Source organism: Pseudooceanicola sp. HF7 (assembly GCF_011806405.1).
Classification (GTDB): domain Bacteria; phylum Pseudomonadota; class Alphaproteobacteria; order Rhodobacterales; family Rhodobacteraceae; genus Pseudooceanicola.
Genome location: NZ_JAATOW010000003.1, coordinates 56,684 through 112,549 on the forward strand (window position 1 = coordinate 56,684; position 55,866 = coordinate 112,549).

Sequence of the window (55,866 nt, forward strand, 5' to 3'; positions counted from 1 at the left end):
GCTTCTGGTGCCCCCGACCGATCCCACCTGCGTCACCGGCGTGATCTATTTCGATGTGGAGGCCGTGCTAGGCATGTGCGGTCATGGCACCATCGGCCTGGCCGCCACGCTTTACCACATGGGGCGCATCGGCCTGGGTCGGCATCGGATCGAGACCCCGGCCGGGATCGTCACGGTTGAGCTGCCTGATGCCAATACCGTCACCGTCACCAATATCGAAAGCCGCCGCATTGCCACGGATGTCACCCTGGATGTGCCGGGGCTGGGCCCTGTGACCGGCGATGTGGCCTATGGCGGCAATTGGTTCTTCCTGGTCGATCCCGCGCCGATCCAGGTTGCGCCGGAGAATATCCGCGCGCTGACCGATGCGGGCGTCGCCACGCGTGAGGCGCTGGCAGATCAGAAGATCGGCGGCGCGGCGGGCGAGCTGATCGACCACGTGATCTTCTACGGCCCCTCGCAGGCCGAGGGCGTGCACAGCCGCAACTTCGTGCTTTGTCCTGACGATGCCTATGACCGCTCTCCCTGCGGCACCGGCTGTTCGGCGCGGCTGGCCTGCCTAGCGGCCTCCGGTAAGCTGGCTGAGGGGGAGGAGATCGTGCAGCACAGCATCATCGGCTCCACCTATCGTCTGTCCTGGACCCCGGGGCCGACCGGCGGCGTGATCCCCAGCATCACTGGCCAGGCCTACGTGATGGCAGAGGCCCAGCTTCTGTTCGATCAGGCCGATCCCTTCCGCCGCGGCATCGGCTCCTGATCTCCCCCACAGCCGTGCAGGCCGCGCGTCTGCCCGGATCCCTTCACTCTCTTCCCAGGACAGGTCTCGGAATGCCCGATACTTCCAGTGCAAGGAACGGCAAGGCCGATACGCCCGGCGTCGTCATTATCGGTGCCGGTGTGATCGGCGTCACCACCGGTTTTCTTCTGGCGGAACAGGGGCACCGGGTAACGATCCTGGATCGGCGCGGCGTGGCCGAGGAGGCCTCTTGCGGGAATGCGGGGGCATTTGCTTTTACGGATCTGGAGCCGCTGGCCTCTCCGGGGATGCTGCTGAAGGCGCCGAAATGGCTGATGGATCCGCTTGGCCCGCTGACGCTTCGGCCCAGCTACGCGCCGCGGATGCTGCCTTGGTTGCTGCACTTCGCGCGCGCCTGCCAGCCCCGCCGGCACCGCGCCGCGATTGCGGCCCAGGCGGAGCTGATGAAGGTGTCGCGCGCGGCGCTGGAACGGCTGATCGCGCGGACCGATACGGAACACCTGATCCGGCGCGAAGGTCAGTTGCAGGTCTACGAAGGCGCGGCCGAGTATCGCGCCAGCCTGCCGTCCTGGGAGCTGCGCAAGCAGCATGGCATTGCCTATGAACTGCTGGAGGGGCCAGGTGCCATCGCGGAGATCCAGCCGGGTCTGTCGCCGCGCTTCACCCATGCAGGCTTTACCCCGGACTGGATGAACACCACCGATCCGCAGGCCTGGACGCGCCAGCTGGCCGCGCGGTTCACCGCCCTGGGGGGAGAGATCCGCACGGCAGAGGTACGCGACCTGTCCCAGGACGACAGCGGCGTGACCGTCACCACGACGGATGGATCCCTGCGGGCCGATCAACTGGTGCTGGCAGCGGGCGCCTGGTCGCACCAGGTGGCGCGCCGGCTAGGCGACCGCATGCCGCTTGATACGGAGCGCGGCTACAACACCACCTTCCCGGAGGCCTCTTTCGATCTGCGCACCCAGCTGACTTTCAGCAGCCATGGCTTCGTGATGTCCAGGATCGGCGACGGGGTGCGTATCGGTGGCGCGGTTGAGCTGGGCGGCCTGAAGCTGCCCCCGAACTACAAACGGGCCGACCTGCTGGTCGACAAGGCGCGGACCTTCCTGCCGGGCTTCGAGCCGGGGCAGGGCAAGCGCTGGATGGGCTTCCGTCCCTCGATGCCGGACAGTCTGCCGGCCATCGGGCGGTCGACCCGCGCGGATCGGGTCATCTATGCCTTCGGTCACGGGCATCTGGGCCTAACGCAATCGGCAGGTACCGCCGAGCTGGTCGGCGCCATCGTGGCACGCCGCAAGCCAGAGATCAGCCTGACCCCCTTTGATCCACTGCGGTTCTCACGGCGCGGCTGAGCGCGCGGGTTCTTGATCGGCGGGCGTCCTTTTCGGGGCGCCCCTGTCTAGGCCGGGGAAGCCTAGTGGCCGACCTTCGCCAGGACATCCGATTTCAGGAAACGCTCAATCACCAGCATGAACAGGACCGAGGGCACCAGCAGCAACAGCGCCGTGATAGAGGCAATCTGGTAGTTGCCCTCCATCGAGGCGGTGAACAGCAGCAGGGGCATCGTGGTGATATCGGGGACGCCGACGAAATAGGTGCCAGTGAATTCATCCAGCGAGATCAGGAAGACGAAGATCGCGCTGGCCATGAGGCCGGGAAGAGCCAAGGGCAGCGTGACCGTGAAGAAGACGCGCAGCGGACCTGCGCCCATGTTGGCGGCGGCTTCCTCAAGCTCACGGTCCACGGCGCCGAAGGCCGCCGCGGCGATCCAGACGGAAAAGACCATGCCCTGCAGCGCATGGACCAACACCACCCCCAGGAAGGTGCCGTTCAGCCCGATGGTGTAGAAGATCCGCGCGATGTTCATGTGCACGGCCAGGGACGGGAAGGCCTGCGGCAGCAGGAAAAGCAACAGGAAGACGACGCGGTAGGGCAGGCGGCCCCGCCCCAGGGCCAGCCCGGCCGGGATCGCGAAGGCCAGAGACACCAGGACGGTCATGCCCGCGATCACCACCGAATTTAGCAGCGACACCATCGCGTTGCCCTGCGGGCGGAAAACCCGCTCCCAGAAAGAGAAGCCGTAGGACTGTGGCAGCTTGGCGGGGAAGTACCACTGCTCGGTAAAGGCCCAGAGTATCATGTTGGAGATCGGCCCGAAGATGGCCAGGGCAAGCAGCGCCAGCACGAGGCCGATCATGATGGAGCGAATAATTCCGGGCATCAGGCGTGTCCCTTGCGGTCGCGCAGTTCCTTGCGCAGGTAGCCCCAGGCGACGGCGGCAGTCATGAGGTAGGCGATGAAGCCAAGCGCATTGGCCACGCCGTAGTCGCCATAGGCGTTGATGCGCCAGGCCATGTCCACCGTCAGCATCGTGGGTTGCTGGGCGTTGATCATCATCGGCACCGAAAGCACGGACATCATCATCACGTAGCTCAGGATCAGGCCCACCATCAGCGTCTGGGCCACCTGCGGCACGACGATGCCGAAGAGGATCCGCAGCCGCCGTGCGCCCAGGTTCTGCGCGGATTCGATCATCGAACGGTCAAGAGAGGCCATGGCCCCGGCCAGCAGCAGCGTCACGAAGGGGGTCTGTTTCCAGGCGAAGGTGATGACGATGCCGCGCCAGTCCAGGTAGCTTGCGGTCTGCAAGGGCGTCAGCAGGCCAAGCTCTACCAGCGCGTTGTTCATCATGCCATTCTTGGCCAGGAAGGTGCGCATCACCTGCGCGGCGACCACGAAGGGAATGAAGAGAGGCCAGCGGTAGAGCCAGCGCAGCAGCGCGACGGCCCGGCGGCTGCGTCCCAGCGTCAGGTATCCGGAAATGGCAATCGAAAGTGCGCCGATCAGCGCGGCCGAGAGGGTGACGATCACCAGCGAAAACAGGATATCGGCGGAATAGAAGGACCAGGCCTTGGTGAAATTGCCGATCCCCCAGCGGCCAGCCTCTTCCTCTCGGAAGGCCCAGATCAGCGAATAGCCCAGGGGGGTCAGGAACAGCACGGCCATCAGCACCAGTGCGGGCGCGATCAGCATCAGGGAGGTTCGGCGGGAAATCATGGTCTTGTCCTGCAAGGCGCGGGGACGGCGCGTTGGCCGCCCCCGGCTTGTGTCGCGTGAACCGGATCAGTTGGTCACGTTGGTTTCGTATTGTTCCAGCATGTCGGAGAAGTAGGCCCCCAGCGGGAAGGGCTTGGCATTTGCGGCCAGGTTGGCAGGCGACACGTCGGTGAAGAGCTTGTTCCAGGTCTCTTCATCCAGCGCGCTTTCGATGTGCTGGGCGTCGATGCCGGGGTACCAGTTGAACTTCTTCACGATGCCTTCGGCCTGCACTTCGGGAGAGGTGGCAAGTTCGATGAACTTCATCGCCGCCTCGGCATGGGCCGCCTTGGCCGGGATCGCGTAGTAGTAGGGCTGGCCGGGCATGCCGGGCTCGGGCAGCAGAAGCTTCAGGTTCGGGTTCAGGCGGCCATCGGCCTGCCAGGTGTAGAACATGTCGACCCAGACCGGGCCCATCGCGATCTCGCCCCGGTTCAGCATGTCCAGCGTGCCGGCATTGCCCGGGGTGAAGGTGACGTTCTGGTTGAAGGCTTTCAGATCGGCAAAGGCCTGGTCCCAGCCTTCCTTGGCGGTCTCTTCATAGGGGCCGTCGATCATGTCCTGCGCATCGCCGCCATAGGCGTAGATCCAGGCGGTGGTGAAGGCCACGCCGGACATGCCGTTCTTGATGCCGTTGTAGCCGAAGCCGCCGGGGTGGGCGGCGGCCCATGCCTTGATGTCATCCAAGCTGGCGGGCACGTCCTCGACCAGGTCGGGGTTGTAGGCGATGGCTGTCTGGGAAGAGAACATCGGCATCACGTAGCCGTCGACGTCGGTGCCAAGCGCCATGCGGGCACTGGCCGAGGTGACCAGGTCACCGGTGCCGATCTGGTCGCGGTACTGTTGCAGCAGGCCGCTTTCGACCATCTCGGCCGTCTTCAGCTGGTTGGTGACGATGACATCGGTGTCCCAGCTGTCACGGCCCTTCTGGGCGTCCAGCTTTTCAAGGATCGCCTGGCTGCCCGCGTCACCGGGGCCGGTGCCCACGGTGTTGACGGTCCAACCGGGGTTCTGTTCCTCGAACATGGGGCCCAGGTAATCGGTCACGTAGTCGACCATGTTCTGGCTGCCGCCGGTGGCGACGTAAAGGGTTTCGGCCTGCGCGGCACCGGTCGTGACCAGCGCGATCGCCACCGGGGCGAAAAGCTTTGCAATTCTGACTGACAATGTGTTTCTCCAGAAGGATCAGAGGGGATGTGCGGCGGACGCTGCCGCCCTTTGACCGGTCACGGCTGTCTGGGACTTGCAGGAAACAGACTGAGAGCCGTGGCCGGAATACATGCATCGACGTCAGCGCCGATGGGCATCTTGCGGGCGGCATCAGCCATCAGGCGAAGCGCACCGATCCGGATTTCATGGCGATAGACCGACCCGAGGTAGGCGTGCTGGGCAACCTTGCCACGCAGGATCAGCCCGCCATCCTCCTGCTCTGCGCCCAGCTTCACCGCGTCGGAGCGGAAGATCAGTTTGGCCGGTCCCGGTGCCACCGGCTCCGGGATATGCAACTGCGCGCGCGGCAGCTGTGCTCGGGTGCCGTCTGGCAGCGTCAGGGTAATGCCTTCCTTGCCGCTCAGCTCCGCCGGCAGGCTGTTGGTCGCCCCCATGAAGCGGGCGACATAGCTGTCGGCGGGGCGGTGGTAGACCTGCTCCGGGGTGCCGATCTGCGCGATGCGACCCCGGTTCAGGATCACCACCCGGTCGGCCATCGACATGGCCTCTTCGCGGTCGTGGGTGACAAGGATCGTGGTCAGGCCAAGGCGCTGTTGCAGGGCGCGGATCTCATGGCGCATGGTGGCTCGGGTGCCGGCATCCAGGTTCGACAGCGGCTCATCCAGCAGCAGCACCGGCGGGTCCACGGCCAAAGAGCGGGCAAGCGCTACGCGCTGTTTCTGCCCGCCGGATAGGGCCGCGATCCGGCGCCCGGTCAGATCACCCAGGCCGACCAGCCCGGCGATCTCGGCCACGCGAGCCGCGATCTGCGCCTTGGGCTGGCCGCGCAGCTTCAGACCGTAGCCGATGTTCTGCGCCACGGTCATATGCGGCCAGAGTGCGTAGGACTGGAACATCATCGCCATGCCCCGCGCTTCGGGCGGCGTCTGGCTCAGGTCGGTGCCATCCAGCAGGATCTGCCCCTGCCGCACCGGTACGAAGCCGGCCAGCGCGCGCAGCAACGTGGTCTTGCCGCAGCCCGAGGCCCCCAGTAGCGCGATAAACTCGCCCGCCTGCACATCCAGCGACAGGCCGGAGATCACGTCGGTCCGGTCGTAGCCCAAGTGCAGGTCCTTCAGCGATATCGCAGCACCCAGCCCCGCCGAAGCCTGTCGTTGCGCGTGAATTGCCTGCTGTATCATTTTCGGGGCCTTCATAAATCTGCTGCAAAAACTATGCACACGTGTTCATATAGGCGTTGGATATGACAGCGTCGTGAAACTGAGCGAAGGAATCGCGGTAAATGGCCAGACAAGTTTCGCCGGCCCTGCGGCCCCATCGGGTCACTGCGGCGGATGTTGCGCGAAAGGCCGGCGTGTCACGCTCTGCTGTCTCGCGGGCCTTCACCGAAGGCGCCTACCTGGACAAGGATAAGCGCGCCCATATCCTGCAGGTGGCGGCAGAGCTGGGCTACCGGCCAAACGCGCTGGCGGCGGGCCTGCAGGGCCGAGGGCGGTCGAACCTTGTCGCGATCATGACGGGGGATCTGGTCAACCACTACGACGGAGAGATCCTGGCCCGGATGATCCGGCAGCTGACCGCCATCGGAAAATGGTCTTTCGTGCTGAGTGCCGGGGGGGAGATGCCTGAGGCCGATGTCACCGGTGTGCTTGGCTTTCCGCTAGACGCGATGATCCTGCGCGGCGGATCGGTGCCCGACGACGTGGTCGCACATTGCGCGAAGCTGAAGATCCCACTGATCGTCTCTGGCCGGATCCTTGAGGGGCCCGGAATCGATTCTGTGTGCTGTGACAATGCGCGCGGCGCGGCTATGGCGGTGCAGGGGCTGATCGCGAAGGGCCGCCGCCGGATCGCCTACCTGGGCGGACAGGCCGATCTGACCTCTGACCGGGAGCGCCGGAAGGGGTTTCTTGACGCGGTGCGGGCGGCGGGGCTGGAGCCGGCGGCGCAGGTCGACGGGGACTACAGTTTCGAAGGCGGCTTTGCCGCGGCCAGGGCCTTGCTGAGCAGTCATCCGGAGATCGACGGGCTGTTCTGTGCCAATGACGCGATGGCCCTTGGCGCGCAGGCCGTTGCAACCGGCGAACTTGGGCGCTCCGTACCGGAAAACCTGTCGATCATCGGGTTCGACGATATCGCCATGGCGCGCTGGCCGATGATCGCGCTCTCCACCATCCGCAATGACATGGACATGACGGTGACCCAGATCATGCGTCTGCTAACGGCCCGCCTGAAAGATCCCGAGGCCCCCTCCCAGACCATCCGCACCGCGCCGGAATTCATCGCACGAGGCACACATTGACGTCGCAACTCTCCGTCTGGCTGGTTCCTTCTGCGGATCAGGACACCACCCTACGCCAGCGCATCGCCGATATCGCCGCCCGCACGGGCCGCCCGGCCTTTGCGCCGCATGTGACGGTCCTGGGGGATCTGGAGATCGGCGCAGCACCCCTTTCGGCCATGCTGAAGGACTTGCAGGCCAGCTTGCCTGTTCAGCACCTGCCCGTCACCGCCATCCGGGCCGAGCCGCTGTTCTTCAAGTCGCTCTACCTGGATCTGCCGCAATCCCTGACGCTCAGCCGGTTCAGGGAGGCGCTGGCGCAGCGGCTAAGGCTTGGCGCGCCGCCTTTCGCACCGCATCTCAGCATGGCCTACGGGGTGTTGGGGCCGCAGGAACGGGGCGAAATTGACGGGCTGGGCGATCTGATCGGCTTGCCCCTGACGCTGGGCCGCCTGCAACTGGTGCATTCCAATCAGGCGCTTGCGCCCTCTGACTGGCGCGTGCTGGAGGAGTTTGCCCTGAATGACCTGCACGCGCCGCGGGGGTGACGGACAGGCTTGGGCTGACCGACCGCACCGGGCGCCGCTGATGTGGCTAAGGTGCGCTTGTCTCAGCTCTCCAGGAATCCGCCCAGGAAGCTTTCCAGAGAGGTCGTGAGGTCGGGTGAAAGGTAGCCGCCCTCCTGAATCATGACGGTGGGGAAGCCTGCGGCGGCAATCAGCGCCCCGGCGCGTCGGAACCCGTCGAAGCTGATCTTCATCCCCTGAAGCGGATCGTTCTCATGGGCATCAAGGCCGAGGCTGACCACCAAAGCACCGGGTTCAAAGCTGCTGATCTGCGCCAGGGCCTCCTCCATCGTGGCGATCCAGACGTTGTCCGTGGTGCTGCGGGGCAACGGGTGATTGTGATTGAAGCCCTCGCCTACGCCCTCTCCCGTCTCATGAGCATGGCCGGTGAAGAAAGGGTAGTAATCATGCGGATCAGCATGGATTGACACGGTCAGCACGTCATCGCGGCCATAGAAGATATCCTGGGTGCCATTGCCGTGGTGCACGTCGATATCCAGCGTGGCAACGCGGGCATGCCGGTCGCGCAGCCGGGCGGCGGCGATGGCGGAAACATTCATCAGGCAGTGACCCGCGGCGACCTCGGCCGAGGTATGGTGCCCCGGCGGGCGGCAAAGCGCATAGGCGCTGTGATCCCCTCCCAGCACCGCATCCGCAGCCGCCACGGCGCAATCGGCGGCGCGGCGCGTCGCCATCCAGCTGTGTTCCCCGATGGGGGCAGAGGTATCGCCCATGTGCCAGCCGGTCCGCCCGGTGATGTGGTCGGGATAGGTGGCCGTGGCGTTGCGGGGAAAGACATTTGGCACCACCTCGGGGCCGGCGCCGGGCTGGGCCTGCCATTCCGCCCAGCAGGTTTCGAGGAAGGCCAGGAAGGCGGGGGTATGGACGGCCTCCAGCGCGGCGCGGGGCGCTTCGGGGGGCGCGGTGACCGGCAGGCCCATGTGATCCAGCGCCGCGCGCAGGAGTTCGGATCGCTCTGCCTGTTCGGCATTGCGGCCAAGCTGGCCGAAGGTGAGGCGGAAGCTGGGATCGTGGGCCTCGGTCTCGGGGGCGTAGAAACATTTCATCTTGGCGGCTCTTCTCTGGTTTCTGGACAGATGCTGCGGCGGGGCGGCTTGGTGGCGCGGCTTGGCGGGGCAGGCGGGCTTGGCTGCAGCCTAGAGGGCGCGGGCGGCTTAGTCGATGGGACGCAGGGCGGATGCCTTGACCCGCCGGGGCGCTTGCGATCCCATATGCCGCGCGCGGCGATGCCCCGGCAATGCGGCGCGGAAAATCAGACCCTGTCCCACCGCTTCCGGCTGCCCTGCCGCGCGGGTCGGACCCCCAAGGAGCGCGTGACCGGATGACCGAGACCCGCAAAGACCCCCGCCGCCTGACCGGTGTCGGCACCTGTTCGAAACTGGATATCCCGGCGCTTTTCGGGCCCGTCTTTGCAGAGGTGGCGCCGGATATCGACCTGCTTGCCCCCGATCAGGTCACGGATCCGGGCGCGGTGGATTTCGTGCTGACCTTCCTGCCGGATGAAGAGGCCTTCCGGCCCTATCCGAACCTGCGCGGGATCTTTTCCATCGGGGCGGGGACGGATGGGATCGATGCCTGCCCCTCCCTGCCTGCCGACGTGCCGGTCTTGCGCGTGGAGGAGCCGGACCAGGCCCTGCAGATGGCCGGTTTCGCGGCCTTCAACGTGCTCTGGCATCATCGCAACATGGCAAATGTGATCGCCTGCCAGGCAGAGGGACGCTGGCGCCGCCGGGTGGCGGAGCTGAGCCCGCGGGCGCGCCGCATTGGCGTGCTGGGCATGGGGCACATGGGCAAGGCGATCGCCAAGGCCCTGGTGGCGCTTGGCTATCCCGTTGCCGGCTACGCGCGTCGCGCCCCGCAGGATCCGCTGCCGGGCGTGACCTATTTCCAGGCCGGCGGGTTGGAGGACTTCCTGGCGCGGTCGGATATCTTGATCAACGTCCTGCCGCTGACCCCGGAAACGACGGGCCTGATCGACGCGGAATTCCTGGCGAAACTGCCGGAGGGCGCGGCGCTGGTGCATCTTGGACGCGGTGGGCAGGTCGACGAGGCGGCGCTGGTGGCGGCCATCGACAGCGGCCAGCTGTCCGGTGCCTCGATGGATGTCTTTGTTGAAGAGCCCCTGCCGCGCGAGGATCCCTTCTGGGCGCATCCGAAGATCCTTGTCACGCCGCATATCGCAAGCGTGCCGGAGTTCGCCGACGTCGTGCGCTCGCTTCGGGAGAGGTTGCTGAGGCTGACGGTGGGGTGAGGCGCTGGGCCGGGCTATCGGGGTGACCTCTGCGGGCAGGGGCCTCCGGCGGGAGTTTGCTGGCAAGAAGAGGGGGGATGCGGGCGCTTGCCGGGCGGCGGCGGGCGGTTTGCGGGTCATTTGTGTGCAAATGGGCTTTGCAGGTAAGGGGCATGGACATCAGGCTTGATTTTGCGCGGCAAGAGGCAGAGCGTTTTCCTGTTTCCAGATCCTGCAACCCGGAGCGCCCCATGAACATCCATGATCCTGCCGCCGAATTACGCGCCAATGTCGCGCTGCCCTTCGAGGAAGCGCGGGCAATGCCGACCTCTGTCTACACGTCCCCAGAGTTTCTGGAGCTGGAGCTGGAGCATGTCTTTGCGAAGTCCTGGCTTTGTGCGGGGAGGGTGGAGGGGCTGAAGGCGCCGGGGGATTACCTGACCATGGAGATCGCTGGAGAGCCGGTGCTGATCCTGCGGGACCGCGAAGGGCAGTTGCGGGCCATGTCCAATGTCTGCCGGCACCGGATGTCCGTGCTGCTGGAGGGGAGCGGCAACGTGCGGGTCATCACCTGCCCCTACCACGCCTGGACCTATTCGCTGGACGGATCCCTGCGCGGGGCGCCGGCGATGGACATGAACAAGGGCTTCTGCAAGGAGGCCGAGGGCCTTCCGCCGATCCGCTGCGTGGATTGGAACGGCTGGATCATGGTGACGCTGGACCCCGATCTGCCGGATCCACATGAGCAGCTGGCCGAGGTCGATGACTTGGTGGGCTACCTGGACATGTCCTCCTATGTCGAGACCTTCCGTGAGGATCACCTTTGGGACACCAACTGGAAGATCCTGGCCGAGAACTTCATGGAAAGCTACCACCTGCCCATGTGCCATGGCGGTACGATCGGCGGCGCCGTGGACGTGCGCAAGATGACCTGCCCGGAGGGCAAGGCGCATTTCAATTACCACCACATCATGAAAGACGATTCCATCGCCCTGTCGATTGCTCACAAGGGCAATACGACACTGCAGGGGGATGACCGCTACCGCACCTGGCTGATGGCGATTTACCCCTCTTTGCTTATCACCCTGACGCCGGGCTATTTCTGGTACCTTTGCCTGGCCCCGGTGGCCCCTGGCAAGGTGCGGATCGTCTATGGCGGTGGCCTGCATCCGGATTTCGCCGCCGACCCGCAGGCAGAGGCGCATTTCGCCGCCCTGAAGGGCCTGCTGGATCACGTCAACGACGAGGACCGGGGCTGCACCGAGCGGGTCTGGAAGGGCATGCAGGGCCGCCTGGCGACGCCGGGATTCCTGAGCCACCTGGAACGCCCGAACTACGAGTTCGCGCGTTGGATCGCTGCCCGGATGCCGTGAGTGGCAGGGGCGGCTAGAGCACCTCTCCGCCGTCGATGACAAGGGCCAGGCCCGTGACGAAGGTGAAGCGGTCCGTAGCGGGGTAGAGGATGCCTTCGGCGATTTCCTCGACCTAGGCCCAGCGGTACATGGGGATGGTTTCTGCACGTAGCTTTCCAGCTCTGCCCGCCCGCCCATCTGGGTTTCGAACCCGGCGTTGAAGGGGGTGTCGATGAAGCCGGGGCAGAGCGCGTTGCAGCGGATCTTTTCACGCGCGTAGACCGCGGCCATCTGCTTTACCATGGCCACATCGGCGTGTTTGGTCGTGCCAAGGTCGCCCGAGGCTTCGATCAGTCTCCATCCGGCCGCGCACCAGCACCACCACCAAGGACATGGTGAACAGCCCATGGGCCCGATCAGCAGCTCGGCAATCGTGCCCACCGGGGCCAGGGTCAACGTGTTTCGGAAGGGCCGCGAAGCGGGCGGGCAGGTTCGCGTATTGCTCAAGCGTGAAACCGGCATCGTAGCCGCCGATAGCGCTGCGCTCTCCGAAGGAGAAGATCAGGACGACGGCCCGCGCGCCCTGGATGGGGGCAAAGGGCGTTTTTCCGGCGGGCTTGGGGGCGGCGCAGTTCGGGCCGGCAATGTGCCGCGCCGCGGAGAATTCTAAACAACTCGGCTTTGCGACCTCAATCATACCTTAAGGCGCGTGCCTTACCCAGCGGCAGATACCGGGCGCAACAGGTGGATCGAGACCATGTCAATCAAGATGCAGATTTTCGCGGGGATGTTTGCGATGATCGCCCTCGTCGTGGGCGTGGGGGCTTTCGCCTCTTTCCAGACGGGGAGGCTGGCGGAGACCTTCGTGGAGTATCGCACGACCGCGCGGTCGAGCCTGATGGCGGGAGAGATTTCCGAGAAGATGTACGAGGCGCGGTTGGCCTCGAGCAAGTACCGGCTGACGCGGGATCCGCAACACCTGGAAGATCTGCATGACAGCCTGGATGAGGTCAGGGCGCTATTGCCGCAGCTGCAAGAGACATTTGGCGCGGATGAGATCGCCGGGGAGCTTGAGGGGCTGCCCATACTGCTGGAGGAATACGAGCAGGCCTTGGAAGGGGCGTTCGGATTCCAGCAGCAGCGCGATGCGCTGGTCGCCCGGTCCAGTGAGCTGGGGCTGAAGGCGCGCCAGCAGCTGTCCGAGGTGATGGAAACCGCCCTCCGGGACGGGGATGCGGTGGCCAGTTCGGCGGCGGGGCTGGCGGCGACCAACCTGATGCTGGCGCGTTTCTACCTGGAGCGTTTCCTGGTGGACAACCGGCCCGAGGATGAGGTGCGCTCCGAAGAGGAGATCGAGGCTGCGCGTGCCGGGCTGACCGGGCTGATGGAGGAGTTGCAGAACCCGCGCCGCCGCGACCTGACCCGGGCCACGATGCAGGATCTAGACGGCTTCGACGAGACCTCCGGCGATCTGGCGCGCGTCATTCAAGAGCGCAACGCCCTGTACCGCCGCATGGATGCCATCGGCCCGGAGGCCCTGACTCATGTGGAGGCTGTGGAGACGGCGGTGGAGGAGCGGCAGAACATGTTGGGTTCTGCCGGGGCGACCGTGGTGAAACGGTCCATCATCGTGGTCATGATCGCCGTAGTCCTGGGGGCGCTGATCGGGGCCGTGCTGGCCTTTCTCACCGGGCGGTCGATCTCTGGCCGGCTGAACAGGATCACGCAGGACATGGGTGAGCTGGCAGAAGGCAACCTGGATCTGGAGATCGAGCAGAGCGCGGACAAGCACGAGATCGGCAAGATGACCAATGCCATGGTCGTCTTCCGGGACAATGCCCGCAAGGCGCGGGACCTGGCCCTGGAAGTGAAAGCGCGGGAGCAGCACGAACGCGCGGCAGAGGAGGCGGCGCGAGCGCGCGAGGCGGAGATCGAAGCCGAGCAGCGCGCGGCCGAGAAACAGGAGCGCGCGGCAGAGCGGACCCGGATGCAGCGGATGCAGGATTTCCAGGCCGACATGGAGCGCGTTCTGGGCCAGGCCGCGGCGGGCAACTTCTCCAACCGGATGTCGAAGGATATCGATGACGCGGCGCTGGCCAGCCTGGCAGAGGTGATCAACCGCCTGCTGGAGGGCACGGAAACCAATATCGCGGACGTGGTAAAGAGCATCAAGGAGCTGGCGCAGGGCAACCTGGGCATCCGCATCGAGGGCGAGCGGCAGGGCGTCTTCCGCAACATGCAGGAGGATTTCAACGCAGCCCTGATGATCCTGGCGCAGACGATGGCAGAGATCATGGACAGCGGGCAGACCGTGTCAGAGACCTCTTCCCACCTGGAACGGTCCTCCAACGACATGTCCAAGCGCGCTGAAGAGGCTGCCGCGGCCATCGAGCAGACCTCTGCCGCGGTGGAGGAGATCACGGCGAGCATTCGCCAGGTGGTCCAGAACGCGCAGGCGGCCAATGATGCGACCAACCAAGTGCGCGACAGTGCCGATGAGACGCGCCGGGTGTCGGACCGCACGGAGGCCTCGATCAACGCGATGACGGAGGCCTCGAAAGAGATCAACCGCGTGGTCAAGGTGATCGAGGACATCGCCTTCCAGATCAACCTGCTTGCGCTGAACGCGGGCGTGGAAGCGGCGCGGGCCGGCGAGGCCGGGCGCGGATTCTCCGTGGTGGCCTATGAGGTGCGGGCCCTGGCGCAGCGGTCGCAGGAAGCGGTGCAGGAGATCACCCAAGTGATCGACCTGAACAACCAGAGCGTGGAGACGGGGGTCGAGCAGGTGGCCCTGTCGCGCAAGGCCTTCGAGACGATCATTGCCGATGTCGAAAAGGCCTCTCAGCAAATTTCGGAGATCACCCTGGCGGTGAAGGAGCAATCCGTCGGCATCGAAGAGGTGAACACGGCCGTGCGCTCCATCGACCAGACCGCTCAGACCAATGCGGCCTCTCTGGAAGAGATGACGGCGGCCAGCATCTCCATGAGCGGAGAGGCGACGACGCTGGCGGGGGCCTTGCAGAAGTTCCATGGGGTGGACCGGGCCACCAGGACCTATCGCAAGGCCGCGGCCCCCGCGCCGGGCGCGCCGGTGCCGGCGCCGAAGCTGGCCGCCGTGGGCGGCGGGCAGGCTGCTGTGGAGGCGGATTGGAACGAGTTCTGAGTCCGCACGCGCGCTGGGCAGGCGGCGGCTGCGCTGGCTGAACACCTGCGGGTCCGGGTGGTTCCTGGGGGGGGCGTGAGGAAGACAGCGCCTTTCGGCAGCGGTCTGCACGGGTCTAACGCAAGATTACTGCCGGGATCATTGCAGGGTTACTGCTGTGGGCCGCAGACCTTTACCCCGGTGTTCCAGTCCCGGCAGCGCGCCGCCAGATCGGGCAGCAGCGGCTCATCCGTGAAGAACGTGTCGATCTTCGCCAGCGAGGCGATGCGCGCAGGGGCGGAGCGCTGGAACTTGGAATGATCGGCGGCCAGGAAGGTGCGCCGCGCGCGGGCGATGATGGTCTGGCTGACCTTGACCTCTTCCAGGTCGAAATCCATCAGGTCGCCGTCATGATCCAGCGCCGAGCAGCCGATCACCGCGTAGTCGAACTTAAACCGGTCGATGGTGGAGACGGTGAGATTGCCGATCAGCCCGCCGTCAGAGCGCCGCAGTTCTCCGCCGGTGACGACGATCTGGCTGTCGGAATTTTCTGCCAGGATATTGGCGATATTGATGTTGTTGGTCACCACCATCAGATCGCGGTGCTTGAGAAGCTCGCGCGCCACGGCCTCGGTCGAGGTGCCGATGTTGAGGAAGATGGAGGCGCCATCGGGGATTTCCGCCGCGCAGGCCCGCGCGATGGCGGTCTTTGCGTCTTCGTTCAGGCCGCGCCGGTCCTCGTAGCCGATATTGGACACGCCAGAGCGCAGGACCGCACCGCCGTGCACCCTGTCAAGCTTGCCCGCGTCGGCCAGTTCGGAGAGGTCGCGCCGGATGGTCTGGGCTGTGACGCCGAAATGATCGGCCAGCCCGTCCACGGTCACGCGCCCCTCTGTCCGGGCGATGGTCAGGATGTCGGATTGTCTGAACGAAAGCGACATGACGCTCCTTCCGGGTCGTTTGGGTTCGCCGACTATGGAAGGCTGTTCGTTTTCTTTCAAGTCGCAAGCGTCGGGTAGGGCGAGTCGACGCGGTTGGGCGCGGGGTTGGCCAGCTGGCAGGGAAGTTTGGCGCCCGTGGCGGGGAAAATTCCCTGAAAAACCCGGAAATCCCCTTGAAGTCGTGGGATTCCATAAGGATGTGCGATTTCGATCCGTTTTCGCTATACGGGAAAAGCGAAAATAAAAGAAAAATAATGTTGACTTAACGCGCGCCAATTGGTTCCGTCGCCCCTGCGTCTATGAAGGATTTCCCAGCGGTGGCCGGCGACAATTCAGATATCCATGATCTTTTCGTGATCGGCGGCGGCATCAATGGCTGCGGCATCGCGCGGGACGCCGCAGGGCGGGGGCTGAAGGTCTGCCTGGCGGAGCGGGACGACTTGGCCGCGGCCACGTCATCGGCTTCGACAAAGCTGTTTCATGGCGGGCTGCGCTACCTTGAGTACTTTGAGTTCCGGCTGGTGCGCGAAAGCCTGATCGAACGCGAGGTGCTTCTGTCGGCGATGCCGCATATCTCTTGGCCCAAGCGGTTCGTGCTGCCCTACCACAAGGACATGCGGTTCGAATCCGAAACACCGACCTCGCGCCTGCTGAGCACGGTGATGCCCTGGATGAAGGGCCGCCGCCCGGCTTGGCTGATCCGGCTCGGGTTGTTCCTTTACGACAACCTGGGTGGGCGCAAGCAGCTGCCCGGGGCCGCGACCCTGGACTTGCGCAACAGCCCGGAAGGCGCGCCGCTGCAGGATCGCTTCGAGACGGCCTTTGAATATTCCGATTGCTGGGTGGAGGATTCCCGGCTGGTGGTGCTGAACGCCCGCGACGCAGAGGCGCGCGGGGCGCGGATCATGACCCGTACTGGCGTCATCCGGGCAGAGCGCAAGGACGACCTGTGGGAAATCGGCACCCGCGACACCGAAACCGGAGAGCTGTGCACCCATTACGCCCGGATCCTGGTCAATGCCGGCGGGCCCTGGGTGGGGGATATCCTGCAAAGCCGCATCCATATCAATTCCCGCGAGGGGCTGCGCCTGGTGCGCGGCTCTCACATCGTGACGCGCAAGCTTTACGATCACGACAAGTGCTACTTCTTCCAGGGTACGGATGGGCGGATTATCTTCGCCATCCCCTATGAGACGGATTTCACCCTGATCGGCACCACCGATGCAGAGCATGAAGACCCGGAGGTGAAGCCGGTCTGCACCCCGGAAGAGAAACGCTACCTGCTGGATTTCGCGAACCAGTACTTCAAGGAAAGCCTGTCCGACGAAGACATCGTCTGGACCTATTCCGGCGTGCGCCCGCTCTATGACGATGGCGCCAGCAGCGCCACGGCGGCGACGCGAGATTACACGCTGAAGCTGGAGGCCACGGGCGGCGCGCCGCTGCTGAACATCTTCGGCGGCAAGATCACCACCTACCGGCGGCTGGCCGAAAGCGCGCTTGAGGCGCTGGAGCCCCATGTGCCAGGCCTGAAACCGGCCTGGACGGCGGGGGTGGCGCTGCCGGGCGGCGATTTCCCGGTGGACGGCGTGGAGGACCAGATCGCCTGGCTCAGGAAGGCCTATCCCTTCCTGACGGAGTTCTGGGCCCGCCGGCTGGTCCGCGCCTATGGCACGGAGGCTGCGGAGATCCTGGGCGATGCGCGGGGGCCGGGCGACCTGGGCCCCGATTTCGGCGCGACTCTCACGGGGGCCGAGGTCAGCTGGCTGATGGAAAAGGAATATGCGCACACGGCAGAGGATGTCCTGTGGCGGCGCAACAAGTTGGGGCTGCGGCTGAGCGATGGGGAGGTCGCGGTGCTGCAGGACTGGATGGCGGCACGGCGGGCAGAGGAGCGCGCCGCAGCCGAATAAACCAAAAAGGGGGGAGGAGACCCAATGCTGGAGTTGAAAGGCGTGTCGAAGGCCGTCGACGGGCAGGTGCATCTGCACCCGACCGATCTGACGCTCGACCGCGGGACCATGAACGTGCTGCTTGGGCCGACGCTGTCGGGCAAGACCACGCTGATGCGGCTGATGGCGGGGCTGGATGCGCCCGGCCAGGGCCGGATCTTCTGGGAAGGGCAGGACGTGACCGGCATGCGGGTGCAGGACCGCAAGATCGCCATGGTCTACCAGCAGTTCATCAACTACCCCTCGATGACGGTCTACGACAACATCGCCTCTCCGATGAAGCTGATGGGCGTGAGCCCAAGAGAAGTGGACGCCCGCGTGCGCGAAACGGCAGAGCTGATGAAGCTGACGCCGATGCTGGACCGCAAGCCCCTTGAGCTTTCGGGCGGCCAGCAGCAGCGCTGCGCCTTGGCGCGCGCGCTGGTCAAGAATGCCGGGCTGGTCCTGCTGGACGAGCCGCTAGCGAACCTGGATTACAAGCTGCGCGAGGAGCTGCGGGTGGAGATCCCGAAGATCTTCGAGGCCTCAGGCGCGGTCTTCGTCTATGCCACCACCGAACCGGAAGAGGCGCTCTTGCTGGGAGGCCGAGTGGCGACTCTCTGGGAGGGGCGGATCACCCAGTTCGGCCCCACGGCGCAGGTTTATCGCCAGCCGGTGGATGCGACCACGGCGCGGGTCTTTTCCGATCCGCCGATGAACTTCCTTCAGGTCTCCAAGACCGGGTCGAAGCTGATGTTCGGCAAGGGGCAGGCGGCCCCGGTCACCGGCAAGTTGCGCGATCTGCCCGACGGGCGCTACACGGCCGGCTTCCGGCCCAACCACCTTGAGATCGGGCGCCACAGCGGGGACGCCGTGGAATTCACCCCCACGCTCACCGTGACGGAGCTGACCGGCTCTGAGACCTTCGTGCACCTGGATCATCATGGCGAGCGCTGGGTGGGGCTGGTGCATGGCGTCCATGCCCTGACGCCCGGCGCGGCGCTCAAGGTCTACCTGGATCCGCGCCATGTCTACATCTTCGACGAGGGCGGGCGGCTGGTGGCCCCGGCGCCCTATGCAGTGGCGGCCTGAGGGGGGCGGTATGGCAAAGATCACGCTTGATAACCTGGCGCATGCCTACCTGCCCGATCCCGGATCGGAGGCAGATTATGCGCTCAAGGAGCTGAACCACGACTGGCAGGACGGCGCGGCCTATGCGCTTCTGGGGGCCTCGGGCTGCGGGAAGTCCACGCTGCTCAACATCATCTCAGGCCTGCTGGTGCCCAGCCAGGGCCGCATCCTGTTCGACGGCAAGGATGTTACCGGCGCCCCCACGGCAGAGCGCAACATCGCTCAGGTGTTCCAGTTCCCGGTGGTCTACGACACGATGAGCGTGCAGGACAACCTGGCCTTCCCGCTGCGCAACCGTGGCCGGGACGAGGCCTATGTGCGCGAGCGCGTGCAGGAGATCGCCCGGATGATCGGCATGGAGGACATGCTGAAGCGCAAGGCGCGCGGGCTGACGGCGGATGCCAAGCAGAAGATCAGCCTGGGCCGCGGCATGGTGCGCAAGGACGTGAACGCGCTGCTTTTCGATGAGCCCCTCACGGTGATCGACCCGCATATGAAGTGGGAGCTGCGCACCCAGCTGCGCAAGCTGCACCAGGATTTCGGCCATACGATGATCTATGTCACCCACGACCAGACAGAGGCGCTGACCTTCGCCGACAAGGTGGTGGTCATGCATGATGGCCGCGTGGTCCAGACCGGCACGCCCGAAGAGCTGTTCGAACGTCCCGAACATACCTTCGTGGGCTATTTCATCGGCTCGCCGGGCATGAACGTGATCCCGGCCCGGGTAGAGGGCAACCGCGCCTATATCGACGGCACCGAGCTGCTGCTGGAGCGCGGCTACGGGCCGCTTACCGGCAAGGTGGAGATCGGCGTGCGCCCCGAGTTCGCCCGCCTGTCCCAATCCGAGGGGCTGCCCGTCAAGGTGCGCCGGGTAGAGGACGTGGGTCGCCACAAGATCGTGCGGGCAGAGTTCTTCGGCCATGAGCTGAACATCATCGCCGGCGAGGACGATCATATCAGCGCCGACATGAACCGGGTCAGCTTCGATCCCGGCCACGTCAATGTCTACGCCGATGACTGGCGCGTCGCAGGGGAGGCCGCGTGATGGAAAAGACGGTAAACCAGAAAGCCTGGTTCCTTGTCCTGCCGGTGCTGCTGCTGGTCGCCTTCTCTGCGGTGGTGCCTCTGATGACAGTGGTCAACTACTCGGTCCAGGACACCTTCGGGAACAACCAGTTCTTCTGGGCGGGCCTGGAGTGGTTCGAGGAGATGCTGCATTCGGAACGCATGTGGGATGCGCTGACGCGGCAATTGTTCTTTTCCGGCGTGATCCTGGCGATCGAGGTGCCGCTGGGCGTGATCGTGGCGCTGAACATGCCCAAGAAGGGGTTCTGGGTCTCTGTCTGCCTGGTTCTGATGTCGCTGCCGCTGCTGATCCCCTGGAACGTGGTCGGCACGATCTGGCAGATCTTCGGGCGCGTGGACATCGGGCTGCTGGGCTATACGCTGGACAAGCTGGGGGTGGATTACAACTACACTCAGGACGTGCTGGCGGCCTGGATCACCGTGGTGGTGATGGATGTCTGGCACTGGACGTCGCTGGTGGCGCTGCTGGCCTATGCGGGGCTGAAATCCATCCCCGATGCCTATTACCAGGCGGCCAAGATCGACCAAGCCAGCCGCTGGAAGGTCTTCCGCTATATCGAGCTGCCAAAGATCATGGGCGTGCTGATGATCGCCATCCTGCTGCGCTTCATGGACAGTTTCATGATCTATACAGAGCCCTTCGTTGTCACCGGCGGCGGGCCGGGCAATGCCACCACGCTGCTCTCCATCGACCTTGTGAAAATGGCGCTGGGGCAGTTCGACCTGGGCCCGGCGGCGGCCTTCAGCCTGATGTATTTCCTGACGATCCTGCTCATTTCATGGGTCTTCTACACCGTCATGGTGAACCTGGAAAAGCAGGAGGGACTGTAAGATGAGCGACGCGACCGCAACAGCCCCTGCTGCCGTCCCGCGCGCCCGGCCGCGCTTTCGGGTGAACTCCCGCGCCGTGGTGATGACGCTGTACCTGCTGTTCCTGCTGCTGCCGATCTACTGGCTGCTGAACATGAGCCTGAAGACCAATGCGGAGATCCTGAACAGCTTCACGCTTTGGCCACGTGATCTGACACTGGCGAATTACGCCACGATCCTGAGCGATCCGGCCTGGTATATGGGCTACGTCAATTCGCTGATCTACGTGGTGATGAACACCGCCATCAGCCTGGCGGTGGCCTTGCCTGCGGCCTATGCCTTTTCGCGCTACAGCTTCGTTGGCGACAAGCACCTGTTCTTCTGGCTGCTGACCAACCGCATGGCGCCGCCGGCGGTCTTCGCGCTGCCCTTCTTCCAGCTCTATTCCAGCGTGGGCCTGTTCGACACCCATATCGCCGTGGCGCTGGCCCATTGCCTCTTCAACGTGCCGCTGGCGGTCTGGATCCTGGAAGGCTTCATGCGCGGTGTCCCGAAGGAGATTGACGAGACCGCCTATATCGATGGCTACAGCTTCGGGAAGTTCTTCGTGAAGATCTTCATGCCGCTGATCGCTTCCGGCATCGGGGTCGCGGCTTTCTTCTGCTTCATGTTCTCCTGGGTGGAGCTGCTCTTGTCGCGCACGCTGACCACCGTGGATGCGAAACCCATCGCGGCGATCATGACCCGCACGCAAGGCGCGTCCGGCATCGACTGGGGCGTGCTAGCCGCGGCGGGGGTGCTAACCATCGTGCCGGGCGCCTTGGTCATCTGGTTCGTGCGCAACTATATCGCCAAGGGCTTTGCCCTGGGGAGGGTGTGATGAGCGTGCGCGAAGATGTCGAGGATCTGGTTCACCGCCGTTCGGGTCTGACAGAAGTGGAAATCGCAGAGGAAATACTTGGACCCGGAGCAAGGCAGCAGCGTGTGAACCCGTCCTGTCGCGGGCTTTCGGAAGAAGGTCGGATTGAGCGGCGTGGTCAGGGAGGGCGCGGCGATCCGTTCCGATACTATCCAATCAGGGAGGAGCTCTGACATGGCATGGATGGCATGGACCTGGCCCACGGCGATCTTCTTCATGGTCATCGCGGGGCTGTTGATAACCTTCACGGTGCTGGCCGTGAAAATCCCCGAAACGCCGCGCACCGGCGTGCTGCGGATCGAGACCACGCGCGGGGATCGGTTGTTCATCACGCTGCTTGGCTCTGCCTTTATCAACCTGGCCTGGCTGGGGCTGATCGGGCCCGACACGCAGCCCTATGCGCTGCTTGTCTGTCTTGCCTATGCCGCAGCGGTCTTTCGCTGGGTGTAGCACCACGGGCGGCCGGGAAAGAGGAGCCCGCCGCCGAAAAAAATCAAATCAACGGGAGGAAACCGAAAATGAAACTCAGAACGACAACGGCAGCCCTGCTGGTCCTAGCGGGCCCGGCCTTTGCGGACATGGAGGCGGCAAAGTCATTCCTGGATTCGGAAATCGACATGTCCGCGCTCAGCCGCGCGGAGCAGGAAGCAGAGATGCAGTGGTTCATCGATGCCGCCGCCCCCTTTGCGGGCATGGACATCAAGGTGGTGTCGGAAACCATCACCACCCATGAATACGAAAGCCAGGTGCTGGCCCCGGCCTTCACCGCGATCACCGGCATCAATGTCACTCACGACCTGATCGGTGAGGGCGACGTGGTCGAGAAGCTGCAGACCCAGATGCAGTCTGGCCAGAACATCTATGACGCCTATGTCAACGATTCCGACCTGATCGGCACCCACTGGCGCTACCAGCAGGTGCGCAACCTGACCGACTGGATGGCGGGCGAGGGCGCTGATGTGACCAACCCGGGCCTGGATATCGATGATTTCATCGGGACCGATTTCACCTCTGCCCCGGATGGCAAGCTGTACCAGCTGCCGACCCAGCAGTTCGCCAACCTCTACTGGTTCCGCTACGACTGGTTCAACGACGAGAAGAACAAGGCCGATTTCCAGGAGAAATACGGTTACGAACTGGGCGTGCCGGTGAACTGGACCGCCTATGAGGACATCGCAGAGTTCTTCACCGGGCGCGACCTGTCCCACATGGGCATCGAGGAAGAGATCTATGGCAACATGGATTACGGCAAGAAGGACCCCAGCTTGGGCTGGCGCTATACTGATGCCTGGCTGTCCATGGCCGGTGCCGGATCCAAGGGTGAGCCGAACGGCCTGCCAGTCGACGAATGGGGCATCCGCGTGAACGAACAATCCCAGCCCGTGGGCTCCTGCGTTGCGCGCGGCGGGGCCACCAATGGCCCGGCTGCAGTCTACGCTGTGACCAAGGCCATCGAATGGCTGGAAAAGTACACGCCCCCCGCGGCGGCCGGCATGACCTTCTCTGAGGCTGGCCCGATCCCGGCGCAGGGCAACGTGGCCCAGCAGATGTTCTGGTACACCGCCTTCACCGCCGACACGGTGAAACCCGGCCTGCCGGTTATGAACGAGGACGGCACGCCCAAGTGGCGCATGGCCCCCAGCCCGCATGGCGCCTACTGGGAAGAGGGCACCAAGATCGGCTACCAGGATGTGGGCAGCTGGACGCTGATGAAATCCACGCCCGAAGACCGCGCCAAGGCGGCCTGGCTTTACGCGCAGTTCGTGACCTCCAAGACGGTGGACACGAAGAAAAGCCACGTGGGTCTGACCTTTATCCGCGACAGCTCCATCAACCACGAAAGCTTCACCGAACGTTCGGACAAGCTGGGTGGCCTGGTGGAATTCTACCGCTCGCCCGCGCGCGTTGCCTGGTCCCCGACCGGCACCAATGTACCTGACTACCCCAAGCTGGCGCAGCTGTGGTGGCAGAACATCGGCGATGCGATGTCCGGCGCGAAAACTCCGCAGGAAGCGCTTGATGCCCTTTGTGCCGACCAGGAGCGCGTGATGGAACGGCTTGAGCGTGCCGGCATCCAGGGCGACATCGGTCCGAAGCTGAACGAAGAGCAGGATCCGGAATACTGGCTGTCCCAGGAAGGTTCGCCCAAGGCGAAGCTGGAGAACGAGGACGAAGAGCCGCAGACCGTTTCCTACGATGAGCTGATCAAGTCCTGGGAGCAGTAAGGCCCCCTGGTCCCAGTTAACCTGACCCTGCGCGGGGCCCTTACCGGCCCCGCGTTTTTCTTTGCGGGTATCGGCCGCTTTCACTGGTCGCCAGAGCAGGCCTTCAGCACGGTGTCGCGCAGCCAGCGGTGGGCGGGATCGCCGGTAAAGCGGGAATGCCAGACGATCTCGTGATGGATCGGGGCGATCTCGAGCGTGATGGGAATGGTCGTCAGCTCGTAGTTGGCGGCAAAGTAATCCGCAGTCCGCTTGGTGAAGATCCCCACCTGGTCGCTGCCGCGCAGCAAGTGCGGTACCAGGGTGAAATTGGTCAGCGCGCATTGCACCTGCCGCTTGTAGCCACGGCTTTCCAGGATCGCATCGAAGGCGGCATGGCGCCCCCCGCCCGAGCGCACGACAACGTGGGGATATTGCAGCAGCATCTCAAGCTCTGCCGCCTTCGGGGCGGCGCGGGCAATGGGGTGATCCCGGCGGCAAAGGCAGACCAGCGCCTCGGAAAAGGCAACGGAGCGGTGCATCCGCGGGGGCAGCTCATCGAACCAGCCGATGCCAAGGTCGATATCCCCGCTGCCCAGCAGCCGGATGGAGACATCCCGGTCCGCCGTGCGCAGGTCCACCTGCATGTTGGGCGCCACCGCGTGGATGTGGCGCATGACCGGCAGGAAGAGCGGCAGGCTCAGCCGGTCAGGGGCGCCGATCACGAAATGGGAGTCATTTGTCGCAAGGTCGATCTCCACGTCCTGCTGCAGGCAGCTTTCCGTGCGCTGGATGATCCGTTCCACTTCCGGCGCCAGCGCGGCTGCGCGCGCCGTGGGCACCAGCCCGGAGGCTTCGCGCAGGAAAAGCGGATCCCCCATGGCCTCCCTGAGCTTTTTCAAGGAGTTGGAGATCGCCGATTGCGTCCGGCCCAGTCTTTCGCCGGTCCGGGTCACGCTGCGCTCTTCCATCAGGGTGTTGAAGACCACCAGCAGGTTCATGTCGAAATTGCGGATCATTCGTCACCATTATCATTTTGAGTGATATTGGAAAGAAAGAGCAAAAATTTGCCAAATGGTAAAGGATTCGTTTAGCTGCCCCGACCAGGAGGAACGAGAAGGCCCGGACAAGGAGAGTCCGGCGCCAAGGAGGATCCATATCAATGACAGAGTCCAAGGGAGTGCAGGCATGACCGCGCATGATAAATCGAGTTCCGCGGGCTACCTGCCTTTCTGTGCCGCGCCGACCCGGCCCGACTACGTGCCGCCCGCCGGCGCCGTGGATGCCCATTGCCATGTCTTCGGCCCGTCCGCCGCCTTTCCCTTTGCGCCAGAGCGCAAGTACACCCCCGTCGATGCCCCCAAGGAAAAGCTGTTCGAGCTGCGCGATTTCCTGGGCTTCAGCCGCAATGTGATCGTGCAGGCGACCTGCCACGGCAAGGACAATGCCGCGCTGGTCGACGCGCTCGAGGGCTCCGAGGGGCGCGCGCGCGGTGTCGCGGTCGTGGGCGCAGACATCACCGATGAAGAGCTTGAGGCGCTGCATGCCGCCGGTGTGCGCGGCGTGCGCTTCAACTTCGTCAAGCGGCTGGTCGATGACACGCCGGACGAGGTCTTTGAAAGCATCGCCGCCCGGATCAAGCCGCTGGGCTGGCATATCGTTGTCTATTTCGAAGCCCCCGACCTGGAGCGCGTGGCGCCGCTGATCGCCCGGCTTGGCACGACCATCGTGGTCGATCACATGGGCCGCCCGGATGTGACCAAGGGCGCCGAGAGCGCCGAGTTCGGTCAGTTCATCGCCATGCTGGAGGGCAACCCGGACATCTGGGTCAAGGTGTCCTGCCCCGAGCGGCTGACTGTTTCCGGACCGCCGGCCTACGAGGACGTGGTGCCCTTCGCGCGCAAGCTGGTGGAGACCTTCCCCGATCGCGTGCTCTGGGGCACGGATTGGCCCCATCCCAACATGATCAGCCATATGCCCGATGACGGGCTGCTGACGGACATGATCCCGAAGATCGCCGTCACGGAGCAGGCCCGGCAGGCCTTGCTGGTCGACAATCCCATGAGGCTGTACTGGCCGGGGGAGGACTGAGACATGACTGATTCCAACGACATGAGCCTGCGCGCGATGTCACCGATCGCCTGGGTCGCGGGCGGGCTGGCGAGCCTGATGGTCGTCGCCTGTATCCTGTGGAACATCGACCTGCCGACGCGGCTGGGCATTGCGGTGCTGCCGCAGCAATACATGGCCTTCCAGCTGGGCCTGACCCTGACAGTGGCCTTCTTGGGCTTCGCGCTGGAGGACGGCAAGCTGAAGTCGACGGGCTGGATCTACTGCCTGCTGGCGGCGATCTGCCTTGCCACGCTGATGTACACAGCCTGGGATTTCGTCTGGCTGTTGCAGGAACAATTCTACCGCCCCTGGCAGATCACGCTGAGCGGCGCGGTGGTCACCATTGCGGTGATGGAGGGCATCCGGCGCAAGGCTGGCTGGATGCTGTTTTCCATCGTCGCCGTTTTCCTGGTCTATGCGCTTTTCGCCGACCAGGTGCCGGGCCGTCTGATCGGCAAGGAGCTCAGCCTGGAACGGCTGGTGCAATACGTGGGCTTTGACCCGAACGCGGTCTATTCCTCGCCCCTGGCCGTCGGCACGATCATCGTCCTGCTCTTCGTCTTCTTCGGCCAACTTCTCTTTGCGGCCGGCGGGGGCAATTTCTTTACCGATCTCGCCATGGCCGCAACGGGCCGGTCGCGCGGCGGCAGTGCCAAGATCTCCGTCTTCGGCTCTGCGCTGTTCGGCTCCATCTCCGGTTCCGCAGTATCCAACGTGGTGACCACGGGCGTGGTCACCATCCCGCTGATGCAGCGCGGCGGATACAGCAAGCGCGACGCCGGCGCGATCGAGGCCGTCGCCTCGACCGGTGGCCAGCTGACCCCGCCGATCATGGGGGCCGCGGCCTTCCTGATGGCCGAGTTCCTTGAGATCCCCTACATGACCGTGGCCGGCGCAGCCCTGCTGCCAGCGGCGCTCTACTACCTGGCGGTCTTTACCCAGGTTGACCTGATCGCGGCGCGTGACAAGATCGCCCCGGTAGAGAGCGACACGCTGACGACCCGCCAGGTCCTTAAGGAAGGCTGGCACTTCGTGGTGCCCTTCGCCATCCTACTGGCGGCGCTTTTCGTCTGGCGGATGGACCCGGAGCAATCGGCGCTGCTGGCCTCTGTCGCCATCGTGGCGGTGGGCTTCCTGCGCGGCTATCGCGGAGACCGCCTGACCCTGCGCACGCTGGGCAAGGTCTTTGTCGATACCGGCAATTCCATGATCAGCCTGATCTTGGTGGTAGCTGCAGCCGGTTTCGTCATCGGCATCCTGAACATCACGGGCCTGGGCTTTGCCCTGACGCTGGTGCTGGTGGATTCCGTGGGCAGCAGTATCGTCCTGCTTCTGCTGGTCTCTGCGGTGATCTGCATCGTGCTGGGCATGGGGATGCCGACCTCCGGCGTTTACGTGCTGCTGGCCGCGCTGGTCGCCCCCAGCCTGGTCGAGGCCGGGATCACCCCGATCGCCGCTCATATGTTCATCCTCTACTTCGGGATGATGTCGATGATCACGCCACCGGTGGCGCTGGCCTCTTTCGCGGCGGCCACGATCACCAAGGACGATCCGCTGGGCACCGGCGTGGCCTCCATGCGGGTGGGCTGGGCGGCCTTCATCCTGCCCTTCCTCTTCGTCGCCACACCGGCGCTGCTGATGGACGGGACCTGGGTACAGATCGCCGTCAACCTGGCGCTGTCGGCCCTGGCCATCGTGGCGATCACCGCCGGGATCGTGGGCTACTGGGCCGGGCCGCTCAGCACCGTGCTGCGGCTGCTGGTCGGCGTGCTGGGCTTCTTCGCGTTGCCGCTGGGCTTCCTGCCCGCGGGCGACACGATCCATTTCATCGCGGCCGGGCTGACCATCGCACTTGCCGTCTTCCTGTCCCTTCGGGGCAGATCCCGACATGAGTTCACCAAGGGAGGATACCACTCATGAACATCAACAAGACAAACCTTGTCGCCGCAGCTGTCCTGGGCTTCGGCCTGGCGGGCGCTGCACAGGCGCAGGTCGTGACCATCGCATCCGGCGCACAGGGCTCTCTGGCCTACAACACCGGCCAGGCCGTAGCCAAGGTGGCCAATGACGCCGGCATCACCGCCCGGACCCAGCCGCTGGTGGGCTACCTGCCGCTGATCAACGCGGGCGAGGTCGACTTCGGTTTCTCCAACCTGGTGGAGATCGGCTATGCCGTGAGCGGCACCGGCAACTACACCCGTGAAAACCCCAACATCCAGCTCGTCGGCACGATGTTCAACCTGCGCACGGGCCTGATGGCGCCTTGCGACCTGGGGCTGGAAACCGTGGCGGACCTGAAGGAACAGGCCGGCGATCTGCGCATTGCCTCGGAATATACCTCTTCCACGATCATCCCCTTCTACATCATGGGCGGCCTGGCCAACGCGGGCCTGACCTATGACGATTTCCAGCAGGTGCCGGTGCCCAACTTCGTGGCCGGCATGAACGCCCTGGGCGATGACCTGGTGGACGTGGCGCTGGTGTCGCTGAACTCCGGCGCGGGTCAGCAGGCCTCGGTCAAGCTGAAGAACCGCGGCGGGCTGTGCTACGTGTCGCTGGACAACTCGCCCGAGGGCGAAAAGGCGTTCAAGGACTTCCTGCCGGCGGGGGCGATCCTGCCGATGGAGCAGAACGACAACATCAACGGCCTGCAGGACCACGCCGCCAACATCATGAGCATCCCCTGGGTGATGATGACCAACGGCGACGCGAGCGAGGACCTGGTCTATGAAGTCACCAAGTCGGTGGCCGAGAACAAGGATGCGCTGGTGGCCTCTTTCGGCGCGTTCAACGCCTTTGACGCCCAGGCCATGGCCCCGGCCAGCGAGGTGACCTACCACGCCGGCGCGCTGCGCTACTACGAGGAAGCCGGCATTCCCGTCGGCGAATAAACCCCGCGCCTCGGCGGATCAGGCCCACCGTTTCGGGCCGCTGAAACAAGATGGCCCCCGGCACCGCCATGCCGGGGGCCTTTTGCCGCGCTGGCCCTGCCCGGAAGGGGAAAGGCGGGCCCGCGCTCAGCAAATCCTGTCGGCCAGCGCCCCGTGGCATAGGGCCGAAATCTCTCCGGCCGTGGTCAGCCAGATCCTGTCCCGCTGGGCCGCCAGATTGGCAAGGGCCCGGCGCAGGTGACGCAGCCGGAAGGGTTGTCCAATGATATAGGGATGCAGCGCGATGCCCATGACAAGGGGTTGCGCGCGCGATTGCACAAGCATCTCTTCCAGATTGTCCGTTATGAGGGCAGCGAACTCTGCTGCTCCCATCTTGCGGGCGATGATGGCGGGGATGTCGTTGACCTCTTGCGGGTAGGGGATCGACAGCAGGCGCCCGTGGCGGGTGCGCATCCAGACGGGCTGATCATCCATGCACCAGTTGAGCGTATAGCCGTAGCCGGCCTCGCGCAGCAGGTCCGGGGTCACCGCACTTTCCGAGATCCAGGGGCTGAGCCAGCCCTGGGGCGCGGCCCCTTCGGCCTGGGCGATCACGCGGGTGGTTTCGGCGATCAGGGCGGATTCCTCCGCTTCGGGCAGGCTGCCCTGGGCCACGGAGTTGGTGATGCCATGCCCGGCGATCTCATCCCCGCGCGCGCTGTGGGCCGCCATGAGTGAAGGCGCATGATCGTACATGGCCGCATTGGCCAGCACGGTGGCGGGCAGATCCAGCGCCTCCAGCATTTCCAGAAGGCGCCAGGCACCGACGCGATTGCCGTAGTCGCGCCAGGGGTAGTTCAGCACATCGGGCTGGTTGGCGGCCGGGGCCAGTTCCGCCCCGCGCCCCTCGCCAAAGGCGAAATGTTCCAGGTTCACGCCGATGTAGACCGCCAGCCGCCGCCCCCCGGGCCAGGAGAAATCCGCCCGGTCATTGATGGGCCGGTAATCGAACCGGTCATGTCCGGGCAGCCCGGTGGTCAGGGAAGATGGCTGGGAAGCGGGCAGGGTCACAGGGGCGCCTCTGCCAGCCCCGCGCGATCCAGCAGGATTTCGGCGCTGTCGTTCCAGACCTGGGTTTCGGTGATCAGCCCGTCGCGGACGGTGAAGATGTCGATATAGCGATTGGTCTGGAACGTCGTGCCATCGGGCCATTCGCCGTAGAGATAGCCGGTGTTGTAGACATGCACCGCGCCTGTCTCGGCATCGAAGGCGGCATCGGTGCGCAGGAACTTCTTCTTCACCCAGGCATAGCGTTTCGCGTTGAAGGCGGCGCTGTCTGCGGGGCCTTCCATCTTTCGCCCGCCGGTGAAGATCATGCGGAAACCATGCGAGAGGTAGCGCGCGGCGCCTTCGGGATCGGGGATCATGGAAAGCTCTAGGTAGGTCTCTACCACGCGCTTTGCCTCGTTCAGGGCGTCGGTCAGATCACTGGTCATTGCAGCCTCCGTGCAAAATCGGCGGCGGCGCGTGCCAGCTGTGCAGAGGCCGCGACTCCGTCTATCAGCGGAACGCCGGAGCGGGCGGAAAGATCCGCCTGCAGGGGCGCCATGCCCGCGCAGCCCAGCACGACAGCCTCTGCCCCGTCGTCGTTTCGTGCCGAAAGGATCGCGCGCGCCAGCCGGTCCCGGGTGGTTTCGCTGCCCTCGTCGATGGTCAGCACCGGCAGCCCGCTGGCCCGGACCGAGGCGCAGCCCCCGGCGAAGCCCTGCGCGGCGATATTGCCCTCGATCACCGGGATGGAGACCGAAAGGGACGTGACCACCGAAAAGCGCCAGCCGAGCAGCGTCGCCATGACATAGGCCGATTGCCCGATGCCCAGCACGGGGCAGGGGGCCAGCGCGCGGGCCTGCTCAAGCCCGGTATCGTCGAAACAGGCGATGACGATGGCATCCGCATCGCGGTTGGCCGCTACCAGTTCCAGCAGCGGGGGCAGGGCCGCGGCGCCGTCCGCGGGCCCTTCGATCGCGGGGGGCGCGCCGGTGTTGGTCAGCCCCGTGACCTCGGCCTCCGGCAGGGCGGCGCGGGCCACGGCCAAGACGCCTTGGGTCATCGCCTCGGTCGAATTGGGGTTGATGTAGAGCAGTCTCATCACACGCCCTTGCCGGCATCGGTGCCGAAACGCGCCCGGCGTTTGCCCATCACCCAGACCGCCAGCAGGAAGACCCCGATGATGCCAAGGGAAAACAGCGTGGTCAGCGTGCCCAGGGCATAGATCACGGGGGTGGTCACATTGGTGGTCATCCCGAAGATCTCAAGCGGGAGGGTGTTGTAGCTGCCCGCCGTCAGCAGGGTGCGGGCGAATTCATCGTAAGACAGAGTGAAGCCGAAAAGCGCGACGCCGATGAGCGAAGGCGCGATGATCGGCAGCACCACGAAGCGGATCGTCTGCCAGGCGGTGGCGCCCTGGTCGCGGGCGGCTTCCTCGTAGCTCTTGTCGAAGCGGTTGAAGACGGCGAACATGATCAGCAGGCCGAAGGGCAGGGTCCAGGTCAGCTGCGATCCGAAGCCCGAGGTCGCCCAGTGGATCTTCAGTCCCAGCTGGTTGAAGATCAGCCCCACCCCAAGCGAGATCAGGATCGAGGGGATCACCAGTGAGGTGATGGCGAGGTAGAACAGAACGCCGGAGCCTGCAAAGCGCTTGCGGAAGGCCAGGCCGGTCAGCACAGAGACCACGACCGTGGTGACCATGACCATGAAGCCAAGCGCGAAGCTGCGGCGGAAGGCCCCCCAGATATCGCCCACGGCCTGCTCTTCGAAAAGGTCCCTGAACCAATGCAGGGAGACCCCGTTCATGGGGAAGGTCAGACCGCCCTGCGGCCCCTGGAACGACAGGATGGCGATGGTCAGCGTGGGCCCGTAAAGGAACAGCAGGAAGAGCACGAAGAAGGCGGAGAGCAGGTAGAAGCTGCGGGGACGTCGTTCCATGTCAGAGCTCCTTCCGGATATTCACGAAGCGCAGCAGGATCGCGATGACGATCAGCACGGTGCAGAGCAGCACCACGGCCGTTGCGGCGGCCGAGGGGTATTGCAGCAACCCGATGTCGTTGGAGATCAGCCGCCCCACGTTGGCCCGCTGGGACCCGGACATGAAGCGCACCGTGATGAAATCGCCCATGACCAGCGTGACGACGAAGATCGTGCCGATCATGATGCCGGGCTTGGTCAGCGGCAGGATAACGTGGCGCAGGGTCTGGAACCCGCTCGCGCCGTTGTCCCGCGCGGCCTCAAGCAGCGACTTGTCGATGCGCATCATCGTGTTGAAGATCGGGACGACCATGAAGAGCGTGTAAAGATGCACGAAGGCCAGGATCACCGAGAAGTCGGAGTAGAGCAGCCATTCCAGCGGCTCGTGGATCACCCCCCATGAGATCAGCGTTTGGTTGGCAATGCCATTGCGCCCCAGGAAGGGGATCCAGGAGATCATGCGGATGATGTTGGAGGTCCAGAAGGGGATCGTGCACAGCAGGAACAGCGCGATCTGCATCGACTGGCTGCGGATGTGGAAGGCCAGGAAGTAGGCCACGGTAAAGCCGATCGCCAGGGTGAACGCCCAGCTGATCAGAGCGTATTTGAAGGTGGCCAGGAAGACCCGCAGCACGACCTCTGATCCGAACAGGTAGGCGTAGTTGTCGAACTGGAAGGCGGGGTAGATGGAGAACTCCGTCGCGCCCCAGAAGCTGACGATGACGATCATCACGATGGGGGCGACCAGGAAGCAGACCAGGACGACGGTCAGCGGAATGGCCTCTAGCCAGCCCAGGATATGGCGGTTTCGGATCTGCATGGCGTGTCCCAGTTTGTCAGGTAGCCTGTCACGGAAGGGGACCGGGCGCGTGCTGCGCCCGGTCCGGCAGGGTCAGGCGGCGATGAACTCGTTCCACTTGCGCACCATGTACTGGTTCTGGTCCATGACGGAGTTCCAGCAGGCCACGCGGCCCATCCGTTCGTAGAAGTCGCCGCCGTCGCGCACCTCGCCCGCTGCGGCCAGCTTGTCGCCGAAGGGGGATTCGATGACGTCGGTGGCTTCCTTGCCCTCGAACCAGTAGCCCCACTCGTTCTCTGACATGTATTCCTTGGAGGTTTCCGGCACGGCCGAATAGTAGCCCTGGCGCATCAGGAAGCCGCCGACCCAACCGGAGAGATACCAGTTGATGTAGTCATAGGCCGCATCCAGCTCCATGCCCGACAGCGAATTGGACAGGCCCAGGCCGCCGCCCCAGCTGCGGTAGCCCTCTTTCAGGGGCTGGTAGACGCAGTCGATGCCGCGGGATTTCACGGCGGTGATGGCGGGCGACCACATGGACTGAATCACCACCTCGCCAGAGGCCATCAGGTTCACCGACTCGTCGAAGCTTTTCCAGAAGGCGCGGAACTGGCCGGCTTTCTTGGCTTCCATGAAGATACCGATGGTCTTGTCTATCTCTTCCTTGGTCATGTTGCCCTTGTCGCCGTACTGGATCTCTCCCATCGCTTCGCAGACCATGGCCATGTCCATGATCCCGATGGAGGAGATGTCCAGGATGCTGGCCTTGCCCTTGAACTCGGGGTTCAGCAGCTCCGCCCAGGACTCGATGGGGCGGCCGATCAGGTCGGGCCGGATGCCCAGCGTGTCGGCGTTGTAGATCGTGGGGATGAGGGTCATCCAGTTGGTCTGCTCAGAGGCAAAGTTTTTCGCGCCCGGTTCCTCGATGAAGCCGACGGTATGGGGGGCGGTGCCCTGGGCGATGTCCGTTTCCGGCGTCAGCTTGCCGGATTTGAAGATGCCGACGATCTTGTCGTAATTGTCGATCCGGCTGACATCCATGGCCTGCAGGTTGCCGGTGGGCCAGACCTTCTTGCAGATCCAGTATTCGATATCGGCAATGTCGAAACTGTCAGGCTGGGTCGCGGCGCGCTGTGTGACGCTGTCGCTGTCCAGTGCGGTCATTTCCAGGGTGATGCCCAGGTCCTCTTTCACCTTGGTGCCGACCTCGTTGAGGTTGGACACGCCGGTGCCGAACTGGCGCAGGACGATGTTCTTGGTGTCCTGGGCCCAGACCATGGGCGCGGGCAGGGCAGACGCGGCAAGCGCGGCGCCACCGGCCTTCAGAAGCGAGCGGCGGGAATAGCCGACCTTGGGTTTAGCCATCGTGTAATCCTCTCTGTTGTTCCAGATTGCGGGCCTTGCCGGCCCCTTGGTTCGGAATGTGGGCCCTGTTCAGGCCTGGAGGCGGTGCAGCCGCCCCTCGTCCCAGGACAGCCGCACGGGCTCTCCGGGGTTTTTGGGTGATGCAAAGAACTGGTCTTCGGGCAGCAGCGCCAGGACCTCTGTGCCGGTCTCTGTCTGGGTGGTGACCGCGACGGAGGCGCCCTGGTATTCCACGGCGACCACGGTGGCGGGCAGCCCGTCCTGTGTCAGGCGGACCGCATCCGCCCGGACGGTGGCCTTGCCGCCCTCCAGGTCGATCACGTTGTGCCCGCCGATGAAGCGGGCCACGAATTCCGTGCGCGGTGCGGCCCAGACATCCCGTGCCGTGCCGGCCTGTTCGATGACCGCGTTGTTCATCACCACGATCTCATCGGCCAGCGCCAGGGCTTCGTCCTGGCCATGGGTGACATGGATGAAGGTGATGCCCAATTCGCGCTGAAGCTTCTTCAGTTCGGCCCGCATCCGGATGCGCAGGAAGGGGTCCAGCGCCGAGAGCGGCTCATCCAGAAGGAGAACCTTTGGATCGGTGACCAGGGCGCGGGCCAGGGCCACGCGCTGCTGCTGGCCACCGGACAACTGCGCCGGAAGCCGGTCCGCGTAATCCGTCATGTCCACAAGTTCCAGCAGCTCATCGGCGCGCTTGTGGCGGGTGGCCTTGTCCACGCCCTTCATGCGCAAGGAGAAGGCGACGTTGTCGCGCACGCTCAGATGTGGAAACAGCGCATAGTTCTGGAACATCATCGCGGTGCCACGCTGGGCCGGGGTCAGGTGGGAAATATCCTGTCCGCTCAACAAGATATTGCCTTCGGTGACATCCTCGTGCCCCGCGATCATCCGCAGGGTAGAGGATTTTCCGCACCCCGATGGCCCCAGCAGGCAGACATAGCTGCCCGGCGCGAAGACATGGTTGAGGTCCCGCACCGCCAGCGCATCGCCGTAGCGCTTGGTCAGGTGCACCAGCTCCAGATCATATCCTGTCCGCATATCGTCCCCATCTTCGTTTCGCGTGCCGTCGGGCCCGCATCGGCCGCTGCCTTGAGGGAACCCTGTGCGGCGACCGGGGCGAATCGTGAGAAATTTCCGCAAGTGCGGATGTGAAAAACACGTTATGGGCGAAGAATGGGCGGATGCCGCATGTCTGTGCACAAAATATGTAACAAAGTTGTATACAAAATTGGATGCAGGGTTCTCCCCTTTGGCAGGCCGGGGGCGACCTTGCGGACGCCGGCCCGATGACGGACAAGGACAGGCATCAGACAGAAAGGGCTCCCGGACGGCCATGGCAGAGACGGCAGCGAAACCCGGAACCAGCGACGCCGTTGCGGCGGACCTTGAACTGGCGATTCACGAGCATCGCCTGCCCCCCGGCACCAAGCTGGGCGAGGACGAGATCGCCGAGGCCTATTCCACCAGCCGGACCACCATCCGCGCGGCGCTTCAGGCGCTGGCGCATCGCCGCCTGGTGGAGCTGAAGCGCAATCGCGGGGCCTTCGTGGCCCAGCCGAGCGTGCGCGAAGCCCGCGAGGTCTTCGAGGCCCGCGCCATGCTGGAGCCGCGCACGGCCCGCTCTGCCGCAGAGCGGATGACACCGGAAAGCGTGGCGCTGTTGCAGGCCCATATCGATGCCGAACATGCCGCGCTGGACGCCGGGGAATCCGGGCGCGCGCTCTATCTGTCCGGTCATTTCCATATCGAGATCGCGCGCATTGCCGATCAGACCACGATCGAGGCCTTCGTTTCCGAACTGGTGTCGCGCTCGTCCCTGATCATCGCGCTTTACTGGCACCGCCGCGCCGCGCTCTGCGACAGCCAGGCCCACCACGCGCTGATGCAGGCCTTCATCGACAAGGATGGCGACCTGGCCGAAGAGCTGATGAAGAACCACCTGCTGGACCTTGTCGCCTCTCTCGATCTGCGCAACCGGACCTCCATCCCGACCAGCCTGAGAGAGGCCCTGGGCCGTTAACCCCCGCCCAGCGGCGCATCCGGGCCGCAGGCTTGGGGTCGCCACCGGCGATTTGCGCGGCGGCGCAAGGGCAGGGCTGGACAAGGGTGACCCGGCGGATGCACGCTGAGCGCGACCAGTTCCCGCAACGGAGACCCGCCATGAAGCCTACCGCCCTTGCCCTCAGCGCCCTCGCGGGCCTGCTTCCCGCCACTGCGCTGCTGGCGCAGGATGCCGCCTCCTGCGCCGCCGGAAAGACGCTGGAAGAGGGCGTGCTCACCGTGGCCACGGGCAACCCGGCCTATTACCCCTGGGTGATCGACAATGCGCCGGAAAGCGGGCAGGGCTACGAGGCCGCGGTGGCCTATGCTATTGCCGCGGCGATGGGCTTTGACGGCGATCACGTCACCTGGACGCGCACCTCCTTCGATGAGGCGATCCAGCCGGGTCCGAAGGATTTCGACATCAACATGCAGCAGTTCTCCATCACGCCGGAACGGCAGGAGATGGTGGATTTCTCTGCCCCCTATTACTCCTCCGCCATGGCGGTGCTGACCACCCAGGCCGTGGTGGATGCGGGCGCCGAAGCGACGCTGGACAGCCTGAAGGATCTGGTCTGGGGGGCCGCTGCCGGCACCACCGCCGCACCGGTGCTGGAACAGACCATCGCGCCCGCGAAAAGCCCGATGCTCTACGGGGACAACGCCGATGTGACGGCGGCCATGCAGGCCAACCAGATCGACGCCGCGCTTTTCGACCTGCCCACCGCGCTCTACCTGGCGGCGGTGATGCTTGAGAATGGCGTGGTTTTGGGCCAGTTCCCGGCCGAGCAGGCAGAAGATCCCGACCAGTTCGGCGCGTTGATGGAAAAGGGTTCTGCCCTCAAGCCCTGCGTGGACATGGCCATCGCCGCGATTGCAGAGGACGGCACCCTTGCCGGGATCGAGGCCGAATGGCTTCAGGACGCCACGGGCGTTCCGGTGGTCCAGTAAGCCCGACGGAAAGCCGATGACTGACAAGGCCGTCCCTTCCGGCCCGACCCGCCGCGCCCTCTACGAGGCGCGGATCCGCCGCCGCTCTGCCCTGATCGCGACGCTGTCGACCGCGCTGGTCTTGGCGGCGATCATCATCCTTGTACCCATGGCCCCGGGCTGGGAAGCCGTGAAGAAAAGCTTCTTCAACGGCCCGGTCTTAGCAAAGACCTTTCCGGGGCTGCTGAATGCCTTCCTGATGGATGTCGCCATCTTCGCCTGGTGCGCGCCGCTGATCGCCGTGCTGGCGCTGGTGATCGCCCTGTGCCGCGACGTGCGCGCGCCGGCGCTGTTTCCGCTGCGGCTGTTCGGGGCGCTCTACACGGATATCTTCCGCGGCCTCCCGGTGGTGCTGGTGATCTACCTGATCGGCTTCGGCGTGCCGGGGCTGGGCCTGCCACGGCCCTGGAATTCGCCCTATATCTGGGGCTCCCTCGCGCTGATCCTGATCTATTCGGCCTATGTGGCAGAGGTCATCCGCTCGGGCATCGAGTCGATCCACCAGAGCCAGCGCGCCGCCTCGGCCTCTCTTGGCATGTCGGATGCGGATACGATGCGCTTCGTGATCCTACCGCAGGCACTGCGCAACGTGGTGCCGTCGAACATGAACCTGTTCATCGCGCTGCAAAAGGACGTGGCCCTGCTGTCCTTCATCGGCCCGGTGGAGATCTTTCGCCAGGCCGGCGTCTACAAGTCCCTGATGGCCAATTTCACGCCCTATGTCGGCGCGGCCGTGATCTTTCTTGCCCTCACGATTCCGGCGACGCGCTATGCCGATTACCTGATGGCCCGGCAAAGGAGGCGGCGCGGATGAGCTTCCTGTCCCTGCGCTCCGTCACCAAGAGCTTCGCGGAAAACCAGGTCTGCAAGGGCATCGACCTTGAGGTCGAGAAGGGCCAGATGGTCTGCCTGATCGGCGCCTCCGGCTCCGGCAAGTCCACGCTGCTGCGCTGCATCAACCTGCTGGAACCCATCGACGAAGGGGCGATCCTGCTGGAGGGCACCGATATCGCCGAACCGGGGCTGGATCCCCGCCCGGTGCGCGAGCGCATCGGCATCGTCTTTCAAAGCTACAACCTGTTCCCGCATATGTCGGCGATGGAGAACGTGATGCTGGCCCCGCGCCGGGTCCATCGCAAGACCCGCGCCCAGCTGAAGGCCCCGGTAGAGGCGCTCTTTGCCCGTTTCGGACTGGCGGAGCGGATGCACCATTACCCGGACCAGCTGTCCGGCGGGCAGCAGCAGCGGGTGGCGATCATCCGGGCGCTGGCGATGCAGCCGCAGATCATGCTCTTTGACGAGATCACCTCGGCCCTTGATCCCGAACTGGTGGGAGAGGTCCTGGACGTGCTGCGCCAGCTGCATGCAGAGGGAATGACCATGATCCTGGCCACCCATGAGATGGGCTTTGCCCGCGAGTTAGCCGACAAGGTCTGCTTCCTGGATGCCGGGCGCATCCTGGAGGAGGGCCCGCCAGAACAGCTGTTCGCGGCCCCGCAGCAAGAGCGCACCCGCGCCTTCCTGTCCCGGATCCTCTGACGCCCCGGGCCGGGGCTCTCCCGCGCGGCGCGCTACCTGACTTTTCAACGCCTGCCGACCCGCCTTCTACGCTCAATACGGGCGGGCAGCGCGGGTGGCATCGGCGGACTTGACGCCTTGCCGCTTTGGATCGACGGTGGCCGTAAAAACAGGGAGCCGAATTCATGTCGCTGGAATTTCTTCTGACGTCCCTCGTGGTCGTCCTCTTGCCCGGAACCGGGGTGGTCTACACGCTTGCCATCGGTCTTGGACGGGGCTTCAGGGCCAGTGTCGCAGCCGCCTTCGGCTGCACGCTTGGCATCCTGCCCGCAGCCCTGGCCAGCATCATCGGGCTGGCGGCCCTGCTGCACACCAGCGCGCTGGCCTTTCAGGTGATCAAGTTCCTGGGCGTGGCCTACCTGTTCTACATGGCCTGGAAGATCGTCCGGGACGACACCGTCATGGAAGTTACAGAGACCAGGGAGCGCATGGGCTATGCCCGCATCGCTTCGACAGGCACCCTGCTGAACGTGCTGAACCCCAAGCTGTCGCTGTTCTTCCTAGCCTTCCTGCCGCAGTTCATCTCACCCGCCGCCAGCAATGCCACCCTGTCGCTGGTTGGCCTGGCGGCGGTCTTCATGGGGATGACCTTTGCCGTTTTCGTGCTCTATGGCGCCTTCGCCGCCTATGCGCGCGACTACGTCATCCAGCGGCCTTCGGTCATGAAATGGATCAAGCGCAGCTTCGCCGGAACCTTCGGCTTCCTCGGGGCAAAGCTGGCCGTTTCCAACTAGGGCAGGTGGCCGTGATCGCCCCGGGCCCTTGAGGGTTCGCGGGCAGGCACAGGCGCTAGCCGAAGATCGCTTGATCATCCCCCTCGCAGGCCGACAGCGTGCCGGGCGCGGAGGGGGCATCGCCCTCTGTGGGCAGTTGCACGCGGATGATCTCTGCCGCGCTGGTGATGTCGCGCGCGATGGCGGCCTCGGTCGCCGCGCCGTCCCCGGCTTCCAGCGCATCCAGCATTTCGGCGTGGATCTGCACGATGGTGGCCGGATCCCCGGTATAGGGGTGATAGTTCAGCGCCGGTCCGGCCCGCACCCAGAGATTGCGGATCAGCGCCAGCAGGTTGGGCCGCGCGGCACAGAGGTAGATGGAGAAATGGAACCGGTAGTTCAGCAAGAGCTGCGCTGCCGTGTCGGGTTGGGCCGGAAAGGCCGCGTTCATCTTGCGCAGGCTGGCAAGCTGCGCGGGCTGGATCCGCCCTGCGGCCAGCCGTCCGGCAAGCCCTTCAAGACGCAGGCGCATTTCCGTCAGCTCGGCGAACTCCGCCTGGCCGATCCGGCGCAGGTAGAAGCCGCTTTGCGGGCGGCCGGTCAACACGCCGTCGGCCTCTAGCCGCTTGAGCGCATCCCGCACCGGCTGGGTAGAGACATGCAGCGCCTGGGCCAGCGACCGGCTGGTCATCGTGCCCCCCGGCGCAATGGCCCCCTGCATCAGCGCCCGGCGCAGACTGCGATAGACCTGGCGCTCCACCGGTTCGGGGCTGTCCGTGTCGATCGGGGTCAGGTCCGGGGCCGGGGTCGGCAGGCGGCCGCGCCGCGGCGCGGGCGAGGGCTGGGGGGCTTGCATCGATTGCCTTCATGATGTGGGGCGGGTGTATTTAACCTACGGGTAAATGAAATGGCTGTGGAGTAAATACGTCACCGCGATGAATTTTTTGCAGCCGTTTCAAAGCGGCACCGTGCGTCGTTCCCCGGCAGGCCAGGCCCCGGGACTCAGGGGCCGCGCCGGGCCAGCTTTCGTGGGCCGCGCGACGGATCAACAATAGCTGGCTGAAGCGCCCCGGCGTGGTGCAGGCGACGGGGTGGGGAGCTGCGCAACCCCGGTCCTGGGGGGCACGCCTTGCAGAGGGCGCCGAAAGATCAGGCGCCGGGCCATTGCGTCTTTCTGGACACAGGCGCGGGGCTGGATCCTTGCAATGAAAAGGGCCGCCGGAGTTACCCGGCAGCCCCTGTTGGTCTGATGTGGTCGGCCTTAGCCCAGGATGGCGTTGAGCGTCGCGCTCGGGCGCATGACGGAGGTCACCTTGGCCGCATCGCCGTGGTAGTAGCCGCCCAGATCGGCTGGCTTGCCCTGCACCGCGGCCAGCTCTGCCACGATCTCGTCTTCCTTCTCGGCCATCGCGGCGGCGATGGGGGCGAAGTGGGCGGCCAGATCGGCATCTTCGGTCTGCGCTGCCAGGGCTTCTGCCCAGTACTTGGCGAAGTAGAAGTGGCTGTCGCGGTTGTCGGGTTCACCGACCTTGCGCGAGGGCGACTTGTTGTTGTCCAGGATGCCCTGCGTGGCGGTATCCACCGCTTCGCCCAGCACCTTGGCCTTCGCGTTGCCCTTGGCTTCCGCCAAGAACTTCAGGCTTTCGCCAAGTGCGCAGAACTCGCCCAGGGAATCCCACCGCAGGTGGTTTTCTTCCTGCAGCTGCTGCACGTGCTTGGGGGCAGAGCCGCCGGCGCCGGTTTCGAACAGGCCACCGCCCTGCATCAGCTTCACGATCGAGAGCATCTTGGCAGAGGTCGCCAGCTCAAGGATCGGGAAGAGGTCCGTCAGGTAGTCGCGCAGCACGTTGCCGGTGATGGCAATCGTGTTCTCGCCCTTGGTGATCGTCTCCAGCGAGGCACGAGTGGCTTCGCGGGGGGCCATGATCTCGAACTTGTCGGCGACGCCCTTGGCTTCCAGGATCGGCTTGACGTAGGCGATCAGCTCCGCGTCATGGGCCCGCTCTGCGTCCAGCCAGAAGATCGCGCGGTAGCCGGTCAGGCGCTGGCGGTCGATGGCCAGGTTCACCCAGTCCTCGATCGGCGCCTTGCGGGCAGAGGCAGAGCGCCAGATGTCGTTCTTTTCCACCTTGTGAGAATGCAGGACCGTACCGTCTTCCAGCACCATCTTCACGGTGCCGTCTGCCGGGATCTCGAAGGTGGTCGGGTGGGAACCGTATTCCTCGGCTTTCTGGGCCATCAGGCCAAGGTTCTGCACCGTGCCGGCGGTGGCCGGGTTCAGCTTGCCGTTTTCCTTGAAGAACTTGATCGCCTCGTCATAGACCGGGGCATAGGAGTTGTCGGGGATCACGCAGTTGGTGTCGTGTTCCTTGTTGTCCGGACCCCAGCCCTTGCCGCCGGCGCGGATCAGCGCGGGCATGGAGGCATCGATGATCACGTCCGAAGGCACGTGCAGGTTGGTGATACCCTTGTCGGAGTTCACCATGTACATCGGCGGGCGTTCGGCGCGCACTTCCTCGATGGCGGCCAGGATCTCGGGCTCGTCCTTGACGCGCTCCAGCAGGGCCCCCAGGCCACCGTTGGGGTTCACGCCCAGCTCTTTCATCTTGTCGCCGTATTTCTCGAACACCGGGGCAAGCCAGGCTTTCACGGCATGGCCGAAGATGATCGGGTCGGAGACCTTCATCATCGTCGCCTTCATGTGCAGCGAGAACAGCGTGCCGGCTTCCTTGGTCTCTTCGATCTGCTCGGCCAGGAAGCTGTCCAGCGCCTTGGCGGACATGTAGGTTGCATCCACCACGGTCCCGGCGGGGTAGGAGACAGCCTCTTTCAGCACGGTCTCGCCATCGGCGGTCTCAAGCACGATCTTCGCGGTGGCCGCATCGGCCAGCGTCGCGGAAGTCTCGTTTGAGAAGAAGTCGCCACCGGACATGGCAGAGACGACGGTCTTGCTGTCGGACACCCATTCGCCCATGCGGTGCGGGTTGTTCTGGGCGTATTTCTTGACGGCGGCAGCGGCGCGGCGGTCAGAGTTGCCTTCGCGCAGCACCGGGTTCACGGCAGAGCCCTTCAGGGTGTCGTACTTGGCGCGAACCGCCTTTTCCTCGTCCGTCTTCGGCTCGTAGGGGTAATCCGGCAGCGCGTAGCCCTGGGATTGCAGCTCTTTCACGGCGGCCACCAGCTGGGGCTCGGAGGCAGAGATGTTGGGCAGCTTGATCACGTTGGCTTCGGGCTGCTTGACCCATTCGCCCAGCAGGGCAAGGTCATCGGCCTGGCGCTGATCTTCGGTCAGGCATTCCGGGAAGGTCGCGATGATACGGCCCGCCAGAGAAATGTCCTTGGTCCCGACCTCGACACCTGCCGTGGCCGCGAAGGCCCGGATGATGGGCAGAAGGGAGGCGCTGGCAAGCTCCGGCGCTTCGTCTACCTTTGTATACACAATGTCGGGGAAGTTGGATTGAGCCATGTTTCTGTACCCTTTTCCAAGTTTGGAATTCTGGCCGCGGCTGGGGCGGCGGTGATTGCCCGGGCGGTGGGCCCGGCGGTCCGGTGACGTCTGAGCCAGTGTCAAATCTCGTCCCCCATTCCCCTAGAGCGGCTGGGCCGCGATATCAACCTTGCTAAGTTCGCACGCGGGCATTCGCCGCGTTTTACGGCGCTTCCCGGGGGCCTGTCCCATGGGAAGCTGCGGTTTTCCCTTGCGCCGCGCGCATTCCCGTCGATCCTATGCCCGTAAAAGAAATGAGGCTTCCATGACTTCGCCCGCCCCCGCCTATCCTGCCGCTTCGGGTCCGGTCTGCTCCGATCCGGTCATGCTGTCCTACTGGCATCCCGTTGTTTCGCTGGATGAGCTTCAGCGCGAAGGGATCTGCCACACCATCCTACTGGATCGCCCCGTGACGATCCGGCCCACGGCAGGCGGGGCACAGGTGGAAAGCGGCGCGGGCCCGGTGAAGACGCTGATACAATACGGCTATGTCTGGGCCTGTTTCGGGGATGATCCGCGCCCGCTCTTTCCCTTCCCCGAGTTCTTCGAGAACGACCGCCGCTTCGTGGTGACAGGCGTCTTCGGGGTCAATGTCTCTGCCGGGCGCGCGGTTGAGAACTTCCTGGACATGGGCCACTTTCCCTACGTCCACACCGGCATCCTGGGCGAGGAACCCCATACCGAGGTCAAGGAATACGATGTCGAGGTCTCGTCAGAGCGGGACGAGGTGCTGGCCACCAACTGCCGCTTCTACCAGCCGCAGGCCGCCGTCTCTTCTGATGCGGGATCGGACGTGGAATACATCTACCGGGTGCCCCATCCGAACTGCGCGATCCTCTACAAGTCCAGCCCGATGGACGAAAAGCGGCTGGATGCGATCTTCATCTTCGTCCAGCCGATGGGAGAGGAACGCGTGCGCGCCCATTCGGGCATGTGCATCCTGGATGAAACCAGCACGGACCTGGACATCCGCCGCTTCCAGCAAGTGATCTTTGCCCAGGACAAGCCGATCCTGGAAAATCAGTACCCCCGCCGCCTTCCGCTTGATCCCCGCGCGGAAACGCCGATCCGCGCCGACAAGAGCGCCATTGCCTACCGTCGCTGGCTCTCGGGCAAGGGGCTGACCTGGGGCGTCGTGCCGGCAGCGCTCTAGAGGACGCAAGGGAAAGCGCCAGGCTTGGCGGTGCGGGCTGTTTCGCCGCGCTCAAAGCCCTTTGAGTCGCCCCGGATTCGCACTCCCATCGCCCTGTGCGGCAATGCAGCGTTGGGATTTGAACCCCCGGTTGATCCGGGCGTCTTCATACTGGGCAAAGGGTCGGAAAATGTGCCGAACTTCGCCGAGTGCCGTAGCGTCACTTATTTCCTGTTAGCGGCGGTCATTTGCATACTGTTGATGATCTTCACGGACGTCGCCCGGTTGAACCCGCACTCCCGTTCAGCTGCGCGATCCGAGTTCTTTGCCTGCCCTCCTCCTATCAGCGGGCGAAGATCCTCCGGCCGGTGCCAGCTCACTCCTCCTCCCGAGCATGCATCGGCCGGACCCTTCCCGGCACTTGCCGCGTCTCAGGCGTAGCAAATGTGGCAGAGCCAAGAAAAAAGCCCCGGCAGGATCTGCGCGGGGCTTTCGTTATCTTCGGGGCGGGCAGGGGGCTGCCCGATGGCGCCTCAGCGGTGGAAGCTCAGCCGCGTGAGGTTGCGATAGGGCGTGCCGGCCTTGACCACGGCCTCAGGGAAGTTGGGCTGGTTGGGGGCATCGGGCCAGTTCTGGGTTTCCATGGCGATGCCGCCATTGGGCCCGTAGCTTCGCCCGTTTAGCCCCCGCGTGCCTTCGGGCAGATGGGCCAGGTCATAGACTTGAAGGCCCGGGGCATCGGTTTCCACCCGCAGCGACAGGCCGTTGGTGCCCGTCAGCTCTGCCGCCTCACGCAAGCCCGTGCCCTCGTCCAGGCAGAAGTTGTGGTCATAGCCCGCCTCACCGATGGGCCGGGCATTGCGGAAATCAAAGTCGGTGCCCTCGACCGGCGCGATCTCTCCGGTGGGGATCAGGTGATCATCCACCGGGGTGTAATGCGCGGCCGCGATGCGCAGGCTGTGCTCGCGCGCATCGGCGCTGCCATCCAAGTTGAAATAGGCGTGATTGGCCATGGAAACCGGGCAATCGGCGGTGCAGACCGCCTGCATGCAGATCTCCAGCGCGCCGTCGACGATGCGGTAGATCACCTCTGCCTCCACCGCGCCGGGAAAGCCCATGTGGCCATCGGGCTGGTGCAGGGTAAAGGCGGCCCGGTCCGCAGTGGAAGAGGCCAGCGTCCAGACATCCACGCCAAAGCCCTGGCTGCCGCCATGCAGGCAGGTGCGCGCGGCCTCGTTCCGGTCCAGCTGGTACTGCCGGCCGTTCAGGCTGAAGCGCCCGCCGGCGATGCGGTTGGCATAGCGCCCCACCGTGGCGCCAAAGTAGCGCAGCGGGCCCATGTAATCCTCCAGCTGGTCGCTGCCCAGCACCAGGGGGCGGTCTTCGCCCTCCAGCCGCAGATCCTGCAGGCTGGCGCCGAAGGTCATGATCCGCGCGGTCAGCCCGCCGCCGCTGATCGTGACGCGCTCGATGGCCCGGCCGTCGGGCAATGTGCCGAATTCTTCTGCGCTCACAGGATCACCCGATGTTCTGCCTGGCCCCGAAGGCCGGTCTTGCTGGCATAAAGCTTGCCCTGGGCGGCATCGGGGCTGTCCAGCCCTTCTCGCGCCGTGGTGACGAAAAGCGTCGTCAGATCCGCCCCGCCGAAGGCCGGGCAGGAGGAATGGCTGCCGCCTACGCGCACCGCCCGGTCAAAGCTGCCGTCAGGGGCATAGCGCGCCACCCGGTTCGCGCCCCACTGGGCGTTCCACAGGTAGCCCTCGGCATCCACGACCGCGCCATCGGGGTTCAGCCCCTCGGGCGCCAGGTCGATGAAGACCTCTGACGGGCCCTCCGGCCAGCCCTCTGCGTCCAGCGCCTGGCGCCGGATCTGCTGCCGGGGGGTATCGGCGTAATAGGCGGTGGCGCCATCCGGGCTGAAGCAGATCGCATTGGGAATGGAGATATCGCTGTAAAGCGTCTCGATCGCGCCGCGATAGTAGCGGTAGATCGTGCCCGCGTCCTTTTCGGCCTGCTTGCCCATGGTGCCGATCCAGAAGCCGCCCTGCGGATCCGCCCGCCCGTCGTTGGAGCGTGTCACGGGCTCATCGGCCTCAAGCGCTACCAGCAGCGCGCGGTCTCCGCTGGCGATGTCGAAGCGCCAGAGACCGGTTTCAGAGGCCAGCAGCAGCGTGTCGCGATCAACCCAGCCGGCGGCCGAGTGATGTTCGTCGAACTGCCAGGTCAGGGGCGCGCCGCCCTCCTGGGAATGCAGGCGTTTCTGGATGATGTCGAACCAGAACAGCTGCTGGCGCTCGGGATGCCAGAGCGGCCCTTCGCCAAGCGTACAGGCGCGGTCATCGAAGACCTGCGCGGTGGATGTCTCTGCCTGGCTCATCTGGGGGCCTCCGCATCATAGCGCGCAACGATCTCCTGCGCGCGCTCACCGACCAGCGCGGCGCTGTCGCCGGGCTTGTAAAGCGCTGTGCCGATGCCGAAGCCGCTGGCCCCGGCAGCGAACCACTCGCTGAAGTTGGCCGGGCTCGCGCCGCCCACGGCCAGCACGGGCACCTCCATGGGGATCACGGCGCGCATGGCCTTCAGCCCCGCGGGACCGATCAGCGAGCCGGGGAACAGTTTCAGCCCGTCCGCGCCCGCGCGCAGGGCCGCGAAACACTCCGTCGGCGTCATCACCCCGGGCCAGGAGGCCAGGCCAAGCGCCTTCGTTTCCGCGATCACCTCCGGGTTCATGTCCGGAGAGACGATCAGCCTGCCGCCCGCGGCCTTCACGTCCTGCACGTCGGCGGGGCTCAGCACCGTGCCGGCGCCGATTTCCGCGTCACCGCCGAAGGCCTTGGCCATCGCCGCGATGGAGACCAGCGGCTCCGGCGAATTCAGCGGCACCTCGATCTTCGTGATCCCGGCCTCGACCAGGGCCTTGCAGACCTCAAGCGCCTCGGCGGGGGTGATCCCGCGCAGGATGGCAACGATATTGCGGCTCATGTTCTTTCCTTCGCAAAGCGCGCCTGTGCGGCCCGCAGTCCTTCCAGCGCCAGCGCCGGGTGGTCGCTGGTGCGCACCTGGGCGCCCAGCCGTTTCAGCCCGGCGGCATAGCGTTGGGACAGGGCAGCGGCCCCGATGACCACCACCGGCGTGTCCTGCCAGTAATCCCGGACCGAGGCCAGCTCTGCCCCGATCAGCAGCCCGGATAGCCGGGCCCGGCTTGCCTCGGGCGAGGTATCGGCCAGCAAAGACGCGGGGCGGATCGAGAAAAGGTCAAGCGCCAGCTCGCGTGGATGGGCGGCGGCCTGGTCGAAGCCCTCGGTAAAGGCGGTTTCGCTGAACCCCTCGGTCGAAACGGAATGGCGCAGGACGGATTGGGTTGAGAGCAGCGCGAAAAGCTCTCCGGTCATGGCGGTGCGGAACCGGACCACCTGGTTGTCGCGCACCCGGGCCCACTTGGTATGGGTGCCTGGCAGGCACAGCGTGCCCTCGAAGCCGGGTTCGGTGGCCAGGAAGCCGGCGATCTGGGTTTCCTCGCCGCGCACGACGTCGGCGGGGTCGGCCTGTGACAGGCGGGGAAGGATACGCACCGAAGGGCGCGGATCCCGTGTTGGGGCCGGGGTGGGGGCGCCGCCTGCGGGCGGGCAGGGCACGGGGGCATAGGGTGCTTCCACCCAGCCCTGCCGTGCCCCCGCCATGCCGCAGATCAGCACCTCTGTCAGCTGGCCGTCTGGCAGCAGATCCCCTGCCAGGGCCAGCAGGGCGGGTTCGAACCCTTCCGGGGTCAGCCCGCCCATGCCATCGGATGAACTGCGTTCGGCCAGGACCTGCCCTTGCGGGCCGATGGCCCAGAGGCGCAGGTTGGAGGTTCCCCAATCAACCGCGATCCAGCCTTCATTGGTCCGGGCCGTGCGCATCGCTCAGCCCTGCAGGTCAGCGGGAAGCAGCGCTTCCGGCAGGTTCTGGTAGCTGACCGGACGCAGGAAGCGCCGGATCGCCAGCGTGCCCACGGAGGTGGCGCCGAAGTTGGTCGAGGCCGGGAAGGGCCCGCCATGCACCATGGCCGAGGAAACCTCGACACCGGTCGGGAAGCCATTGGCCAGGATGCGGCCTGCCTTGCGTTCCAGCACCGGCATCAGCTTCTGGCCAAGGGCCTCGTCGCCCGCTTCCATGTGCAGCGTGCAGGTCAGCTGGCCTTCCAGGCTGTGGGCCAGGGCCAGCATCTCGTCTTCATCGCTGGCCTTGACGACCACGCCCAGCGGGCCGAAGACCTCATGCCCCAGGACCTCGTTCGACATCCACTCCTTGGCGGAGGTGACATAGACGAAGGGCGTGGCATTGCGCAGGGAGCAGCTGGTGCTCAGCAGTTCCTCGACGCCGGCCTGAGCCGCGATCTCGTCCTTGCCCTTGCGGAAGGCCTCCGCGATGCCGGTGGTCAGCATGGTCTGGGCCGGGGCCTGTTCCAGCGTGGCGACGGCAGCGGACAGGAAGCTCTCCGTGTCCTCGCCTTCCAGCGTCACGACGATGCCGGGGTTGGTGCAGAACTGGCCCGCACCCATGGTCAGCGACCCCGCCCAGCCTTCGCCAAGCGTGGCGGCCTTGGACTTCATGGCTTCCGGCAGCATGAACATCGGGTTGATGGAGCCCAGCTCGCCGAAGAAGGGGATCGGCACCTCGCGCTGCGCGCAAAGGTCGAACAGCGCCTTGCCGCCCCGGTAGGAGCCGGTGAAGCCGACGGCGCTGATCAGCGGATGGGTGACCAGCGCGCCGCCCACCTCGTAGCTGCCGCCATGGATCATGGAGAAGGTGCCGGCGGGAACGCCGGTTTTCTCGATGGCGGCCTTGATGGCCTCTGCGACGATTTCTGCGGTGCCGGGATGGGCCTCGTGGCCCTTCACGACGACCGGGCAACCGGCGGCCAGCGCCGCTGCGGTGTCACCCCCGGCGGTGGAGAAGGCCAGCGGGAAGTTCGACGCACCGAAGACCGCGACCGGGCCGATGGGACGCTCCATCAGGCGGATGTCGGGGCGGGGCAGGGGCTGACGGTCCGGAAGGGCCACGTCATGGCGCTTGTCCAGGTAGTCGCCCTTCAGGATCTCTTCCGCGAACAGGCGCAGCTGGCCGGTGGTGCGGCCGCGTTCGCCCTGCAGGCGGGCGGCGGGCAGGCCGGTTTCGGCGGTGCCGATCTCGGTGATGGCATCGCCGCGCGCCTCGATCTCGTCCGCGATGGCGTTCAGGAAGGCCGCACGCGTGTCGCGCGAGGCATAGCCGTACTCCCAGAAGGCCTCTTCCGCGGCCTTGCAGGCCTGGTCGACCAGCGCGGCGTTGCCCGCGCTGAAGTCCTGGCCCTCGCCCTCGACCGGGGCGGATTTGAAGGTGGCATCGGTGGCGACCCAGTCGCCGGCGATCAGGTGTTTACCGTGAGGTTTGAAGGTCATGAAAATACTCTCTTACTTGCCCCAGTTCAGCGCGATCAGGTCCAGCTCGCCTGCCAGTTGCAGCAGCCGGTCCGTCGTGCGTTGGGACATGGGTTTGAGGGGATGGCGCACGTGATCGGACTTGATCACGCCGCCGGCCTTGTAGACCGTCTTGCAGGCGCGCAGGCCGCATTGACGGTTCTCGTGGTTGATCAGCGGCATGCACAGTTTCCACTGCTCAAGCGCCGCGTCCTTGTCGCCGGCCAGGTAGTGCGTGACGATCGGGCGGATCTTCTCTGGGAAGAGGCCCGAGGTCATGGTGCCCGTGCAGCCCGCATCCAGGTCCGCCAGCAGGGTCACCGCCTCTTCGCCGTCGAAGGGCCCCACGATATGCTCGCCGCCCTGTTCGATCAGCGCCGCCAGCTTGTCGGCGGCAAAGGGGGTTTCCATCTTGAAATAGGAGACGTTCTCGATCTCCTTGGCCATCTTGACCAGCAGCGGCACGGGCAGGGTCACGCCGGACAGCGGCGCGTCCTGGATCATGATCGGGATGTCGATCGCATCGGAGACGGCGGCGAAATGCTCTTCGATCATATCGGGGGCGGGGACCAGGCCGACACCGTGGTAGGGCGGCATCATCATCAGCATGGAGGCGCCCAGGCTCTGGGCATGCTTGGCGCGTGCCACGGCGATCTGGGTAGAGAAGTGGCTGGTCGTCACGATGACCGGCACGCGGCCCGCGCAATGCTCCAGGCTGACCTTGGTCAGCTCGGCGCGTTCCTCGTCCGTCAGCACGTATTGCTCGGAGTAGTTGGCAAGGATGCAGATCGCGTCGACGCCCTGGTCGATCAGGCAATCAATGACGTTCTTCATGCCGTCGTAGTCGACGGAGCCGTCATCCAGGAAGGGCGTGGGGGCGACGGGAAGGATACCTGTGAGAGGAGATTTCAAGGGTCCGGTCCTTTTCTCAGAATTCAAATGGTTCGACCAGGTCGCGGCGTCCCAGCAGGAAGGCATCCGCAACATGGCGCATCGGGCTCAGGTCCATGTCGATGCCGCCCGTACGGACCAGCTTCGCCATGGCCGCGTAGAGCCGGGGATATTCACCGGCCAGGCCGGTCTCTGTCTCGCCCTGGGCGACGCCGTCCAGGTACATCTGGCCGCCGCCATGGGTCAGCAGCAGGGTGCCTTCCTCGCAGACCGCCTCTATGGTCCAGATCTGCTCGCCTTCCTGGCGGAAGTCGAAGGTGCAGGACACCTCCGCGCCGCCGGGGTGGTAGAAGGACAGCTCCGCCGCGATGGGCGCCTGGCGGTTTTCCGGCACGCTCAGCACCGCATCGGTCAGATGCACCGCGTCGGGCAGGATCTTGGTCACGATGGACAGGGCATTGATGCCCGGATCGAAGACCCCAAGCCCGCCGGGCGCAAAGATCCAGTCCTGGCCGGGGTGCCAGCGCCGCACGTCTTCCTTCCAAGTGACGGTCAGCGATTTCAGCGTCTTGTCGGCCAGCCAGTCCCTGGCCGCATCGACCTTGTCGGCCTCGCGCGAATGCCAGGTGGCAAAGAGCGACACGCCCTTCTCCCGCGCCAGCGCCTCAAGCGCGGCACATTCGGCCATGGTCGCCCCGGGGGGCTTTTCCAGCATCACGTGCCGGCCGGCCTTCAGCGCTTTGGCGGCATAGTCGAACCGCGGCACCGGAGGCAGGCACAGGGACACGACGCGGATGCCGGGGTTCTCCTCCAGCATCTTGTCGAAGTCGTCATAGGCCGGCACGCCGTCCACGGTGCCATGGCGGCTGACCGTCGCGGCCAGCTCCCAGTCGGCAGAGCTTTCCAGGCTGGGCACGTGCTGGTCCAGCGCGATCTTTCCGATCCCTACAAGTGCGATATCCATCAGTGCGCATCCTTTCCGACAGCATTGCCACGGCAGCCCTTGAGAAAGTCGAGGTCGGCGCCGGTGTCGGCGCCTTCGACGTGCTGCTGGTGCAGCCAGCCGTAGCCCGACTCGAATTGCTCGTGGGCGGGCGTCCACTCGGCCAGTCGTGCGGCCAGTTCCTCGTCCGAGATATCCAGGTGGACCCGGCGGGCGGCCACGTCGACCTCGATCATGTCGCCGTTGCGCACCACCGCGAGGGGGCCACCGGCTGCAGCTTCGGGAGAGGTGTGCAGGATCACGGTGCCATAGGCGGTGCCGGACATGCGCGCATCCGAGATGCGGACCATGTCGGTGATGCCCTTCTGCAGGACCTTCGGCGGCAGACCCATGTTGCCCACTTCGGACATGCCCGGATAGCCCTTCGGACCGCAGTTCTTCAGCACCATGACGCAGGTCTCGTCGATGTCGAGGTCGGGATCCTCGATCTTGGCCTTGTAGTCGTCGATATCCTCGAACACCACGGCGCGGCCCTTGTGCTGCATCAGGTGCGGCGAGGCGGCAGAGGGCTTGAGCACGGCGCCATTGGGCGCCAGGTTGCCGCGCAGCACGGCGATGCCGCCCTGGGGCGTCAGGCCCTGGCCCACGGGACGGATCACGTCATCATTGTGGTTCAGCACGTCCTTGACCTCGTCCCACATGGACTGGCCAGAGACGGTCAGCGCGTCCTTGTGCAGCAGACCCGCTTCGCCAAGGCGTTTGATCACCACGGGCAGGCCGCCGGCGTAGAAGAACTCTTCCATCAGGTATTCACCCGAGGGCATGAGGTTGACGATGGTCTCTACGTCGCGGCCGCAACGGTCCCAGTCGTCCAGGGTCAGCTCGACGCCCTGCACCCGGCCGGCGATGGCCAGCAGGTGGATCACGGCGTTGGTGGACCCGCCGATTGCACCATTGGTGCGGATCGCGTTTTCAAAGGCCTGCTTGGTCATGATGTCGCTGGGCTTCAGGTCGTCCTTGACCATCTGCACGATGCGACGGCCGGACATCTGCGCCATGACGCGGCGGCGGGAGTCCACGGCCGGGATGGCCGCGTTGCCGCTCAGTGCCATGCCAAGCGCTTCGGCCATGGAGGCCATGGTAGAGGCCGTGCCCATGGTGTTGCAGGTACCGGTCGAGCGGGACATGCCCTGCTCGGCTTCCAGAAATTCTTCCTGGGTCATCTCGCCGGCCTTCACCGCTTCGGAGAACTTCCACAGGTGCGTGCCGGAGCCGACGCGCTCACCGCGGAAATAGCCGTTCAGCATCGGGCCGCCGGTGACGACGATGGAGGGCACGTCGCAGCTTGCGGCGGCCATCAGGAGGGACGGGGTGGTCTTGTCGCAGCCCACCATCAGCACGCAGCCGTCGATGGGCTGGCCGCGCATCTGTTCCTCGATCGACAGGGCGGCAAGGTTGCGGAACATCATCGCCGTCGGGCGGAAGGTGTTCTCAGAGGCAGAGAAGACGGGCACTTCGACGGGGAAACCGCCGGCCTCCCAGATCCCGGCCTTCACCTTCTCGGCCAGCTCGCGCAGGTGGCCGTTGCAGGGGGTCAAGTCGGACCAGGTGTTCATGATGCCGATGATCGGGCGACCATCGAACAGGTCATGGGGGTAGCCCTGGTTCTTCATCCAGCCCCGGTGGTAGATCGTGTCGCGCGAGTTGCCGCCGTACCATTCCTGGGAACGAAGCTTGCGGGGCCATTGGGCAGGTTTGAAGGTCATGGGTGCGGTCCGTTGCCTGAGTAGGGTCATTGGGGGTGGCGAGGGTGGGGTGCACCCACCCTCGCCTGTTTCTTGGGACGGCGCTGGCGCCTGCCGTAAGGTGGGTGGGATCCCACCTTCGGCGCCTAGGCCTTGTTCTTCTGGTAGACGTCGAAGAACACGGCGGCCAGCAGGACGAGGCCCTTGATGATCTGCTGGTAATCGATACCGATCCCCATGATCGACATGCCGTTGTTCAGCACGCCCATGATGAAGGCACCGATCACCGCGCCGATGATCTTGCCGGAGCCGCCGGACATCGACGCGCCGCCGATGAAGACTGCCGCGATCACGTCCAGTTCCACCGCGAAACCGGCTTTCGGCGTGGCGGTGTTGAGGCGCGCGGCAAAGATCAGCCCGGCCAGGGCGGCCAGCATGCCCATGTTGACGAAGGCCAGGAAGGTCAGCTTCTCGGTCTTGATGCCGGACAGTTTCGCCGCCTTCTCGTTGCCGCCAAGCGCATAGATGCGCCTGCCCAGCACCGTGTTCTCGGTGATGAAGGCATAGATCACGGTCAGCACGGTCATGGAGATCATGACGTTGGGCAGCCCGCGGAAGCCGGCCAGCTTGTACATGACGTAGAACAGCGCGCCGCAGACGATGATGTTGCGGGCGATGAAGAAGGCGAAGGGCTCGTCATCCATGCCGTACTTGGCGTTGCGCGCACGCTGGTTGAAGCCCATCCACAGGATCAGGATCACCGCCAGCACACCGGCCACCAGGGCCGTCGCATTGGGGCGTCCGACACCGAAGAGGTCGGGGATGAAGCCGGTGGACAGCGACTGGAAGGACCGCTCGAACGGGCCCACGGACTGCCCTTCGAGCAGCCAGAGCGACAGGCCGCGGAAGACCAGCATGCCGGCCAGAGTTACGATGAAGGCCGGGATCTTCCAGTAGGCCACCCAGTAGCCGTGCCAGGCGCCGATGAAGACGCCCGCGATCAGGCAGGCGGGGATGGTCATCCAGACCGGCCAGCCCCAGTTGACCATCATCACGGCGGCCAGCGCGCCGACGAAGCCCATGACCGAACCGACCGACAGGTCGATATGCCCGGCCACGATGACGATCAGCATGCCAAGCGCCATGATGATGATGTAGGAGTTCTGCAGGAAGAGGTTGGTGATGTTCACCGGCTTCAGCAGGGTTCCGTTGGTGACGACCTGGAAGAAGGCCATGATGGCGATCAGCGCCACCAGAAGCCCGTAGTCGCGCAGGTGGCCCGCCAGGTACTTGCCCAGGCCGTTGCCGCCGCCGCTTTCGTTGTTCTTGTCTGCGATTTCCACGTTTCGCACTCCTTATTCTGCCGCGTCCGCGACGACATCGGTCACGATCATCGACATGATCTTCTCCTGGCTGGCCTCTGCAGCGGTCAGCTCGCCCACCAGGGCACCTTCGTTCATGACATAGATCCGGTCACACATGCCCAGCAGCTCGGGCATCTCGGACGAGATCATCACCACGCCCTTGCCCTGTTCGGACAAGTCATTGATTATGTTGTAGATTTCGAACTTCGCGCCCACGTCGATGCCGCGGGTCGGCTCGTCCAGGATCAGCACTTCCGGACCGGAGAACAGCCACTTGGACAGCACCACCTTCTGCTGGTTGCCGCCCGACAGGTTCATCACCTTCTGGAAGACACTCGGTGTGCGGATGTTCATCGCCTGGCGGTATTCCTCGGAAACGCGGGTTTCCTCGCCCTCCGCGATGATGCCGTTCTTGGACACGCCGGGCAGGTTGGCCAGGGTGATGTTCTTCTGGATGGTCTCTTCCAGGATCAGCCCCAGGGACTTGCGGTCCTCGGTCACATAGGCCAGCCCGGCCGCGATCGCCTTGCCCACGTCAGAGGTATCGACCTCCTTGCCGTGCATCTTGACCGTGCCGGAGATGTTCTTGCCGTAGCTTTCCCCGAAGATCGACATGGCCAGTTCGGTCCGGCCCGCGCCCATCAGGCCCGCGATGCCGACGACCTCGCCGGCGCGGACGTTGAAGTTGGCCTTGCGGATCACCTGGCGGTCGCCGTGATCGGGGTGCCAGACATTCCAGTCCTGCACTTCCATGATCATCTCGCCGGCCCTGTGGGGGCGGGGCGGATAACGATCGGACATGTCGCGGCCCACCATGTCCCGGACGATCCGGTCCTCGGTGATTTCCTCGGCATGGGCATCCATGGTCGACACGGTAGAGCCGTCCCGGATCACCGTGACGCTGTCGGCCACGCGGCGGACCTCGTTCAGCTTGTGGCTGATGATGATCTGCGTCACGCCCTGCTGCTTGAGCTCAAGCATCAGGTCCAGCAGCGCCTGGCTGTCGTGTTCGGACAGCGCCGCGGTGGGTTCGTCCAGGATCAGCAGGCGCACGTCCTTGGACAGCGCCTTGGCGATCTCCACCAGCTGCTGCTTGCCGACACCCAGGGAGTCGATGATGGTGGAGGGCGCTTCCTTCAGACCGACCTTCTCAAGAAGGCCCTCTGTCCGATGGAAGGTCTCACGCCAGTCCAGCACCCCGCGAGAGGCGCGTTCGTTGCCAAGATAGATGTTCTCGGCGATCGACAGGAGCGGCACGAGGGCCAGTTCCTGGTGAATGATGATGATCCCGCGCTCTTCGCTGTCCGAGATGTTGCTGAACTCTGCCAGCTTGCCGTCATAATGGATCTCGCCGTCGTAGGTTCCGGCGGGATAGACACCCGAGAGCACTTTCATCAGCGTGGATTTCCCGGCGCCGTTCTCGCCGCAAATCGCGTGGATCTCGCCCTCGGCAACCGTCAGATTGACGTTGTCGAGCGCCTTCACGCCTGGGAATTCCTTGGTGATGGAGCGCATTTCAAGCAAAGAAGTCATGGCTTTGCCTTATCGCTTTAAAGGGGGGGAGGGACCTGCCCGGAAAGAGGTTCCGGGCAGGTCGCGCAGACCGGGAGGACGGCCGCGCTTTGCAGATCAGATCAGATCAGAACTGGTCCGCGTCGTGGTAGCCGCTGTCGACAACGACCTCTTTCCAGTTGGAGCTGTCCACCAGGACGGGCTCCAGCAGGTA

At 64.9% G+C, this 55,866-nt stretch carries 51 protein-coding genes and 1 pseudogene (2 of these 52 only partly in view); 24 read left to right on the forward strand and 28 right to left on the reverse strand.

Annotated elements, in window-relative coordinates; genetic code table 11:
* Together HCZ97_RS01650 and HCZ97_RS01655 are read left to right on the forward strand one after the other, a co-directional pair.
* Window positions 1–757, forward strand: the 3' portion of a protein-coding gene (locus tag HCZ97_RS01650; RefSeq protein ID WP_167686935.1) for a proline racemase family protein. It extends 176 nt beyond the left edge of the window; the window shows 757 of its 933 coding nt (coding positions 177–933); its start codon lies off the left edge, out of view; its stop codon occupies window positions 755–757.
* Between the two features lie 71 nt (window positions 758–828).
* Window positions 829–2,115, forward strand: a complete 1,287-nt coding sequence (locus tag HCZ97_RS01655; RefSeq protein WP_167686936.1) for an FAD-binding oxidoreductase — start codon at window positions 829–831, stop codon at window positions 2,113–2,115.
* A gap of 62 nt (window positions 2,116–2,177) precedes the next feature.
* Here the strand turns inward: HCZ97_RS01655 and HCZ97_RS01660 are convergent, their stop codons facing one another.
* The 4 genes from HCZ97_RS01660 to HCZ97_RS01675 form a co-directional block, all read right to left on the reverse strand.
* Complete coding sequence (locus tag HCZ97_RS01660) at window positions 2,178–2,984, reverse strand: ABC transporter permease (protein ID WP_167686937.1); 807 nt, start codon at window positions 2,982–2,984, stop codon at window positions 2,178–2,180.
* Window positions 2,984–3,820, reverse strand: coding sequence for an ABC transporter permease (locus tag HCZ97_RS01665; protein ID WP_167686938.1), 837 nt, complete (start codon window positions 3,818–3,820; stop codon window positions 2,984–2,986). Before HCZ97_RS01665 ends, HCZ97_RS01660 begins: the two co-directional genes overlap by 1 nt.
* Window positions 3,821–3,886: 66 nt before the next feature.
* Complete coding sequence (locus HCZ97_RS01670; protein WP_254871294.1) at window positions 3,887–5,026, reverse strand: extracellular solute-binding protein; 1,140 nt, start codon at window positions 5,024–5,026, stop codon at window positions 3,887–3,889.
* Window positions 5,027–5,085: 59 nt separating this feature from the next.
* Window positions 5,086–6,210 carry an ABC transporter ATP-binding protein gene (locus tag HCZ97_RS01675; protein ID WP_167686939.1) on the reverse strand — a complete coding sequence of 375 codons (1,125 nt, stop codon included), beginning with the start codon at window positions 6,208–6,210 and terminating at the stop codon, window positions 5,086–5,088.
* 101 nt (window positions 6,211–6,311) lie between these two features.
* On the opposite strand from HCZ97_RS01675, the gene HCZ97_RS01680 reads away from it, so the two are divergent.
* Entirely contained in the window at window positions 6,312–7,331 is a 1,020-nt protein-coding gene (locus HCZ97_RS01680) for a LacI family DNA-binding transcriptional regulator (protein ID WP_167686940.1), read from the forward strand.
* Window positions 7,328–7,858, forward strand: a complete 531-nt coding sequence (locus tag HCZ97_RS01685; RefSeq protein WP_167686941.1) for a 2'-5' RNA ligase family protein — start codon at window positions 7,328–7,330, stop codon at window positions 7,856–7,858. Before HCZ97_RS01680 ends, HCZ97_RS01685 begins: the two co-directional genes overlap by 4 nt.
* 62 nt (window positions 7,859–7,920) lie before the next feature.
* On the opposite strand, the gene HCZ97_RS01690 is transcribed toward HCZ97_RS01685, so the two are convergent.
* Window positions 7,921–8,943, reverse strand: coding sequence for a histone deacetylase family protein (locus HCZ97_RS01690; protein WP_167686942.1), 1,023 nt, complete (start codon window positions 8,941–8,943; stop codon window positions 7,921–7,923).
* A gap of 275 nt (window positions 8,944–9,218) precedes the next feature.
* Between HCZ97_RS01690 and HCZ97_RS01695 the strand changes: the two genes are divergently transcribed.
* Both HCZ97_RS01695 and HCZ97_RS01700 read left to right on the forward strand, forming a co-directional pair.
* Complete coding sequence (locus HCZ97_RS01695) at window positions 9,219–10,148, forward strand: glyoxylate/hydroxypyruvate reductase A (protein ID WP_167686943.1); 930 nt, start codon at window positions 9,219–9,221, stop codon at window positions 10,146–10,148.
* Between the two features lie 230 nt (window positions 10,149–10,378).
* Window positions 10,379–11,500: an aromatic ring-hydroxylating dioxygenase subunit alpha gene (locus HCZ97_RS01700; RefSeq protein ID WP_167686944.1), complete on the forward strand. Its 1,122-nt coding sequence runs from the start codon at window positions 10,379–10,381 to the stop codon at window positions 11,498–11,500.
* Window positions 11,501–11,513: 13 nt separating this feature from the next.
* Here HCZ97_RS01700 and HCZ97_RS20790 read toward each other — a convergent pair.
* A pseudogene (locus HCZ97_RS20790) lies at window positions 11,514–11,806 on the reverse strand (SDR family oxidoreductase); the annotation flags it as partial.
* Window positions 11,807–11,885: 79 nt separating this feature from the next.
* On the opposite strand from HCZ97_RS20790, the gene HCZ97_RS01710 reads away from it, so the two are divergent.
* Together HCZ97_RS01710 and HCZ97_RS01715 are read left to right on the forward strand one after the other, a co-directional pair.
* Complete coding sequence (locus HCZ97_RS01710; RefSeq protein ID WP_167686945.1) at window positions 11,886–12,149, forward strand: hypothetical protein; 264 nt, start codon at window positions 11,886–11,888, stop codon at window positions 12,147–12,149.
* A gap of 87 nt (window positions 12,150–12,236) precedes the next feature.
* The gene (locus HCZ97_RS01715) at window positions 12,237–14,642 is read left to right on the forward strand and encodes a methyl-accepting chemotaxis protein (protein WP_254871295.1); all 2,406 of its coding nucleotides are present in this window, start codon (window positions 12,237–12,239) and stop codon (window positions 14,640–14,642) included.
* Between the two features lie 149 nt (window positions 14,643–14,791).
* On the opposite strand, the gene HCZ97_RS01720 is transcribed toward HCZ97_RS01715, so the two are convergent.
* A complete protein-coding gene (locus HCZ97_RS01720) occupies window positions 14,792–15,562 on the reverse strand; it encodes a DeoR/GlpR family DNA-binding transcription regulator (protein ID WP_167686947.1) in 771 nt (256 codons plus the stop codon).
* 299 nt (window positions 15,563–15,861) lie between these two features.
* Here HCZ97_RS01720 and glpD point away from each other — a divergent pair, with 299 nt between their 5' ends.
* The 7 genes from glpD (at window position 15,862) to HCZ97_RS01755 (ending at window position 23,667) form a co-directional block, all read left to right on the forward strand.
* Window positions 15,862–17,475 (forward strand): glycerol-3-phosphate dehydrogenase, encoded by a 1,614-nt coding sequence (glpD, locus tag HCZ97_RS01725; RefSeq protein WP_167686948.1) that lies wholly within the window; start codon window positions 15,862–15,864, stop codon window positions 17,473–17,475.
* A gap of 24 nt (window positions 17,476–17,499) precedes the next feature.
* Entirely contained in the window at window positions 17,500–18,585 is a 1,086-nt protein-coding gene (locus HCZ97_RS01730; RefSeq protein ID WP_167686949.1) for an ABC transporter ATP-binding protein, read from the forward strand.
* A gap of 10 nt (window positions 18,586–18,595) precedes the next feature.
* Window positions 18,596–19,672: an ABC transporter ATP-binding protein gene (locus HCZ97_RS01735; RefSeq protein ID WP_167686950.1), complete on the forward strand. Its 1,077-nt coding sequence runs from the start codon at window positions 18,596–18,598 to the stop codon at window positions 19,670–19,672.
* Window positions 19,672–20,544, forward strand: coding sequence for a carbohydrate ABC transporter permease (locus HCZ97_RS01740; protein ID WP_167686951.1), 873 nt, complete (start codon window positions 19,672–19,674; stop codon window positions 20,542–20,544). The genes HCZ97_RS01735 and HCZ97_RS01740 overlap by 1 nt, the downstream gene beginning before the upstream one ends.
* A 1-nt stretch (window position 20,545) precedes the next feature.
* A complete protein-coding gene (locus tag HCZ97_RS01745) occupies window positions 20,546–21,403 on the forward strand; it encodes a carbohydrate ABC transporter permease (RefSeq protein WP_167686952.1) in 858 nt (285 codons plus the stop codon).
* Window positions 21,404–21,616: 213 nt separating this feature from the next.
* Window positions 21,617–21,892: a DUF2160 domain-containing protein gene (locus HCZ97_RS01750; RefSeq protein WP_167686953.1), complete on the forward strand. Its 276-nt coding sequence runs from the start codon at window positions 21,617–21,619 to the stop codon at window positions 21,890–21,892.
* Between the two features lie 68 nt (window positions 21,893–21,960).
* Window positions 21,961–23,667, forward strand: coding sequence for an ABC transporter substrate-binding protein (locus tag HCZ97_RS01755; protein WP_167686954.1), 1,707 nt, complete (start codon window positions 21,961–21,963; stop codon window positions 23,665–23,667).
* An 80-nt stretch (window positions 23,668–23,747) separates the two neighbouring features.
* On the opposite strand, the gene HCZ97_RS01760 is transcribed toward HCZ97_RS01755, so the two are convergent.
* Window positions 23,748–24,662, reverse strand: coding sequence for a LysR family transcriptional regulator (locus tag HCZ97_RS01760; RefSeq protein WP_167686955.1), 915 nt, complete (start codon window positions 24,660–24,662; stop codon window positions 23,748–23,750).
* Between the two features lie 169 nt (window positions 24,663–24,831).
* On the opposite strand from HCZ97_RS01760, the gene HCZ97_RS01765 reads away from it, so the two are divergent.
* Genes HCZ97_RS01765 through HCZ97_RS01775 form a run of 3 tightly spaced genes read left to right on the forward strand, consistent with a single transcriptional unit; the run spans window position 24,832 to window position 28,646 of the window.
* Entirely contained in the window at window positions 24,832–25,734 is a 903-nt protein-coding gene (locus HCZ97_RS01765; protein WP_167686956.1) for an amidohydrolase family protein, read from the forward strand.
* 3 nt (window positions 25,735–25,737) lie between these two features.
* Entirely contained in the window at window positions 25,738–27,675 is a 1,938-nt protein-coding gene (locus HCZ97_RS01770) for a TRAP transporter fused permease subunit (protein WP_167686957.1), read from the forward strand.
* Complete coding sequence (locus HCZ97_RS01775; protein WP_167686958.1) at window positions 27,672–28,646, forward strand: TAXI family TRAP transporter solute-binding subunit; 975 nt, start codon at window positions 27,672–27,674, stop codon at window positions 28,644–28,646. The genes HCZ97_RS01770 and HCZ97_RS01775 overlap by 4 nt, the downstream gene beginning before the upstream one ends.
* A gap of 126 nt (window positions 28,647–28,772) precedes the next feature.
* On the opposite strand, the gene HCZ97_RS01780 is transcribed toward HCZ97_RS01775, so the two are convergent.
* The 7 genes from HCZ97_RS01780 to HCZ97_RS01810 form a co-directional block, all read right to left on the reverse strand.
* On the reverse strand, window positions 28,773–29,696 hold the full coding sequence (locus tag HCZ97_RS01780) for a polysaccharide deacetylase family protein (protein WP_368484306.1): 924 nt from the start codon (window positions 29,694–29,696) through the stop codon (window positions 28,773–28,775).
* Window positions 29,693–30,121, reverse strand: a complete 429-nt coding sequence (locus HCZ97_RS01785; RefSeq protein ID WP_167686959.1) for a nuclear transport factor 2 family protein — start codon at window positions 30,119–30,121, stop codon at window positions 29,693–29,695. Before HCZ97_RS01785 ends, HCZ97_RS01780 begins: the two co-directional genes overlap by 4 nt.
* On the reverse strand, window positions 30,118–30,774 hold the full coding sequence (locus tag HCZ97_RS01790) for an aspartate/glutamate racemase family protein (RefSeq protein WP_167686960.1): 657 nt from the start codon (window positions 30,772–30,774) through the stop codon (window positions 30,118–30,120). The genes HCZ97_RS01785 and HCZ97_RS01790 overlap by 4 nt, the downstream gene beginning before the upstream one ends.
* On the reverse strand, window positions 30,774–31,610 hold the full coding sequence (locus HCZ97_RS01795; protein ID WP_167686961.1) for an ABC transporter permease: 837 nt from the start codon (window positions 31,608–31,610) through the stop codon (window positions 30,774–30,776). The genes HCZ97_RS01790 and HCZ97_RS01795 overlap by 1 nt, the downstream gene beginning before the upstream one ends.
* A 1-nt stretch (window position 31,611) precedes the next feature.
* Window positions 31,612–32,469, reverse strand: coding sequence for an ABC transporter permease (locus tag HCZ97_RS01800; RefSeq protein WP_167686962.1), 858 nt, complete (start codon window positions 32,467–32,469; stop codon window positions 31,612–31,614).
* 72 nt (window positions 32,470–32,541) lie between these two features.
* Window positions 32,542–33,813 carry a PotD/PotF family extracellular solute-binding protein gene (locus HCZ97_RS01805; RefSeq protein WP_167686963.1) on the reverse strand — a complete coding sequence of 424 codons (1,272 nt, stop codon included), beginning with the start codon at window positions 33,811–33,813 and terminating at the stop codon, window positions 32,542–32,544.
* A gap of 69 nt (window positions 33,814–33,882) precedes the next feature.
* Complete coding sequence (locus HCZ97_RS01810) at window positions 33,883–34,857, reverse strand: ABC transporter ATP-binding protein (protein WP_167686964.1); 975 nt, start codon at window positions 34,855–34,857, stop codon at window positions 33,883–33,885.
* Between the two features lie 295 nt (window positions 34,858–35,152).
* Between HCZ97_RS01810 and HCZ97_RS01815 the strand changes: the two genes are divergently transcribed.
* The 5 genes from HCZ97_RS01815 to HCZ97_RS01835 all read left to right on the forward strand — a co-directional run bounded on the left by HCZ97_RS01815 (window position 35,153) and on the right by HCZ97_RS01835 (window position 39,161).
* The gene (locus HCZ97_RS01815; RefSeq protein WP_167686965.1) at window positions 35,153–35,839 is read left to right on the forward strand and encodes a GntR family transcriptional regulator; all 687 of its coding nucleotides are present in this window, start codon (window positions 35,153–35,155) and stop codon (window positions 35,837–35,839) included.
* Window positions 35,840–35,979: 140 nt separating this feature from the next.
* Window positions 35,980–36,810: a transporter substrate-binding domain-containing protein gene (locus HCZ97_RS01820; RefSeq protein ID WP_167686966.1), complete on the forward strand. Its 831-nt coding sequence runs from the start codon at window positions 35,980–35,982 to the stop codon at window positions 36,808–36,810.
* Between the two features lie 16 nt (window positions 36,811–36,826).
* Window positions 36,827–37,663, forward strand: a complete 837-nt coding sequence (locus HCZ97_RS01825; RefSeq protein ID WP_167686967.1) for an amino acid ABC transporter permease — start codon at window positions 36,827–36,829, stop codon at window positions 37,661–37,663.
* Window positions 37,660–38,388, forward strand: coding sequence for an amino acid ABC transporter ATP-binding protein (locus HCZ97_RS01830; protein WP_167686968.1), 729 nt, complete (start codon window positions 37,660–37,662; stop codon window positions 38,386–38,388). Before HCZ97_RS01825 ends, HCZ97_RS01830 begins: the two co-directional genes overlap by 4 nt.
* Window positions 38,389–38,552: 164 nt before the next feature.
* A complete protein-coding gene (locus HCZ97_RS01835) occupies window positions 38,553–39,161 on the forward strand; it encodes a LysE family translocator (RefSeq protein WP_167686969.1) in 609 nt (202 codons plus the stop codon).
* A gap of 55 nt (window positions 39,162–39,216) precedes the next feature.
* On the opposite strand, the gene HCZ97_RS01840 is transcribed toward HCZ97_RS01835, so the two are convergent.
* Both HCZ97_RS01840 and HCZ97_RS01845 read right to left on the reverse strand, forming a co-directional pair.
* Window positions 39,217–39,996 (reverse strand): GntR family transcriptional regulator, encoded by a 780-nt coding sequence (locus HCZ97_RS01840; protein ID WP_167686970.1) that lies wholly within the window; start codon window positions 39,994–39,996, stop codon window positions 39,217–39,219.
* Window positions 39,997–40,401: 405 nt separating this feature from the next.
* Window positions 40,402–42,606, reverse strand: a complete 2,205-nt coding sequence (locus tag HCZ97_RS01845) for an NADP-dependent isocitrate dehydrogenase (protein WP_167686971.1) — start codon at window positions 42,604–42,606, stop codon at window positions 40,402–40,404.
* A gap of 286 nt (window positions 42,607–42,892) precedes the next feature.
* Between HCZ97_RS01845 and HCZ97_RS01850 the strand changes: the two genes are divergently transcribed.
* On the forward strand, window positions 42,893–43,780 hold the full coding sequence (locus HCZ97_RS01850; protein ID WP_167686972.1) for an aromatic ring-hydroxylating dioxygenase subunit alpha: 888 nt from the start codon (window positions 42,893–42,895) through the stop codon (window positions 43,778–43,780).
* Between the two features lie 512 nt (window positions 43,781–44,292).
* Here the strand turns inward: HCZ97_RS01850 and HCZ97_RS01855 are convergent.
* From HCZ97_RS01855 to chvE, 11 genes are all read right to left on the reverse strand, one after another.
* A complete protein-coding gene (locus HCZ97_RS01855) occupies window positions 44,293–45,273 on the reverse strand; it encodes an aldose epimerase family protein (RefSeq protein WP_167686973.1) in 981 nt (326 codons plus the stop codon).
* Window positions 45,270–46,136, reverse strand: coding sequence for an SMP-30/gluconolactonase/LRE family protein (locus HCZ97_RS01860; RefSeq protein ID WP_167686974.1), 867 nt, complete (start codon window positions 46,134–46,136; stop codon window positions 45,270–45,272). Before HCZ97_RS01860 ends, HCZ97_RS01855 begins: the two co-directional genes overlap by 4 nt.
* A complete protein-coding gene (locus HCZ97_RS01865) occupies window positions 46,133–46,741 on the reverse strand; it encodes a 2-dehydro-3-deoxy-6-phosphogalactonate aldolase (protein WP_167686975.1) in 609 nt (202 codons plus the stop codon). The genes HCZ97_RS01860 and HCZ97_RS01865 overlap by 4 nt, the downstream gene beginning before the upstream one ends.
* Window positions 46,738–47,658 (reverse strand): 2-dehydro-3-deoxygalactonokinase, encoded by a 921-nt coding sequence (locus HCZ97_RS01870; protein WP_167686976.1) that lies wholly within the window; start codon window positions 47,656–47,658, stop codon window positions 46,738–46,740. Before HCZ97_RS01870 ends, HCZ97_RS01865 begins: the two co-directional genes overlap by 4 nt.
* A 3-nt stretch (window positions 47,659–47,661) precedes the next feature.
* Window positions 47,662–49,179, reverse strand: coding sequence for an aldehyde dehydrogenase (NADP(+)) (locus tag HCZ97_RS01875; RefSeq protein ID WP_167686977.1), 1,518 nt, complete (start codon window positions 49,177–49,179; stop codon window positions 47,662–47,664).
* Between the two features lie 12 nt (window positions 49,180–49,191).
* Entirely contained in the window at window positions 49,192–50,109 is a 918-nt protein-coding gene (locus HCZ97_RS01880) for a dihydrodipicolinate synthase family protein (RefSeq protein WP_167686978.1), read from the reverse strand.
* 16 nt (window positions 50,110–50,125) lie between these two features.
* Window positions 50,126–51,052, reverse strand: coding sequence for a Gfo/Idh/MocA family protein (locus tag HCZ97_RS01885; RefSeq protein WP_167686979.1), 927 nt, complete (start codon window positions 51,050–51,052; stop codon window positions 50,126–50,128).
* Window positions 51,052–52,797: an L-arabinonate dehydratase gene (araD, locus tag HCZ97_RS01890; protein ID WP_167686980.1), complete on the reverse strand. Its 1,746-nt coding sequence runs from the start codon at window positions 52,795–52,797 to the stop codon at window positions 51,052–51,054. Before araD ends, HCZ97_RS01885 begins: the two co-directional genes overlap by 1 nt.
* Before the next feature lie 125 nt (window positions 52,798–52,922).
* Window positions 52,923–54,119, reverse strand: a complete 1,197-nt coding sequence (mmsB, locus tag HCZ97_RS01895) for a multiple monosaccharide ABC transporter permease (RefSeq protein WP_167686981.1) — start codon at window positions 54,117–54,119, stop codon at window positions 52,923–52,925.
* 12 nt (window positions 54,120–54,131) lie between these two features.
* Window positions 54,132–55,673: a multiple monosaccharide ABC transporter ATP-binding protein gene (gene mmsA / locus HCZ97_RS01900; RefSeq protein WP_167686982.1), complete on the reverse strand. Its 1,542-nt coding sequence runs from the start codon at window positions 55,671–55,673 to the stop codon at window positions 54,132–54,134.
* A gap of 106 nt (window positions 55,674–55,779) precedes the next feature.
* On the reverse strand, window positions 55,780–55,866 hold the 3' end of the coding sequence (chvE, locus tag HCZ97_RS01905; RefSeq protein ID WP_167686983.1) for a multiple monosaccharide ABC transporter substrate-binding protein. Its footprint extends 960 nt past the window's final position; 87 of the gene's 1,047 nt are visible here — the last part of the coding sequence; its start codon lies off the right edge, out of view; its stop codon occupies window positions 55,780–55,782.

Excerpts from the sequence above, each read along its gene's own strand:
- HCZ97_RS01655 (WP_167686936.1), top strand. The coding sequence starts at position 829 with ATGCCCGATACTTCCAGTGCAAGGAACGGCAAGGCCGATACGCCCGGC.
- HCZ97_RS01660 (WP_167686937.1), bottom strand. The coding sequence starts at position 2,984 with ATGCCCGGAATTATTCGCTCCATCATGATCGGCCTCGTGCTGGCGCTG.
- HCZ97_RS01665 (WP_167686938.1), bottom strand. The coding sequence starts at position 3,820 with ATGATTTCCCGCCGAACCTCCCTGATGCTGATCGCGCCCGCACTGGTG.
- HCZ97_RS01675 (WP_167686939.1), bottom strand. The coding sequence starts at position 6,210 with ATGATACAGCAGGCAATTCACGCGCAACGACAGGCTTCGGCGGGGCTG.
- HCZ97_RS01680 (WP_167686940.1), top strand. The coding sequence starts at position 6,312 with ATGGCCAGACAAGTTTCGCCGGCCCTGCGGCCCCATCGGGTCACTGCG.
- HCZ97_RS01690 (WP_167686942.1), bottom strand. The coding sequence starts at position 8,943 with ATGAAATGTTTCTACGCCCCCGAGACCGAGGCCCACGATCCCAGCTTC.
- HCZ97_RS01695 (WP_167686943.1), top strand. The coding sequence starts at position 9,219 with ATGACCGAGACCCGCAAAGACCCCCGCCGCCTGACCGGTGTCGGCACC.
- HCZ97_RS01700 (WP_167686944.1), top strand. The coding sequence starts at position 10,379 with ATGAACATCCATGATCCTGCCGCCGAATTACGCGCCAATGTCGCGCTG.
- HCZ97_RS01710 (WP_167686945.1), top strand. The coding sequence starts at position 11,886 with ATGGGCCCGATCAGCAGCTCGGCAATCGTGCCCACCGGGGCCAGGGTC.
- HCZ97_RS01715 (WP_254871295.1), top strand. The coding sequence starts at position 12,237 with ATGTCAATCAAGATGCAGATTTTCGCGGGGATGTTTGCGATGATCGCC.
- HCZ97_RS01720 (WP_167686947.1), bottom strand. The coding sequence starts at position 15,562 with ATGTCGCTTTCGTTCAGACAATCCGACATCCTGACCATCGCCCGGACA.
- glpD (WP_167686948.1), top strand. The coding sequence starts at position 15,862 with ATGAAGGATTTCCCAGCGGTGGCCGGCGACAATTCAGATATCCATGAT.
- HCZ97_RS01730 (WP_167686949.1), top strand. The coding sequence starts at position 17,500 with ATGCTGGAGTTGAAAGGCGTGTCGAAGGCCGTCGACGGGCAGGTGCAT.
- HCZ97_RS01735 (WP_167686950.1), top strand. The coding sequence starts at position 18,596 with ATGGCAAAGATCACGCTTGATAACCTGGCGCATGCCTACCTGCCCGAT.
- HCZ97_RS01740 (WP_167686951.1), top strand. The coding sequence starts at position 19,672 with ATGGAAAAGACGGTAAACCAGAAAGCCTGGTTCCTTGTCCTGCCGGTG.
- HCZ97_RS01745 (WP_167686952.1), top strand. The coding sequence starts at position 20,546 with ATGAGCGACGCGACCGCAACAGCCCCTGCTGCCGTCCCGCGCGCCCGG.
- HCZ97_RS01750 (WP_167686953.1), top strand. The coding sequence starts at position 21,617 with ATGGCATGGATGGCATGGACCTGGCCCACGGCGATCTTCTTCATGGTC.
- HCZ97_RS01755 (WP_167686954.1), top strand. The coding sequence starts at position 21,961 with ATGAAACTCAGAACGACAACGGCAGCCCTGCTGGTCCTAGCGGGCCCG.
- HCZ97_RS01760 (WP_167686955.1), bottom strand. The coding sequence starts at position 24,662 with ATGATCCGCAATTTCGACATGAACCTGCTGGTGGTCTTCAACACCCTG.
- HCZ97_RS01765 (WP_167686956.1), top strand. The coding sequence starts at position 24,832 with ATGACCGCGCATGATAAATCGAGTTCCGCGGGCTACCTGCCTTTCTGT.
- HCZ97_RS01770 (WP_167686957.1), top strand. The coding sequence starts at position 25,738 with ATGACTGATTCCAACGACATGAGCCTGCGCGCGATGTCACCGATCGCC.
- HCZ97_RS01775 (WP_167686958.1), top strand. The coding sequence starts at position 27,672 with ATGAACATCAACAAGACAAACCTTGTCGCCGCAGCTGTCCTGGGCTTC.
- HCZ97_RS01785 (WP_167686959.1), bottom strand. The coding sequence starts at position 30,121 with ATGACCAGTGATCTGACCGACGCCCTGAACGAGGCAAAGCGCGTGGTA.
- HCZ97_RS01790 (WP_167686960.1), bottom strand. The coding sequence starts at position 30,774 with ATGAGACTGCTCTACATCAACCCCAATTCGACCGAGGCGATGACCCAA.
- HCZ97_RS01795 (WP_167686961.1), bottom strand. The coding sequence starts at position 31,610 with ATGGAACGACGTCCCCGCAGCTTCTACCTGCTCTCCGCCTTCTTCGTG.
- HCZ97_RS01800 (WP_167686962.1), bottom strand. The coding sequence starts at position 32,469 with ATGCAGATCCGAAACCGCCATATCCTGGGCTGGCTAGAGGCCATTCCG.
- HCZ97_RS01805 (WP_167686963.1), bottom strand. The coding sequence starts at position 33,813 with ATGGCTAAACCCAAGGTCGGCTATTCCCGCCGCTCGCTTCTGAAGGCC.
- HCZ97_RS01810 (WP_167686964.1), bottom strand. The coding sequence starts at position 34,857 with ATGCGGACAGGATATGATCTGGAGCTGGTGCACCTGACCAAGCGCTAC.
- HCZ97_RS01815 (WP_167686965.1), top strand. The coding sequence starts at position 35,153 with ATGGCAGAGACGGCAGCGAAACCCGGAACCAGCGACGCCGTTGCGGCG.
- HCZ97_RS01820 (WP_167686966.1), top strand. The coding sequence starts at position 35,980 with ATGAAGCCTACCGCCCTTGCCCTCAGCGCCCTCGCGGGCCTGCTTCCC.
- HCZ97_RS01825 (WP_167686967.1), top strand. The coding sequence starts at position 36,827 with ATGACTGACAAGGCCGTCCCTTCCGGCCCGACCCGCCGCGCCCTCTAC.
- HCZ97_RS01830 (WP_167686968.1), top strand. The coding sequence starts at position 37,660 with ATGAGCTTCCTGTCCCTGCGCTCCGTCACCAAGAGCTTCGCGGAAAAC.
- HCZ97_RS01835 (WP_167686969.1), top strand. The coding sequence starts at position 38,553 with ATGTCGCTGGAATTTCTTCTGACGTCCCTCGTGGTCGTCCTCTTGCCC.
- HCZ97_RS01840 (WP_167686970.1), bottom strand. The coding sequence starts at position 39,996 with ATGCAAGCCCCCCAGCCCTCGCCCGCGCCGCGGCGCGGCCGCCTGCCG.
- HCZ97_RS01845 (WP_167686971.1), bottom strand. The coding sequence starts at position 42,606 with ATGGCTCAATCCAACTTCCCCGACATTGTGTATACAAAGGTAGACGAA.
- HCZ97_RS01850 (WP_167686972.1), top strand. The coding sequence starts at position 42,893 with ATGACTTCGCCCGCCCCCGCCTATCCTGCCGCTTCGGGTCCGGTCTGC.
- HCZ97_RS01860 (WP_167686974.1), bottom strand. The coding sequence starts at position 46,136 with ATGAGCCAGGCAGAGACATCCACCGCGCAGGTCTTCGATGACCGCGCC.
- HCZ97_RS01865 (WP_167686975.1), bottom strand. The coding sequence starts at position 46,741 with ATGAGCCGCAATATCGTTGCCATCCTGCGCGGGATCACCCCCGCCGAG.
- HCZ97_RS01870 (WP_167686976.1), bottom strand. The coding sequence starts at position 47,658 with ATGCGCACGGCCCGGACCAATGAAGGCTGGATCGCGGTTGATTGGGGA.
- HCZ97_RS01875 (WP_167686977.1), bottom strand. The coding sequence starts at position 49,179 with ATGACCTTCAAACCTCACGGTAAACACCTGATCGCCGGCGACTGGGTC.
- HCZ97_RS01885 (WP_167686979.1), bottom strand. The coding sequence starts at position 51,052 with ATGGATATCGCACTTGTAGGGATCGGAAAGATCGCGCTGGACCAGCAC.
- araD (WP_167686980.1), bottom strand. The coding sequence starts at position 52,797 with ATGACCTTCAAACCTGCCCAATGGCCCCGCAAGCTTCGTTCCCAGGAA.
- mmsA (WP_167686982.1), bottom strand. The coding sequence starts at position 55,673 with ATGACTTCTTTGCTTGAAATGCGCTCCATCACCAAGGAATTCCCAGGC.